Source organism: Inquilinus sp. CA228, from assembly GCF_052078665.1.
Taxonomy (GTDB): Bacteria; Pseudomonadota; Alphaproteobacteria; order DSM-16000; family Inquilinaceae; genus Inquilinus.
Map to the genome: position 1 here is coordinate 1 of NZ_JBQJIK010000072.1, position 44188 is coordinate 44188.

Consider the following 44188-nt stretch of genomic DNA (forward strand, 5'->3'; position numbering starts at 1 on the left):
CGGGCTCCGCGCCGGGGCCGGCGCCGACCATCACGCTGCCCGGGGCCGTCGCAACGACGCCGGGCGCGGCCGCGCCGATGGGCGGCACGCCGCTCAACACCGTGCCGTCGGCCGCAAGCGGGCTGGCGGTGCAGCCCCTGCCGCCGCCGGGCGGCGCCGCCGCGCCGGTGGTGCCGGGCACCGTCCCGCCCGCCGGCGCCGTGACCGGCCCGACCGCGGTGTCGCCGACGACCGGCGCCCCGACCTCGATCGTGCCGAGGCCTCCGCCCACGACGGTGCCGCCGGTCGCCAGCGCCACCGTGCCGCCGGCCGCCGCCTCGACCCAGCCCTCGCGGGGCTCCGGCCACTTCGCCTGGCCGGTGGCCGGCTCGGTGATCGCCGGATACAACGCCCCGATCGCCGGCAAGCCGAACCAGGGCATCAACATCTCCGCCCCGGCCGGCACGCCGATCAAGGCGGCCGGCCCCGGCACCGTCGCCTATGCCGGCAACGAGCTGCGCGGCTACGGCAATCTGGTGCTGATCCAGCATGGCGACGGGCTGGTCACCGCCTATGCCCATGCCGCGTCGCTGTCGGTGAAGAAGGGCGACACGGTCACCGCCGGCCAGACCATCGGCACGGTCGGCCAGACCGGCGCGGTCGACGCGCCGCAGCTGCATTTCGAGGTGCGCAAGAACAGCGCGCCGGTCGACCCGAAGCAGTACCTGCAGTAGGAGGCGGCGCTACGTCGCCGCCTCCAGCCGCTTGCCGAGGCGGCCGGCCAGGTCCTGGATGTACTGCCAGGCGACGCGGCCGGAGCGGGAGCCGCGGGTGATGGTCCATTCCAGCGCCTCGGCCCGCAGCGTCTCGGGCGCGATCTCCAGGCCGAAGGCGGCGGCATAGCCCTCCACCATCTCCAGATAGGTGTCCTGGTTGCAGCCGTGGAAGCCGAGCCACAGGCCGAAGCGGTCGGACAGCGACACCTTCTCCTCCACCGCCTCGCCGGCGATGATCGCGGTCGACCGCTCGTTCTCGATCATCTCGCGCGCCAGGATGTGGCGGCGGTTCGAGGTGGCATAGAACACCACGTTCTCCGGCCGGCCCTCGATGCCGCCCTCCAGGATCGCCTTCAGCGACTTGTAGCTGGCGTCCTGGCCGTCGAAGGACAGGTCGTCGCAGAACAGGATGAAGCGGCGGGTCGAGGCGCGCAGCAGGTGCAGCAGCCGGGGCAGGGAGCCGATGTCCTCGCGATGGATCTCGACCAGCGCCAGGATGCCGCCGGCCTCGCCGTTCACCGCCGCATGCACCGACTTGACCAGCGAGCTCTTGCCCATGCCGCGCGAGCCCCACAGCAGGGCGTTGTTGGCCGGCAGGCCCCGGGCGAAGCGGCGGGTGTTCTCCAGCAGCAGGTCGCGCTGCAGCTGGATGCCCTGCAACAGCACGAGATCGACCCGGCTGACCGCGGCGACCGGCAGCAGCCGGCCGTGCTCGGCGTCCCAGGTGAAGGCGTCGGCGCTGGCCAGGTCGGTCGGCGCCGGTTGCGGCGGCGCCAGCCGCTCCAGCGCATCGGCGATGCGGGTCAGCAGCTGCAGTCGTGTCGGATCCAGGTCGGCCACCGGACAGTCTCCTTCGCTCAGAGGGGCCGACGCTAGCGATCGGTCCGGGCGAGATCAATCCCGCAGGGCACACCGTTGCCACGGCCTCTGGTGGACCGGATTCCATTGCAACCGCGGCCCCGGCCGCTATAGTCGCGCCCGACTGTAAAGGTGGAGCGTGGAATGTTGATTTCCGAGGCCTATGCCCAGACGGCCGATGCCGGCTCGGCCGGGGGTGCCGGCCTGCTGATGCAGTTCGCGCCGCTGATCCTGATCTTCGTGGTATTCTACTTCCTGCTGATCCGGCCGCAGCAGAAGCGGGCGAAGGATCACCGCAGCATGCTGGGCAATCTGCGCCGCGGCGATCGCGTCATCACCGGCGGCGGCATCGTCGGCACCGTGCAGAAGGTGGCTGATGACGAGCTGACGATCGAGATCGCCGAGAACGTCCGGGTCAAGGTGATCCGCAGCACCGTGACCACCGTCCTGGCCCGCACCGAGCCGGCCAAGAACGGCGGGTCGAGCAACGGCGACAAGGACGAGGACGCCACGACGCCGGCCGCGGCCAATGCGCCGGCCGAGGCGGAGAAGCCGAAGGGGCTGGCCCGCTTCCTGTCGCGGAAGTGAGCTGAACGGGGCGGGATCGTCATGGAGATCTCCTCCGTCATCCCGCCCGGGCGGCGGATCATCGACGGCTATCCGCCGGGCGGTTTTCGCGTCGCGGGCACGCTGTACCAGGGGCCGATGCTGATCTGGCCGGAGGGCGAGGTGCCCTGGTCGCTGGAGCGGATCGAGGAGCTGACCCTGGCTCACCTCGACCCGGTGCGGCGGATCGACCCGCCGGTCGAGGTGCTGCTGATCGGCTGCGGCCCGCGCATGACGCTCCTGCCCTCGGCGCTGCGGCGGCAGATCCGCGAGGCCGGCATCGGCATGGACGCGATGGACACCGGCGCCGCCTGCCGCACCTACAACGTGCTGATCTCGGAAGGCCGGCGCGCCGCCGCGGCGCTGATCCCGGTCTGACGGCACCTGTCTTTTCGCTGCGGACGCCTTACTCTTGTGCCGTGCCGCAGACAGCAGCAGGGAGGTGCGACATGAAGGCGATGACGGCCGGCATCACCGGGGCCGCGGAGGGCATCGACGGCATCTCCTGGTCGATCCTGGGCCAGACCTATGTGCCGAAGCAGATCTCGGCGGACAGCTTCGCCTGGCACGCCACCTTCGGCATCGGCACCTTCGTGCCGCCGCACATCCACCCGCTGCAGGACGAGTTCCTCTACATCCTCGAAGGCCGGCTCGACTTCATGCTCGACGGCGCCAACGCATCGGCCACGGTGGGCGACCTGGTGCGCCTGCCCAAGGGCTTCCCGCACGGCATCTTCAACAACAGCGGCGCGATCGCGAAGTCGCTGTTCTGGGTGGCGCCGACCGGCCGGCTGGTCGAGCTTTTCCAGGCCATCCACGACCTGCCGCAGCAGACGCCGGAGGCGGTGGTGGCGCTGGCGGCCAAGCATGACGTCGACTTCCTGCCGCCGCCCGCCTAGCCCGGGCGGCGCAGCTGGGCCGGGGTGAAGCCGGCGACCGAGGCATAGCCGCGGACGATCGCCTGGCGCTCGGCATGCGGCAGGACGGCGTCGATGTCCTCGAAGCCGTCCGGCGCCAGCTGCTCGATCACGTCGATCACGCCCTCCGGCCCGCCACTGCGGTTCAGCCGGACGATCTCCGCGGTCTTAGGCCGCCGGTCGGCCTCGTATCGCTCCAGCGCGGCGACGGCATCCGACGTGTCCGCCAGCGCATCGGCCAGGGCGCGGGCGTCGAGGATCGCCTGGGACGCGCCGTTCGACCCGACCGGGTACATCGGATGCGCCGCGTCGCCCAGCAGCGTCACCCGGCCGTGGCGCCAGCGCGGCAGCGGGTCGCGGTCGCACATCGGGTACTCCCAGAATTCCGGCGTCGCCGTGACGATCTCGGTGATGTCGGCCTCCGGCAGGGCGAAGCGGCGGGCGTGCGGCAGCACCTCGTCCAGCCGGCCGGGCCGCGACCAGTCCTCGCGCCGCGGCGGGGGCGTGCTGCCGTCGCCGATGCGCGCACAGACCGCCCAGTTGGTCAGCCGCCGGTCCGGCGCAGTGCCCGGTCCGATCGGGTACAGCACCACCTTCGCCTGCATGCCGCCGGCGACGATCATCGTCCGCCCGTCCATATACGCCGGCCAGTCGATCGCGCCGCGCCAGATCATGACGCCGTTCCAGGAGGGCGGCCCCTGGTCGGGATACAGCGTGTCCCGCACGATCGAATGGATGCCGTCGGCGGCGATCAGAACGTCGCCCCGCGCGGTGCCGGCCGGCGCGCCGTGGCGGTCGACGAAATGGGCGGTCACCTCGGTCTCGCTCTGCTCGAAGCCGGCCAGGCGGCGGCCATGGTGGATCTCGCCGCCCAGCCGCTCCCGCGCCGCCTTGTGCAGCACGCCATGCAGCCGGCCGCGGTGGATCGAGAACTGCGGCACCGGAAAGCCGGCGTCCAGGCCGCGCGGCTCGCGCCACACGATCTGGCCGAAGCGGTTGGTGTACAGCAGCTCGCGGGTGCGGATGGCGACGGCGTCGAGCCGGTCGAGCAGGCCGAGCCCGGCGAGCTCCTGGATCGCATGCGGCAGGGTGTTGATGCCGACGCCGACCTCCCGCGGCTCGGTCGCCTGCTCGAACACGGCGCAGCCGACCCCGCGCGCCTGCAGCATCAGCGCCGCAGTCAGCCCGCCGATGCCGCCACCGACGATGATCGCCTTCATCGGTCGCCTCCCTTGATGCGTCAGAGGTCAAGTCTTGAGCCTTGAGCCGGCGCTGGCAAGCTCCGGTGGCGATCAGGGCCGCGAGCGGGCATATAGGGGCCGCCATGCCGACCACCGATCCCCTGGGCCAGAACGGCGAACAGGTTCGCCGCCTCGACCACGACCGCTATTTGACCTGCCTGTTCGCCCCGGCGGCGCGGCGGGCGGCGCTGTTTGCACTCTACGCCTTCAACATCGAGGTGGCGAAGACGCGCGAGGTGGTCAGCCAGCCGCTGCTCGGCCAGATCCGGCTGCAATGGTGGCGCGACGCGATCGGCGAGATCTATGACGGCCGGCCGCGGCGGCACGAGGTGCTGGACGCGCTGGCCCCGGCGGTCTGGGCCCACGACCTCAGCCGGGCCCATTTCGACACCGTCGTCGACGCCCGCGAGCGCGACCTGGAGGACGAGCCGCCGGCGACGCTCGCCGATCTGGAACGCTACGCGGCGGACACCGCCGGGCTGCTGCTGCGCCTGCATCTCGAGGTGCTGGGCGTGCGCGACGACGCGGCGCATCGGGCGGCGACGGCGATCGGCACCGCCTGGGCGCTGGTCGGGCTGATGCGCGCCCTGCCGTTCCATGCCCGACAGAAGCGCCTGTACCTGCCCCAGGAGATCATCGCCGCCGAGGGCGCCGACCGCGGCCTGCTGTTCGAGATGAAGCCGCATGACGGGCTGAACCGAGCGGTGGCGCGCGTCGCAGCAACGGCCGCCGAGCGCCTTGCCGAAGCGCGGGCCTTGCGCCGCGAGGTGCCGCGGGCGGCAGTGCCGGCCCTGCTGTCCGCGCGCCTGGCCGACGGCTATCTGCGCCGGCTGAGCCGGGCGGGGCATGACGTCTTCTCCGCCCTGGTCCAGGAGCCGCCGCCGCTGCGCCAGGCGGATCTGGTGCTGGGGGCCATGCTGGGGCGGTACTAGGACGCCTTTCCGTAAACCAGGCCGGTACCGGCTGGGCAGAGGCATGGTCGTTCGCTTAGACTGCGCCCGCCCTCCCACTGCCCGGACCGTTCCGACGCGTGTATCGACGGCTCGCCCAACACCTGCCGAACTGGATCAGCGAACATCCCCGCCTGTGGAGCGGGATCGGGCTGCTGCTGGTCGTCGGCGCCGTCGCGACCTGGCGTCTCGGCGGCTTCGAGGCGGCGCCGCCGCGGCCGCTGCCGCGCTTCGGGGCCGAGTCCGTCATCACCACCAACGAATGGCGGATGCGCCCTCTGAAAGCCTGGATCGCCGACGGCGATTCGGGCGGCACCTTCCTGATGGTCGAGATGTGGCTCGAAAATCGCACCCAACGGAGCGAGTCGCTGTTCGTCGAGGCCCTACGCCTGGCCGAGCCCGGCAAGCCCTGGCGCGAGACCAAGGATCCCAGGACGCTGGTCCTGCCGAGCGATCCCAGCCGCGGCATCGCCATCCATCCCGAGCTGCCGGCCCGGGTGGTCGCGGTCTGGCCTCTGCCGTCGGCGTCGATGGACCACGCTGAGTTCCATGTGTTGAATCGCACGTTCGTCGAGCGCACGGCCCTGATCGGCAACGCCGCCTGGGCGCGGGCGAGGCCGATCGGCGTGCTGGACCTGGCGGTCGAGGATCAGCGCGGATCCGCTCCGGCCAAGGAGAGCAAGCCGTGATGCGGGCGGGCTGGCATCGGTGGGGGATGGAGGCGGTGATGGTCGCGCTGGCGCTGGCCGCGATGCTCTGGATGGCCCGCCACACCGCCAGCTATGACGACAACCGTGCCCCGTTCACTGTCCACGGCACTCTGGGCGAGACCGTCCGCGGCCGGGATTTCGCCGTCACCGTCGAGAAGGTTGAGCTGGCCCGCGCGCTGCGCCTGGATGCGGGCGATGGCGATCCGCCGCGGCGCCGCGACACCTACGGCGTCTGGCTGGTGGCGCATCTGCGGGTGGAGGCACTGCAGCAGCCGCTGCGGTTCCAGCGCGCCGAACTGCACACGCCGGACGGCTATTATTACGAAGCCGATGATCGGCGTGTCGACATGGACTATCGGCTGGGCGGAGTCGAGATTGTGCCGGGGCTGCCGCAGCGCGGCGTTGTCGCCTTCGAGATCCCGCGCGACAAGCTGGCCGGCACCGTGCTGGAGGCATCGCCCGACCGGTACCGCATCGCACCCGACAGCGTGGCCGTGATCGATCTCGGGCTCACGCGGGATCGGGTGGACGGGCTGCTGCGCGACATGCCGGAGTCGCTGCTGCTGGTCTCGCGGTACGCATCCCGATGACAGCGTCGCGCCGCCGCCTGCTGTGCCTGCTCGCCCTGCCGGTGCTGGCCGTCCTCGCCCTGGGCTGGCCGACTTGGCAGGCCTGGAGCCACTATGCCGGGCTGCGTCCGGTCTTCGCCACCATCGTGCCGCCGGGGGCGGAGGGCGAGTATGACGGGGCGCGGTGGCGGCTGCTGGAAACCGTGGTGGAGCGGGCGCCGTCCGACCATCTCGGCCGACGGATCGAGCTGCCGGAGGGCGCCGTCTCGCTGCTCGCCCGGTTCAAGGTGGTTCCCGGTCCGACGACCGATCTGGAGGCGCTGCGGCTCTGCGAGGGCCGGCTGCGCGATCCGTCGGGGCTGATCTGGACCGCCAATCGGCTCAGTGCCTTCCAGCCGGCCAGCAAGCTGCCGGACAATTGCGGCTGGAGCCTGGGCGATCCCCAGAACTGGATGGACATGACCGAGCGCAAGGCCACGCCCGGCGAACCCTGGACCTTCGAGCTGAACTTCGTGGTCCCGGCGGATGCGGCCGGCCGGGTCGAGCCCGAGCTGCTGCTGCGGGAGCAGTATCCGGACTATCTCCGGTTCAGGCGCTGACCGGGGCGGCCTCGTCGATCGGCTGAGCCTCGGCGGGCGGCGCCTGCCGCAGCCCGCGCAGCGTCAGCTCGACCGCGGCGGCCAGCAGGCAGATCCGCAGCGGCTCCTTGATCAGGGTCGGCGCCAGCGGGATCGGGCCGCCGACCAGGACGTCCAGCGCCGGGGTCAGCAGGTGCCAGGTCTGCAGCTCCTGCGGCCCGATCAGCCAGACCACGAAGCGGAACACGTGGCTGCAGGCGAAGGTCAGGCCGACATAGCACAGGCACAGCATCAGGGCAGGGCGCAGCCCGGCGCGCAGGATCAGGCGCAGGCTGTTGAGGATCGGCACCGTCTTCTTCCGCCAGCCGGCGCTCCACCGGTCGGCGGCGGCGCGGGCCAGGGTCGGCAGCCCGGCATAGCGGCGCTGCCAGGGCTCCAGCCGCTGATGCGCCAGCAGGGACGGGTCACGCAGGTCGTGGCCGTAGATCATCGCCGCGATCGCCAGCCACAGCAGCGGCAGGGATGCGACCAGCAGGGCGTCGCGCAGCAGGCCCAGCGGCGGCCCCAGCCAGTCCTTCAGCAGCGGCAGCAGCCCGAACCAGGAGCGCGGCCCCTCCCACCAGTCCCACCAGGCGACGACCACGACGCGGTCGTTCCACCAGTCCCAGCCCTGGCCGGTCCATCGTGAGATCGCGAACAGGCCGAGGAAGACCCAATAGGCCTCGCACACCGTCGCCATCACCGACCACAGCGCCGAGCGGGTCTTGTCGTGCCGCCACAGGCTGAAGCGCCGCAGCGCCCAGGTCAGCAGGATGGAGGTCACGATCCCCGCCGCGCTCAGCAGGTCCGTGGGGCTCTGGCCGACGCTGCCGCGGAGGAAGTCGAGGCTGTAGGCCCGCAGGATATTCCTCAGCATCCCCCAGGCCGCGTAATAGGCGAAGAACGGCAGCAGCGCGATGGCGATGACCTCGGTCAGGTGCCGGCCCGGCGTCCAGCGCCGCGGCAGCAGACCGCCATCCTCGCTCTCGGCGGTGGTGCGGGCCAAAGCGGGCATGCCCGGGCGCAGCGACTGGAACATCGCGATGGTGCACAGCAGCTGCGCCACCACCAGCAGCGACAGCCCGAAGAAGCCGAGCGGCGGGTTGATATGGCCCAGCCACACCGACAGGTCGAGCAGCAGCTGATAGGCCAGGAGTTGCAGGAAGAACCAGCACAGCAACTCCGGCCAATGCGCCCGGAGCAGGCGCAGGGCGGTCAGCGGGAGGTCGAACCAACTCAGCATGAAGCAGAACCCTAAACGTGGAGGGGTCGTGTCGTCCACGGCCAAACAGGCTTGATCGGCCTCTCCATCGGTTGCTAGAGTTTCAATATTCGAAAATCAAGTTCCATAAAATGGAACTTTGGGATGGCTTCATGACCACGCTCGAAAGCGCCGCCGCTGTCCTGCGCTGCTTCTCCGCCAGCCGCACCGAGCTCACGGTGACCGAGGCGTCGGCTCTGCTGTCGCTGCCGAAGAGCAACATCTCCCGCCTGCTGCGGGCGATGCGCGATGCCGGGCTGCTGGAGACGATCGGCGACAGCAAGCGCTACCGGCCGGGTGCGCTGATCCTCGGCGTCGGGCATCTGTTCAGCGCCACCTCGTCGCTGGTCGGCCGGGCGGATGCGGTGGTGGCCCGGATCGTCGCGGCGGTCGGCCACACCGGCTATGTCTCGATCCGCGACGGCGGCGAGGTCATGGGCCTGACCTACCATCCCGGCACCAATGCGCTGCGCGTCGCCACGCCGGTCGGCCGGCCGCTGGCGGCCCATTCCAGCGCCACCGGCCGGTCGCTGCTGGCGCGGCTGTCGGACGATCAGGTGCGGGAGCTGTTCCGGGAGCCCTGGCCGCCGGTGTCGCCGACCGCGCCGCAGACCCTCGACGAGCTGCTGCAGCGGCTGGACAAGGTCCGCCGCCGGGGCTTCGCGGAATCCCATGACGAGGCCAATCGCGGCGTCGGCGCCCTGGCCGCCGCCGTCGGGTCGCCCGAGACCGGCGAGGCGGTCAGCCTCTGTATCGCCTATCCGCTCTCCACCGTCTCGGCGGAGGAGCGGGAGGACATCATCGCCCGGCTGCTGGCCGGGGCACGGGAGGTCGCGGCCCTGGCCGGCGACCCGAACTGGCAGGCCGGGATCTCGGCCTCCGCAGCGTAACCAAGGAACGGATCGATCATGCGTTGGCGCATCGGCTTCGACATCGGCGGCACCTTCACCGACTTCATCCTCTATGACGGCGAGGGGCGGAATGTGAAGCTGCACAAGCGGCTGACCACGCCGCACGATCCGTCCGAGGCGGCGCTGGTCGGGATCGAGGAGCTGGTGGCGATGGCCGGCATCCGGCTGGCGGATGTCGGCGAGATGGTGCACGGCACGACCCTGGTCTCCAATGCGGTGATCGAGCGCAAGGGCGCGAAGCTGGGCCTGATCACCACCCGCGGCTTCCGCGACGTGCTGGAGATGGGCACCGAGCAGCGCTACGACATCTACGACCTGTTCCTGCAGTTCCCGGAGCCGCTGGTGGCCCGCCGGCTGCGGCTGGAGGTGCCGGAGCGGGTGGACCGCGACGGCAATGTGGTCGAGCCGCTGGATCCGGAGGCCGTGCGGACCGCCCTGCGGCGGCTGGTGGCGGAGGGCGTCGAGGCGGTCGCGGTCTGCTTCCTGCACGCCTACCGCAACCCGGAGCATGAGCGGATCGTCGGCCAGATCGCGCGCGCCGAGTTCCCGCAGCTGGCCGTGTCGCTGTCCTCCGAGGTCGTGGCCGAGCTGTGGGAGTACCAGCGCTGCGTCACCACCTGCGCCAACGCCTATGTCCGGCCGCTGATGGACCGCTACCTGCAACGGCTGGAGCGGGAGCTGGCGGCGCGCGGCTTCACCGGCACGCTGCGGCTGATGCATTCGGCCGGCGGGCTGGTGGCGCCGGAGACGGCGCGCGCCTTCCCGATCCGCTTGCTCGAATCCGGCCCGGCCGGCGGCGGCCTGGCCACGGCGCTGTTCGGCGCCCTGGCGGGCAAGGCCGACGTCATTTCCTTCGACATGGGCGGCACCACCGCCAAGGCCTGCATGATCGAGGACGGCCGCGCCGAGATCGCGCCGATGATGGAGGCGGGGCGGGTGCACCGCTTCAAGAAGGGCTCGGGCCTGCCGATCAAGGCGCCGGTGATCGACATGATCGAGATCGGCGCCGGCGGCGGGTCGATCGCCTCGATCGACGAGGTCGGGCTGCTGCGCGTCGGGCCGCATTCCGCCGGCTCCGACCCCGGCCCGGCCTGCTACGGCAAGGGCGGCGTCGAACCGACGGTGACCGACGCCAACCTGGTGCTGGGCTATTACGACCCCGGCTTCTTCCTCGGCGGCCGCATGGCGCTGGACAAGGCGGCGGCCGGGGCTGCGGTGGCGCGCGTCGCGGAACCGCTCGGCCTGTCGGTCGATGACGCGGCCTGGGGCATCCACAAGGTGGTGACCGAGAGCATGGCCGCCGCTGCCCGAGTCCATCTGGTGGAGAAGGGCAAGGACCCGCGCCGCTACGCCATGGTCGGCTTCGGCGGCGCCGGGCCGGCCCATGCCGCGGGCGTAGCTCGCGTGCTGGGTGTGGCCGAGGTGATCATCCCGCCGGCGTCCGGTGCCGCCTCGGCGCTGGGCTTCCTGGCGGCGCCGCTGTCCTTCGAGCTGGTGCGGTCGCATCCGGTGCGCTTCTCCGGCGAATTCGACGCCGGCGCGGTCAACGGGGTGCTGGCGGAGCTGGAGGCCGAGGGCCGGCGGCGCTTGGACGAGGCGGGCGTCGAGGCGGCGTCGGTCACGGTCGAGCGCAGCGCCGACATGCGGCTGACCGGCCAGATGCACGAGATCGCCGTGCCGCTGCCCTCCGGCCCGATCGGCGCCGGCAGCCTGGAGGCGATCCGCATCGCCTTCGCCGAGGTCTACACCGCCCGCTACACCTCGCTCTACGGCGGGGCGCAGATCGAGGCGATCAACTTCCGCGTGCGCTGCCTGGGCCCGACCCCGACGCTGTCGCTGGCCGGCGCCACCGGCGGCGGCGATGCCGCTGGCAAGCGCAAGGGCGTGCGCCAGGCGCGCTTCGCCGAGGGCGTCGTCGAGGCCGTGGTCTATGACCGCTACGCCCTGGTGCCGGGCGACCGGATCGAGGGGCCGGCGATCATCGAGGAGCGGGAATCCACCACCATCGTGCCGCCGGGCGACATCGTGCGGGTCGACGACACGCTCAACCTGCGCATCGCCATCGGCGTCGCCGCGCCGGTCCAGGCGCTGGTGACGGCCGAGATGACGCTGCCCGAGGCGATCGCCCGGATCGAGGCCGACCCGATCGCGCTGGAGATCATGTGGAGCCGCCTGATCACCGTGGTCGAGGAGATGTGGCTGACGGTCTGCCGCACCGCCTTCTCGCTGGTGATCTCCGAGGCCCAGGACTTTGCCTGCGAGCTGCTGGATCCCGAAGGCGAGACGCTGGCCCACTCGCCGCGGGCGATGCCGGTGTTCAACCTGACCCTGCCGCGGGCGGTGAAGGCGCTGCTGGCAGAATACCCGGCCGAGACGCTGCAGCCCGGCGACGTGCTGATCACCAACGACCCGTGGCTGTGCGCCGGCCACCTGTTCGACATCGCCGTGGTCACGCCGGTGTTCCATGACGGGCGGCTGGTCGGGCTGATGGGCACGGTCGGCCATGTCTCCGACATCGGCGGCACCAAGGACAGCCTGCGGGCCCGCGAGATCTTCGAGGAGGGGTTCCAGATCCCGCCGATGAAGCTGGTCGAAGCCGGGAAGCCGAACCAGACGCTGTTCCGGCTGCTGGCCGAGAATGTGCGCAACCCGAGCCAGGTGACAGGCGACGTCCACTCCTTCGTCGCCGCGAACGCGATCGGCGCCGATCGCCTCGTCGCCTTCATGCGGGAATACGGCATGCAGGACCTGCGGGCGCTGGCCGCGGTGGTGCAGGGCCGGTCGGAAAAGGCGATGCGCGAGGCGATCGCGGCGCTGCCCGACGGCGTCTACCGGTCGGAGATCGAGAACAACCCGCTGGGCGAAAGGCTGCGCTATCCCCTGGCGCTGACCATCGCGGGCGATAGCATCACCCTCGACTTCGCGGGCGCGCCGGCGCAGCTGCCGCAGGGCGGGCTGAACTGCACCCTGAACTACACCGAGGCGCATGCGACCTATCCGCTGAAATGCATGCTGACGCCGAATGTCCGCGGCAATGCCGGCTGCTACCGGCCGTTCCAGGTCAAGGCGCCGGAAGGGTCGATCCTCAATGCCAGCCGGCCGATGGCGGTGAACCTGCGCACCCGCACCGGCTGGTACATCGCGCCGAACATCTTCCGGGCGCTGGCCGAGGCGGCGCCGGACAAGGTGCAGGCCTTCACCGGCCTGCCGGTGGCCGCGACCATCTACGGCCGCGACAGGGAGGGGGCGACCTATTCCGACATGCTGTTCATGGGCGGCGGGCAGGGCGCCTCGTCGCATGGCGACGGCAAGTCGGGCCTGCTGTGGCCGACCTCGGCCGCCAACACCTCGGTCGAGCTGTTCGAGACCCGCGTCCCGGTGCTGGTGCTGGAAAAGACCTATGTCGAGGACTCCGGCGGGCCGGGGCGCCATCGCGGCGGGCTGGGTCAGCGCGTCTCGCTGCGCAAGCTGGCCGATGACGGGCTGGCCACCTTCGTGGCGGTCTATCCGGAGGGGGTGAAGTCGAGCAACCCCGGCCTGTTCGGCGGCACGGCGGGCGGCGCCGCGCACGGCGTGGTGCGCGACGCCCAGGGCCAGGTCCTGCACGATTGCGGCACCGGCGAGCTGGTGCAGCTGGCCAGCCCAGGCGAGATCGTCGAGATCGTCCTGGCCGGCGGCGCCGGCTACGGCGACCCGGCGGAACGGCCGAGGGCCGTGCTCGACCGTGACGTCGGCGACGGCCGGGTCTCGGCGCCGGCCGACGCTGACGCCAAGGCCGCATGAGCTTCGGGGCCGCGCATCCCAGGGTGCGCGGCCCTTTCTCGAACAGGGCACGCCCAAGACCCGCATCACGAGATCAAGGCCGCGGCCAAGCGGTCCCACCAGGAGGTTTCATGCAGCACGACCTGACCGCGGATCCCGCCGCGGCACCCCCGGCCAGTGGCGCCACCCGCCGCCGGCACCCCAGCGTGTTCGAGCCGGCGACCCTCGCCCTGGTCATCCTGCTCTGCGTCTTCGGCGCCATCATCGGCATGCAGATCCTGGTCAGCCTCGGCGTCTCGGCGAACACCTCGCTGATCGGTGCCCTGGCGGCGATGGTGCTGGCGCGCATCCCGCTGGGCCTGTTCGCCCGCTACCGCTCGATCCATGTCCAGAACCTGGCGCAGAGTGCCATCTCCGGCGCCACCTTCGGCGCCGCCAACAGCCTGCTGCTGCCGATCGGCATCCCCTATGCGCTGGGCCGGCCGGACCTGGTGCTGCCGATGTTCGCCGGTGTCGCCCTGGCGATGCTGCTCGACGCCTATATGCTGTACCGGATGTTCGACACCAAGGTGTTCCCGGCCACCGGCGCCTGGCCGCCCGGCGTGGCCGCGGCGGAAGCGATCAAGGCGGGCGACGAGGGCGGCCGCAAGGCGGCACTGCTCGGCGTCGGCGTGGCCATCGGCGCGGTCGGCGCCCACTACGCGATCCCGATGTCGGCCTTCGGCATCGCCTTCATCGGCAACATCTGGGCGCTGGCCATGTTCGGCGTCGGCCTGCTGTTACGCGGCTATTCCCCGCAGCTGTTCGGCGGCGAAGCCTTCACCGGGATCATCCCGGGCGGCGACCTGATGAAGGCCTATATCCCGCATGGCGTGATGATCGGCGCCGGGCTGGTGGCGCTGCTGCAGGTCGGGTCGACCCTGCTGCGCCGCGACACCGACGGCGCCTCACGCACCCAGTCGGACGCGGCGCTGCGGCGGGCGCTCGGGCTCGGCACCATCGGCTACATCGCGCTGGCCATGCTGATCGCGGCGGCCGGCGGGCTGTGGGCCGAGCTGTCCTGGGGCATGCTGGTCGCCTTCGTGGTCTACGCCGCCTTCGCCGCCTTCGTGCATGAGCTGATCGTCGGCCTGGCGGCGATGCATTCCGGCTGGTTCCCGGCCTTCGCCGTGGCGCTGATCACCCTGATCATCGGCATGCTGGTCGGCTTCCCGCCGACGGCGCTGGCGGCGCTGGTCGCCTTCTCCGCCGCCACCGGCCCGGCCTTCGCCGACATGGGCTATGACCTGAAGGCCGGGTACATCCTGCGCGGCCACGGCGCCGACCCGGAGTTCGAGCGCGACGGCCGGCGGCAGCAGCTGTACGCCGCCATGGTCGCCTTCCTGGTGGCGATCGTCGTGGTCTACTTCTCGTGGGAGTCCTATTTCGCCCAGGACCTGCTGCCGCCGGTCGACCGGGTCTACGCGGCCACGATCGGGGCCGGGGTGGCGCCGGACGTGGCGCGGTCGCTCGCCCTCTGGGCAATCCCCGGGGCGCTGGTGCAGTGGCTCGGCGGGTCGAAGCGGCAGATGGGCATCCTGTTCGCCACCGGCCTCCTGCTGATGGCCCCGCTGGCGGGCTGGGCGGTGCTGGCCGGCATCCTGATCCGCTTCCTGTGGACCCGCTGGCGCGGCGAGGAGGGGCGCAGCGAGATGGAGGTGGTTGCGGCCGGGGTGATCGCCGGCGACGCCCTGTTCAGCTTCTTCAACTCCGTCATCAGCCCGTTGTTCGGCCGCCGCTAGGCATGGCCTGCCGCCGCTGCACGAAATCGAGGAAGGCGCGCAGCGGCGGCGGCATCTGCCGGCGGCTGGGATAGAAGAGAGTGAAGCCGGGGAAGGGCGGGGTCCAATCCGCCAGCAGCCGCACCATCCGGCCGGATTCGACCAGCGGCCGGATCTGCAGGTCGAACAGGTAGCCGATGCCGACGCCGTCCAGCACCGCCCGGATCGCGACCTCCGGCTCGGTCACGGTGAGCGGGCCTTCCACCGCCACCTCCAGCTTCTCCGTGCCGCGTTCGAACTCCCAGCGATAGAGGCTGCCGTCGGTCGGCCAGCGGAAGTTGATGCAGCGATGGTGCCGCAGGTCGCGTGGCGTCTCCGGCGCGCCGAAGCGCTCGAGATAGGCGGGGGCGGCCACCACTATCAGCTCGAGCTCGCCGCCCAGCTTCACCGCGACCATGTCGCGCTCGACCATCTCGCCGAGCCGGAGGCCGGCATCGAAGCGCTCGGCGACGATGTCGACCAGCCGGTCCTCGGCGACGATGTCGAGGGCGATGTCCGGATAGGCCGCCTGGAACGGGCCGATCAGCGGCGCCAGGCGATGGATCGCGGCGATGCGCGAGGCGTTGATCCGCAGCAGCCCCGCCGGCGTGTCACGCAGCGCCCGGACATTGGCGACCGCGGCATCGAGATCGGCCAGGGCGGGCAGCAGGCCGGTGAGGAGCCTCGCACCGGCCTCGGTCGGGGCCAGGCTGCGGGGGGGCCGGTTCAGCAGCCGCAGGCCCAGCCGCTCCTCCAGCCCGCGGATGGTCTGGCTCAGCGCCGAGCGCGACAGGCCCAGCTGCGCGGCGGCGCGGGCGAAGCTGCCATGCTCGACGATCGCGGCGAAGGCCCGCAGCTCGGCGTAGTCGCTGCCGCGCATTGTGCATCGTTCCCTTAACGGCCCATGCGGATAATGCCGTCTTCATGGATGAATGTCAGCGCGCCATCTTCCCGGTCACCACCGCAGGAGATGACCATGAGCGACACGCTGTCCCATTACCGGCTGCTCGGCCGGTCCGGCCTGCGGGTCTCGCCGCTGACGCTCGGCGCCATGACCTTCGGCACCGACTGGGGCTGGGGCGCCGATGAGCGCGAGGTCGGCCGGATCTTCGACACCTATGTCGACCGCGGCGGCAACTTCATCGACACCGCCAACCAGTACACGGACGGCAGCTCCGAGCGGCTGGTCGGCAAGTTCGCGGCCGACCGGCGCGACCGGCTGGTGCTCGCCACCAAATACACCCTGCCGCTGCGGCCCGGCGACCCGAACTCCGGCGGCAACCACCGCAAGAGCCTGGTCCGGTCGGTCGAGAGCAGCCTGCAGCGGATGCAGACCGACTATATCGACCTGCTGTACCTGCACGCCTGGGACTTCACCACCCCGGTCGAGGAGATCCTGCGCGCCATGGACGACGTCGTCCGGGCGGGCAAGGTGCTGTATGTCGCGATCTCCGACGCGCCGGCCTGGCAGGTGGCGCGGATGCAGACCATCGCCGACCTGCGCGGCTGGTCGCCGCTGATCGCGCTGCAGATCGAATACAGCCTGATCGAGCGGACGGTGGAGCGCGACCTGATCCCGATGGCGCGGGAGCTCGGCCTCGGGGTCATCCCCTGGTCGCCGCTGGCCAGCGGCGTGCTGACGGGCAAGTACAGCCGGGCCGATCTCGACATCGGCGGCGGCACGGCGGCGGCCGCCGGCACGCGCAAGAACGTCGCCGCCGCCAATGGCGCGCTGACCGAGCGCACCCTGGCGATCGCCGAGGAGGTCAAGGCGGTGGCGGCCGAGATCGGAAAGTCTCCGGCGCGGTGGCCCTGGCCTGGACCCTGCTGAACCCGGCCGTGACCGCGCCGATCATCGGCGCGCGGACCGTGGCGCAGCTCGAGGACAATCTCGGCGCGCTCGAGGTCGTGCTCTCGGACGACCAGCGGGTGCGGCTGGAGGCGGCGAGCGCCGTCGACCTCGGCTTCCCGGACGAGTTCCTGGCCCGGCCGCTGACCCGCGCCGTGATGTTCGGCGACGTCCGGATCGCCCCGCGGGGGTAGGCTCACACCATGGTCTCGCCTGGCCGCTCCCGCCGGACGCGAGGGCGCGTAGGTTGGGTTCGCGAGTAGCGAACCCAACGCCGTATCGACCAGTGCGGCGCTTGGATGTTGGGTTCGCTTGCCGCGAACCCAACCTACACGATGGCTGTGACAAGGTCCGGCGTCGCCTCCGGGCTGGTCAATTTGCCCAACAAATAGTATAGCTGAGGGTGAAAATATTACCGGCATCCGAGACTGGATAAGCCGGAAACAACATTGGGGGAGGACCATTACGATGCGGACGCTTCTGGCTGGAGCGAGCGCGCTTGCGCTTTTGACCGCCTTCGGCGGAACTGCGGCGGCCCAGACCGGCATGCTGGACAAGGCCGTCGGCGGCTACACCTTCGACCAGGCGTCGAAGGAAGGCCCGGACACCAAGAACTTCAACAACAAGGATGGCAAGCTGACCTTTGCCATCGTGACCCACACCGCCGGCAACGGCTTCTTCGACCCGACCTATGTCGGCGCCAAGGTCGCGGCCGACATGATCGGCGCCAACCTGCTGATGCTCGGCTCCGAGGCGCCGGTGGACGACATCCCGCGCGAGCTCGAGATCCTCAACCAGATCGTGCAGGACCCGACCATCGACGGCGTCATCATGACCACGCCGCAGGCCGGCGCCTATGACGACCTGGTGAAAAAGCTCGAATCCAAGGGCATCCCGGTCGCCACCACCAACAGCTTCGACGCCACGATCTACAATCGCAGCGGCATCAGCCACACCGGCCAGGATTCGTCGGCGGCCGGCATCGGCGGCGAGGCGATGGCGAAATGCGTCATCGACTCCGGCGCCAAGAGCGGCAGCATCCTGTTCCCGAGCACAACCACGCTCGGCAATGTCGAGGTCAACAACCGCGTCACCGCGGCCTTCGAGGCGACGGTGAAGACGCTGGAGGCCGCCGGGCGCCTGAAGGACTTCCAGGTCGATGCGGGGCCGACCAACATCGGCATCGACGTCGACCAGAACAACGCCACCGGTTCGGTCGTCAGCCTGATCGAGAGCCGCGGCGACGTCGTCGGCATCATGGGCAACAACGCCTTCGTCACCCCGGCGATCGGCGATGCCGTGGGCCAGCTCAAGATCGGCGACAAGATCTGCAGCTACGGCTTCGACCTGGGGCCGAAGCAGCTGGAGCAGATCAAGAACGGCAATCTCGACGGCGCGCTCGGCCAGCAGCCGTTCCTGCAGGGCTTCTGGCCGGTGATGCAGCTGTACCTGCAGATCGACCGGGGCGTCGCCGCCGCCGATCTCGACACCAAGGCGCAGCTGGTGACCAACAGCAACGTCGGCAACGTCGGCAAGCGCTTCGAAAACTGAGGCGCGATCGGAAGCGCGGCCCTCGCCTCGACGGTGGAGGCGAGGGCCACCCCGGGACGGCAGCCACTGAGGGATCATGGCAACAACGACCGCGCCCGAGCCGGCACGGCCGACACGCTTCGGTGGTTTCGCCTATGGCTGGGAGGTCGGGCTGCTCCTGGTCATGGCCGCGCTCTATTTCGCCGGCACCCAGGTCAATCCGCGCTTCTTCGGCGACCTGACGGCGCTGCACAGCGTGCTCCGCGACGCCTCGCGCTTCGGCGTGATGGCCGTCGGCATGACCTTCGTCATCGTCAACAAGGACCTCGACCTCTCGGTCGGGTCGACCACGGCGATCGTCGCCGTCCTGTTCTCGATCCTGTTCGCGCCGACCCATTACGATCTCGGCGTCGGCGTCGCAATCACCGCCAGCGTCGTCCTCGGGCTGCTGATCGGGCTGTTGAACGGCGCGCTGGTCACGGTGCTGCGGGTACCCGCCTTCATCGCCACGCTGACCATGCTGTTCATCGGCCGCGGCTTCGTGCTCGGGCTGACCGGCGGCAAGAACATCGCCTATGAGATCAAGTCGCGCGACTTCGGGATCTTCGCCCTGGGCGAGTCCAACGGGTTCGGCTTCAACAACCAGATCCTGATCTTCCTGGTCGTGGCCGTGCTCGGCGGCGTCCTGCTGGCCTTCACCCGCTGGGGCTACGAGACCTATGCCGTCGGCGGCAATGCGATGGCCGCGGATTATGCCGGCATCAGCAGCCGGCGGGTGCGGATCCGCGGCTTCGTGCTGTCGAGCCTGTGCGCGACGCTGGCCGGGCTGATGACCGTGTTCCAGGACAAGGGCGTCAACAGCGGCTACGGCGTCGGCCACGAGCTGATCGTGATTTCGGCCGTGGTCGTCGGCGGCGCCAGCATCATCGGCGGCCGCGGCCGGATCCTCGGTTCCTGCATGGGCGCCCTGCTGATCGTGCTGATCGACAAGGTGCTGCGCGAGGGCATTCCGATCGAGCGCATCGTCAAGGTCGGCAAGAGCGAGATGGTGGTCCAGGCGATGGCCGCGCTGCCGCCGGGCGCCGTGCCGGTCTTTCTCGGCCTGATCCTGCTCGCCGCCGTGCTGATCGAGCCGTGGATCTTCCGCCGCAAGCTCGTACCGCGGCTGTGGGCCCGGCTGCGTCATCGGCCCCTGCCGGTGCCGGAGGTGGAGATGGTCGCGGTCGAGACCGTGCAGACGCATGGCTCGGCCATGGCGGCGCAGGAGATCCATGCCCGCGGGCTGATGTGGTTCCTGACCCAGCGCGAGGCGGCGGCGGTGATCTTCATGGTCCTGCTCTGGGCGCTCGGCATGTATCTGCGGCCGGACTTCTGGGGCAGCCTCGACAACAGCTTCAACCTGCTGCTGGCCTTTACCGAGATCGGGATCATGGCGGTCGGCATGACCTATGTCATCGCCAATGGCGACATCGACCTGTCGGTCGGTGCGGTGCTGGCGCTGTCGGGTGCGACCGCGGCCTTCCTGATGAAGTTCCTGGGGGTGGACCCGGCGCTGGCCGCCCTGACCGCCTTCTGCGCCGGGACCCTCGCGGGCGTGATCAACGGCCTGTTGACCACCAAGGCGCGGCTGCCGGCCTTCGTCGCCACGCTCGGCATGTTCTACATCGCCCGCGGCCTGGCCGCCTGGTTCGTCGCCGGGCGCCAGCTCAGCCAGTTCCCGGAGAGCTACAACCTGATCGGCCGCAAGCTGATCGAGATCCTGCGCTATGCCGGGCTCGAGCCGGCGCCCGGCAGCCTGTGGTCGGCCGTGGCCAGCGCCGTCAGCACCCAGTCGATCGTCCTGATCATCCTCGCCGTGGTCGCCGGCATCGTGCTGTCGAAGACCGTCATCGGCTACAAGGTGCTGGCCACCGGCGGCAACCGCCGCGCCGCCGACTATGCCGGCATCAACACCGACCGGGTGCGCTTCGGCAGCCTGGTGTTCAGCGCCATGTGCGCGTCGCTGGCCGGCATCGTCTACATCGCCTATTACCGCAGCTTCAACCCGTCGGCCGGGCAGCTGCGCGAGCTCGACGTCATCGCCGCCGTGATCATCGGCGGCGGCAGCATCTTCGGCGGCTTCGGCACCATCCTGGGCGCGCTGGCGGGGGCCGCCGTCATCACCCTGATCCGGGCGCTCCTGTCCCTGCAGATCTTCCTGCCCAACGGGGACTCGATGGTGATGCCGCAGCACTGGATCAACGTCTTCATCGGGCTGATCCTGATCGTCGCCGTGCTCGGCGACATCTGGCTGCGTCAGGAGGGCCTGCTGCAGCGGCTGTTCAGGCGGCTGCGTCCGCGAAGGGAGCGAACGGCATGACCGAGGCGGGTTCCGCGATCGTCGAGATGCGGCGGATCAACAAGAGCTTCGGCGCCATCCGCGCGTTGACGGATGTGCATCTGCGGCTGATGCCGGGGGAGATCCTGGGCCTGGTCGGCGACAACTCGGCCGGCAAGTCGACGCTGATGAAGATCCTGACCGGCGCCTACCAGCGCGATTCCGGCGACATCCTGGTGGCGGGCGAGGAGGTTCATTTCCGCGGTCCGCATGATTCGCGCGACCGCGGCATCGAGATGATCTACCAGGACTTCGCGCTGTGCGGGAACATGGACGTCGCCGCCAATGTCTTCCTCGGCCGCTGGCCGACCAGGGGCTGGTTCGTCGACCGCCGGCGGATGGAGGCCGAGGCCGGCGATGTGATGCGCCGCCTGAAGGTCGACATCAACCATGTCCGCCAGCGGGTCGAGAGCCTGTCGGGCGGCCGCCAGCAATCGGTCGCGATCGCCCGCGCGATCAGCTTCGACCCGAAGGTGCTGATCCTCGACGAGCCGACCGCCAACCTGTCGGTCCCGGCCACCGAGCGGCTGCTCGAGACCATGGACGAGCTGCGGCGGCACGGCGTGGCGCAGATCATCATCAGCCACCGCCTGACCGACATCTTCGAGATCGGCGACCGCATCATGGTGCTGAAGCGCGGCCGCAATGTCGGCGAGCGGCTGATCAAGTCGACGAACGAAAAAGAGGTGCTGGAGCTGATCGTCCAGGGCGAGCCGGAGACGGCGCAGGCCTGAGGACGGCTCAGGCCGCCGCGCGCCGTCCCAGCCAGAGGTCGAGGTCGGCCAGGGCGCGCTCGCTGTACAGGCTCTTGCGGTCGCGGCCCTTGACCTTCTTCTGGCCGGGCTGCCGCTCCGGGATCTCGGGCGGCGGGAACAGGCCGAAATTGACGTTCATCGGCTGGAAGGTCTCGGCCGCGCCGCCGCCGGTGATGTGGCTCAGCAGGGCGCCCAGCGCGGTGGTGACGGGCGGCGGCACGATGGCTTGGCCCAACCGCTCCGCCGCCGCCATCCGGCCGGCCAGGAGGCCGATCGCGGCGCTCTCGACATAGCCTTCCACGCCGGTGACCTGGCCGGCGAAGCGTAGCCGCGGCATCGCCTTCAGCCGCAGCGCCGGGTCCAGCACCCGCGGGCTGTTGATGAAGGTGTTGCGGTGCAGCCCGCCCAGCCGCGCGAATTCGGCATCCTGCAGGCCCGGGATCATGCGGAACACCCGCACCTGCTCGGCGTATTTCATCTTGGTCTGGAAGCCGACCATGTTGAACAGCGTGCCCAGCGCATTGTCCTGGCGCAGCTGGACCACGGCCCAGGGCCGGCGGTCGCTGTGCGGGTTGGTCAGGCCGACCGGCTTCATCGGGCCGAAGCGCAGCGTCTCCGGGCCGCGCTCGGCCATCACCTCGATCGGCAGGCAGCCGTCGAAATACGGCGTGTCCTTCTCCCAGTCCTTGAACTCGGTCTTCGGCGCGGCCAGCAGCTCGGCGATGAAGGCCTCGTACTCCTCCTTCGACATCGGGCAGTTGATGTAGTCCTTGCCGGTGCCGCCCGGGCCGGGCTTGTCGTAGCGCGACTGGAACCAGGCGGTCTCGAAATCGATCGACTCGCGATGGATGATCGGCGCGATGGCGTCGAAGAAGGCCAGCTCGGCCTCGCCGGTCAGGCCGCGCACCGCCTCGGCCAGGGACGGGGAGGTCAGGGGGCCGGTGGCAACGATGACGCTGTCCCAGGCCTCGGGCGGCAGGCCGGCGACCTCGCCGCGCTCGACCGTCACCAGCGGGTGGTTCGCCAGCTCGGCGGTAACGCCGGCGGAGAAGCCGTCGCGGTCGACCGCGAGCGCGCCGCCGGCCGGCACCTTGTGGGCATCGGCATGGCGCAGGATCAGCGACCCGCAGCGCCGCATCTCCTCATGCAGCAGGCCGACCGCGTTGTGCATGGCGTCGTCGGAGCGGAAGGAGTTGGAGCAGACCAGCTCGGCGAAGCCGTCGGTGTGGTGCGCCTCGGTGCCGCGCACCGGACGCATCTCGTGCAGCACCACCGGCACCCCGGCCGAAACCAGCTGCCAGGCCGCTTCGCTGCCGGCGAGGCCGGCGCCGATGACATGGACGGGTGTGCTCATCGAACCAATCTCCTGCGAAGGGCGTGACTGATACGCCGATCGTTCCGTCCAGGCAACGGGGCAGGGATCGGGGCGCCTTTGTCATGCCATGCTCCAGCATGTATCTAGAAGCCGTGCGCATGGGCTGGGAGGGGACATCGCATGGCGTCGGGATGGGCCTGGGTGCTGGCGGCGGCGGCGCTGGCGTTTCCGCTCGCGGCCGCGGCGCAGGACGTGCCGGCGGGCGGCACCAACAACTCCTGCATCTTCGCCCATGACGGCGAATGCGACGAGGCCAACGGCACCTGCGCCGCCGGCACCGACAGCGCCGACTGCCGGCCGGACGCCGCGGCCGACCCGGCGAATTCCTGCCGCTTCGCCTTCGACCAGCGCTGCGACGAGCCGGGCAAGGGCTCCGGCCTGTGCGCGGCCGGCAGCGACACGGCGGACTGCACCGCGGCCGCGGCGCCGCAAACGCCGGCCCAGACTGCGCCGCCGCAGGGGCCGGGCGACGACAGCTGCCCCTTCTCGCGCGACAATGAGTGCGACGAGCCGATCGTCGGCTCAGGGGCCTGCGCCGCCGGCACCGACACCAGCGACTGCAAGGCCAAGGGCAACTCGCCGGCCCCGGCTCCGGCGACGCCTGCCGCGCCCGCGGCGCCGACAGGGCCGGACAGCTGCCCCTTCGCCCGCGACGGCGAATGCGACGAGCCGGGGGTCGGCTCCGGCGCCTGCGCCGCCGGGACGGACACCACCGACTGCAAGGCCGGGCAGGCCCCCGCGGCGCCGGCCGCGCCGTCCTCCGGGGGCGACGACAGCTGCCAGTTCGCCCATGACGGCGAATGCGACGATCCGGGCCGGGGCACCGGCCTCTGCACCGCCGGGACCGACGCCACCGACTGCTCGGCCACAGGCGAAGGTTCGCCCAGCACGGCTGCCCCGGCGGCCTGTCCCTTCACCGGCGACGGCGAGTGCGACGAGCCGGACAAGGGCTCCGGCCTGTGCGCCGCCGGCACCGATGCCGAGGATTGCCGGGGGAAGTGACCGGGCCGGCTAGGCCGGCGTCCAGTCGATCTTGCGCTCCTCGCGGAAGGCGAAGCGGACGAGGTGTGAGGCGACGACCTCCTCCAACCGGGCCAGGCCGGCAGCCTCGGGCGCCTCGTTGCGCAGCACCAGCACATCCGGCTCGGCGGCCAGGGCGGTGGTGCCCATCTCGAAGGTCAGGTGGCCGTTCCCGGCGTCGAAGGTCGCCGGGATCTTGTGGCCGAAATGCTTGCACAGCTGCTGCAGGTACTTGCTGGCGTGCTCGGTGGGAATACGGGCTTCGGAGCTCGGCATGATGTCCTCTTCGATGGGATAATGCCCAGATGGGGACGTTGCGAGCCGTTCGCAACGGTGCCTATCTTGTCCCACCCGCCAGCGCGCGGAAGCCGGCGGTCAGGAACCGGATCAGATCCGGCATCCGCGCCGGATCGGCGGTGACCTCGTGCCCGTCCGACAGCCGCTCGACCCGCAGGTCGGAGATGTGCTTCAGCAGGGCGCCGAGCGCGTAGACATAGCCCCAGACGAGCAGGTTGCGGTCGCACCCCGGCAGGGCCTGTTGCATCGCCGCGATGAAGGTGCGGGCCAACGGATCGTAATGCGGCTCGATCACTCTGTCCGTTTCCGGACCCTGGTCCGAGAGGCGGGCGACCAGGCGGGAGAAGGCGGCGCCGCCCTCGGTCGCGCGCAGCAGCACCGCCGGTTCGACCCAGGCTTGGACCAGGTCCTCGACCGCGTTCGGATTGGCAGGCGAACAGTCGACGGCGGCGATGCGCTGCAGCCGTTCGTCGATATAGCCGCGGCGGTGCTCGAAGATGGTGCCGAGCAGCTCCTCCTTCTTGCCGAAGTAGTAGCCGACCAGGGCCAGCGGCACGCCGGCCCGGGCGGCGATGTCGCGCACCGAGACGGCGTGGTAGCCGCGCTCGGCGAACAACTCCTCGGCGCTGGTCAGGATGTCCTGGCGGCGGTTCGGCGGGGCGGTGTCGCCCGGCGCGATGACCGACCGGCGCCGGGACCCGCGCGGGGCCTTCATCGTCGGTGCCGTCGGAGAGGCCATTCTCGAATCTCTTGAACGTTTGATCGAATGTTTGTACGATCGTACAAGATCGTCTCCGTAAAGTCACCTCCGGTGCTGCCGGCCGCCGTCGCGATTTGCGGCGCCGACCCGGTGCGCCGGTCCAACGACAACATTGAGGGAGGACGCGGTCATGCAACAAGAAACGCGTACGGGCCAGGAAATGCGTACGGGCAGCCGGCTCGCGGAGTTCGCGGCCGGGTGGCCGGTGCTGGTGGCCGCCACGCTGGGCTGCGCCATGGGGGCGTCGTCGCTGCCCTTCTACAGCCTCGGCAGCTTCATCGGCCCGCTGCAGCAGGAATTCGGCTGGGCGCGGGGCGACATCACCTCGGCCTTCCTCTACCTGACCCTGACCGTGGCGGTGACCGCGCCCGCGCTGGGCTGGCTGATCGACAGGCTGGGGCCGCGCCCGATCGCGCTGGCCGCCATTCCCGGCTTCGCCGCGACGCTGTTCGCCCTCGGCCGCTACGGCGACACGCTCACCGCCTTCTACATCTGCTTCGGGCTGGCGGCGCTGCTCGGCGGCGGCACCACGCCGATCCTGTACACACGGGCGGTGAACGGGCGGTTCGATGCGGCGCGGGGCTTGGCGCTGGGCCTGACCCTGGCGGGCATGGGCGTCATGGCCATGGTCCTGCCGCCGCTGCTCGCGGTCGTCATCGCCGGCCATGGCTGGCGCGCCGGCTACCTGATGCTGGCCGGCTTCGCCTTGCTGCCCTGGCCGTTCGTGCTGTGGTCGCTGGGCGGCAAGGCCGCGCGCGGCGCCGCGGCCGAGGAACCCTGGGGCGTCGACCGGGGCGTCGCCCTCCGCTCCCGCATCTTCTGGACCATCGCGCTCGGCTTCTGCGCCATCGCCATCGCCGTGTCGGCCCTGACGGTGCACATGGTGCCGCTGCTGCGCGATGCCGGGATGGAGCCGATGCAGGCGGCCGGCGTGGCCTCGCTGACCGGGGTCGGCGTGCTGCTCGGCCGGCTGGTCATCGGCTGGCTGATGGACCGGTTCTTCGCGCCGCGCCTCGCCGCCGGGATCTTCGGCCTGACCGCGCTGGGCTGCCTGCTGCTGGCCTATGGCGGCCTGGGGCTGGCGCCAGTGGCCGCCTTCCTGATCGGCTTCTCGCTCGGCGCCGAGGTCGACCTGATCTCCTATCTCACCGCGCGCTATTTCGGCATCCGGCGCTACGGCTTCCTCTACGCCACGATCTACGCCTGGTTCGTCATCGGCGCCGCGATCGGGCCGTACGTGGCCGGCCGGATCTACGACGCGACCGGCAGTTACGATGTGGCGATCTGGGGCGTCGTCGCCTGCCTGATCGCCGGGTCGCTGGCCGCCCTGTCGCTGCCCCGCTTCGACGCGCTGCGGCCGCGGGCGGCGGACACGATGCCGCATGAATCCGATCCCCGAGGCACCGCCGCGCAGGCCGTGCTCAGATGATGCAGAAGGATGCCGCTATGACCGCTTTCGACCAGACGCACGACCCGAAGCGCCGCAGCTGGGTTGCCTCCGCCAACCGGGACGGGGCCGACTTCCCGATCCAGAACCTGCCCTTCGGCGTCTTCAGCCCGGCCGGCGGCGTGCCGCGATTCGGCATCGCCATCGGCGACGGCATCCTGGATGTCGGCGCCGCCCGCGACGCGGGGCTGCTGTCCGGCGCCGCGGCCGACGCGGCCGACGCGGCCCAAGGTGGAGGGCAGGGCGGGGCGCTGAACCCACTGTTCGCCCTGCCTGCTTCTGTCCGCACCGAACTCCGCCGGCAGGTGTCGGCGCTGCTCGACGCCGGCGGCCCGGCGCGGCCCGAGCTGCTGCACGACGCGGCCGCCTGCCGGCTGCTGCTGCCGACCGAGGTGCGGAACTACACCGACTTCTACGCAGGCATCTATCACGCCCGCGCCGCCGGCGCCCTGATGGCGCCGGACAATCCGCTGCCGCCGAACTACAAATGGGTGCCGATCGCCTATCACGGCCGGGCTTCCTCGGTCCGCGCCAGCGGCGGGGATGTGCGGCGGCCGCAGGGCCAGCGCCCGCCGAGCAGCGGCGGCGACGGCCGGCCGGGCTTCGGCCCGTCGCAGCGGCTGGACATCGAGCTGGAGATGGGCTTCTACATCGGCCCCGGCAACGCGCTGGGCGAGCCGATCCCGATCGCCGAGGCGGGCGAGCGGATCGTCGGCTTCTGCCTGCTGAACGACTGGTCGGCGCGCGACATCCAGCGCTGGGAGATGTTCCCGCTCGGCCCGTTCCTCGGCAAGAGCTTCAGCACCACCGTCTCGCCCTGGGTGATCACCGCCGACGCGCTGCTTCCGTTCCGGGCATCGGCCATGGTGCGGCCGGAGGGCGACCCGGCGCCGCTCGACCACCTGCTGGACGGGGCCGACCAGGAGTCGGGTGGCCTGGACGTCGAGCTGACGGTCTGGCTGTCGACCGCCCGGATGCGGGCCGAAGGGCAGGAGCCGGCCACCATCATCACCTCCAACGCCCGGCACCTCTACTGGACGCCGGCGCAGATGGTGGCGCATCACAGCTCCAACGGCTGCAACCTGCTGCCGGGGGACCTGCTCGGCACCGGCACCATCTCCGGTCCGACCCGGGCGCAGCTGAGCAGCCTGCTGGAGCTGACCATGGGCGGAAGCGAGCCGGTGACGCTGCCGAATGGCGAGCAGCGCGGCTTCCTGTCCGATGGCGACGAGATCACCTTCACCGCCCGGTGCCGGCGCGACGGCTTCGTGCCGATCGGCTTCGGCGCCTGCACCGGCACCATCATCCCCTGACCCCCGGACACCGACCCATGGCCAAGCTCATCGACATCTCGATCCCGCTGGAGAACGACGTTCCGGCCGATCCGCCCCAGCAGAAGGTGTCGATCACCTATCGCGCCCATGCCGAGACCGCGCGGGACATCGCCGCGATCTTCCCGGGGATGCGGCCGGAGCAGCTGCCCGAGGGCATGGGTTGGGCGGTCGAGACCGTCACCATCTCGACCCACAACGGCACCCATCTCGATGCGCCCTGGCACTACCACCCGACGATGGACGGCGGCAAACGCGCCATCACCATCGACGAGGTGCCGCTGGAATGGTGCTTCCAGCCCGGCATCAAGCTGGACTTCCGCCACCTGCCGGACGGCTACATCGTCACCCCGGCCGAAATCGACGCCGAGCTGGATCGGATCGGCCACACGCTCAAGCCGCTCGAGATCGTGCTGGTCAACACCCGGGCGGGGTCGCGCTACGGCGAGGCCGACTACATCCACACCGGCTGCGGCATGGGCCGCGACGCCACGCTGCACCTGCTGAACCAGGGCGTTCGCCTGGTCGGCACCGATGGCTGGAGCTGGGATGCGCCGTTCAGCCACACGGCGAAGCGCTTCGTCGAGACCGGCGACGCCAGCCTGATCTGGGAAGGCCACAAGGCCGGCCGCGACATCGGCTACTGCCACCTGGAGAAGCTGCACAATCTGGAGGCGCTGCCGCCCACGGGCTTCACCGTCAGCTGCTTCCCGGTGAAGATCCGCGCCGCCTCCGCCGGCTGGACCCGGGCGGTGGCGATCCTGCCGGACTGAATCAGCCCGGCAGCAGGCTGCGCATCGCCGTGGCGGTCGTGATGGCCGCGGCGACATCCTCGTCGTCGTCCCCGTCCTCGGCATGCCAGAGGGCGGAGAGGACGGCCTGGGCGAAGGACCAGCGCAGGATGCGCTCCTCGGGCAGGCCGAGCGTTTCGGCGAAGATCCGCAGCCGGCGGGTGATCTGCCGGGGATCGTTATAGAGGTCCTCGGCACCGCCGGGGTTGCGCAGGCTGGCACCGGTCTCATAGGCCAGCTCGCCGATCACGCCCTTCGGGTCGATCACCAGCCAGCCGCGATCGCCGCCGTCCAGCACGTTCTCGTGATGCAGGTCGCCATGCAGCAGGAAGCGCCGGCCCTGGCTGGCGCAGAGATCCCTGTACTCGGCCTCGGCGCGGTCGAGCAGCATCGGCGGGATCTCGTCATGCGGCGCGGCGGCGCGATAGCGGGCGAAGGCGCGGCCCCAATCCCCGACCGTTGGCCAAGGGCCGGGCGGCGGGTCGTCCTGGTGCAGATCCGCCATCACGCGGCACAGGATGCGGACGGCCTCGTCGTCCCGGCCGGCCAGCACGATCTCGGTCAGCTCCGTCCCCGGCAGGGCCCGTTCCAGCAGCACGGCGTTCTGCTCGTGCCCCAGCACCCGGACGGCGCTGCGGCCCTGGTAGTGGGCCAGCATCATCGGGCCGAGGGCCTCGTCGCTGTTCGGCTTCAGCACCTTCAGCACCGCCCGCCGGTCGCCGCGGCGGACGAAGGCGAGATGGGCGCCGTTGCGCTCGATCGCCGCGCCGTCGGGCTCCAGCTCCCAGCGGTCGAGCCACAGCTCGATCGGCGACAGGGCGTTGCTCACGGCTTCCAGTCCAGCATCGCTTCCAGCACCCGGCGCAGCACCGCCTGCAGCGGCCGGGCCCGCCCCGCCTGATAGGTAAAGGGCGGGTCCTCGTCCATGTAGTGGCGTTGCGCCAGCTCCATCTGCAGCGCGTGCACGTCCCGCTGCGGCTGGCCGTAATGGCGGGTGATGATGCCGCCCTTGAACCGGCCGTCGACGACATGGGTGAAGCCCTCAGCCGTGCGGCAGATCTCCGCGATCCGGTCCTTCAGGGCCGGCGCCGCCGTGGCGCCGCCATTGCTGCCGAGGTTGAGGTCGGGCAGCAGGCCGTCGAACAGCCGCGGCACAACCGAGCGGATCGAATGCGCGTCGTAGAGCAGGGCGTAGCCGTGCTGCGCCTTGATCCGCTCCAGCTCCGCCGCCAGCGCGGCGTGATAAGGCTTCCACACCGTCTCCACCCGACCGACGATCTCGGCCTCGTCCGGTTGCTCGCCCGGCCGGTACAGCGGCCTGCCGTCGAAGTCGATGGTCGAGCACAGGCCGGTGGTGGCCTGGCCGGGATACAGGCTCTGGTCGTCCGCCGGGCGGTTAAGGTCGATGACGTAGCGCGACTGCGCCGCCTGGATGATGCTGACGCCAAGCCCTTCGGCGAAGTCGTAGAGCCGGTCGAGATGCCAGTCCGTGTCGCGCAGCAGCTGCCCTTCCGGCGTGAGCCTGGCCCGGATCGCATCCGGCACGCCGGTGCCGACATGCGGGATGCTCAGCAGCAGGGGCGCGGTGCCCCGGTGCAGGCGGAAAGCGTCCATCACGCGGCCTCCTTCGCGGCGCTCGGCAGCAGCCCGGCGGCATAGGCCAGGAAGGTGCCGGCCTGGACCAGTCCCTTCGCCGCCTCGATGTCGGGGGCGAAGAAGCGGTCCTCATCCCATTTCCGCACCTTGGCCCGGAGGACGGCGACCGCCGCCTCGATCCGCTCGGCGCTGCGCAGCGGGCGGTGGAAGTCGATGCCCTGCGCTGCGGCCAGCAGCTCGACGCCGACGATCACCGCGGTGTTCTCGGCCATGTCGCCCAGGCGCCGGGCGGCATGGGTCGCCATCGACACATGGTCCTCCTGGTTGGCCGAGGTCGGCAGGCTGTCGACCGAACTCGGATGCGCCAGGCTCTTGTTCTCGCTGGCCAGGGCGGCCGCGGTGACATGGGCGATCATGAAGCCGGAGTTCACCCCCGGATCGGCCACCAGGAAGGGCGGCAGGCCGGACAGGTTGGAGTCGGTCAGCAGCGCGATCCGCCGCTCCGACATCGCACCGATCTCGGCGATCGCCAGGGCCAGGTTGTCGGCGGCGAAGGCCACCGGCTCGGCGTGGAAGTTGCCGCCGGAGATGACGTCGCCGGTCTCCGGGAACACCAGCGGGTTGTCGGAGACGGCATTGGCCTCGATCTCCAGCACCCGCGCCGCGTGGCGGATCTGGTCGAGGCAGGCGCCCATCACCTGCGGCTGGCAGCGCAGGGAGTAGGGGTCCTGCACCCGGTCGTCATTCTCGACATGCGAGGCGCGGATGGCGCTGTGCTCGAGCAGGCTGCGCAGCACCGCCGCCACCTCGATCTGGCCCGGCTGGCCGCGCCATTCGTGGATGCGGGCGTCGAAGGGCGCGTCGGAGGCGCGGGCGGCGTCGACCGACATGGCGCCGGCGACGAGTCCGGCGGCGAACACCTCCTCCGCCGCGAACAGGCCGAACAGGGCCAGGGCGGTGGAGACCTGGGTGCCGTTCAGCAGGGCCAGGCCTTCCTTCGGCGCCAGGGTCAGCGGCTCGAGGCCGATCTGGCGCAGCGCGTCGGCGGCCGGCCAGCGCTTGCCCTTGAGCCGGATCTCGCCTTCGCCGAGCAGCGCCGCCGACATGTGGGCGAGGGGGGCGAGGTCGCCCGACGCGCCGACTGAGCCCTTGGCCGGGATGCAAGGATAGGCGCGGGCGTCGAGCAGCGCCTGCAGCGCCTCGATCACCACCCAGCGCACGCCGGACCGGCCGCGGGCCAGGCCGTTGAGCTTGAGCGCCAGGATCAGCCGGACGATGGCGTCGTCGAGCAGCGGCCCGGTGCCGGTGGCGTGCGACAGCACCAGGTTGGTCTGCAGCTGTTCCAGCCGGTCGGTCGGGATCCGGGTCTGGGCCAGCTTGCCGAAGCCGGTGTTGATGCCGTAGGCGGTGCGGTTCTCGTCGACGATCGCGGCGACGGTGGCGGCCCCGGCTTCGATCTCCGGCCGGCAGGCGGGGTCGAGGCGCACGGCGGCGTCGGTGCGGGCGATGGCGCGGAGCTGCGGCAGCGCCAGGCGGCCGGCGGTGAAGGTGATGTCGGCCATGTCAGTAGAGATGATTCCGGTAGGAGTTTTCGAGCCGGGTGTCGGTCTCGGCGGTGTCGAGGCCCTTGATCTGGTCGGCCAGGATCTTGCCCAGGGTCGGGAAGCTGCCGCGTTCGATCTGCACCGCCGGGTCCCACAGGCGGGACCGGATCAGCGCCTTGCCGCAGTGGAAGTACAACTGGTCGACCGTGACCCGGAGGGCCGCGGTCGGGACCTTGCCGTCGACCGCCATCGGCTGCAGCACCGCCGGGTCGGTGGTGATCGCGGCGCCGCCATTGACCCGCAGCGTCTCGTTGATGCCGGGAACGAAGAACACCAGCCCGACCTTCGGGTTCTCGACCACGTTCGACAGGCTGTCGCACAGGTTGTTGCCGCGCCGGTCCGGGATCAGCAGGGTGGTCTCGTCGGCCACCGTGACGAAGCCGGGCGCGTCGCCGCGGGGAGAGGCGTCGGCGCTGCCGTCCACCCCCGCCGTGGCGATCACCAGGAAGGGCGACAGGCCGATGAAGGCGCGGGCGTGCCGGTCGATCCGGTGCAGGATCTTGTTCTGCACCAGCCCGCTCGGCTCCGGATAGCGGCTGCGCAGCTCGGCTTGGTCCCGGACGATCTCCTCGGCGTGAACGATCCCGTCATCCATGCGTGTCCTCCAGCATCGGCAGCTTCATGCCCTGTTCGCGGGCACAGTCGCGGGCGATGTCGTAGCCCGCATCGGCATGCCGCATGACGCCGGTTCCCGGATCGTTGGTCAACACCCGCTCCAGCCGCCGCGCCGCCTCGGCCGTGCCGTCGGCGACGATCACCATGCCGGCATGCTGGCTGTAGCCCATGCCGACGCCGCCGCCATGGTGCAGGCTGACCCAGGTGGCGCCCGAGGCGGTGTTCAGCAGGGCGTTCAGCAGCGGCCAGTCGGAGACGGCGTCGGAGCCGTCCTGCATCGCCTCGGTCTCGCGGTTCGGGCTGGCGACCGAGCCGGAGTCGAGGTGGTCGCGGCCGATCACGATCGGCGCCTTCAGCTCGCCCTTGGCCACCATCTCGTTGAAGGCGAGGCCCAGGCGGTGCCGCTGGCCGAGGCCGACCCAGCAGATCCGCGCCGGCAGGCCCTGGAAGGCGATGCGCTCGCGCGCCATGTCCAGCCAGTTGTGCAGATGCGGGTCGTCCGGGATCAGCTCCTTCACCTTCTGGTCGGTCTTGTAGATGTCCTCCGGGTCGCCGGACAGGGCGGCCCAGCGGAACGGGCCGATGCCGCGGCAGAACAGCGGGCGGATATAGGCCGGGACGAAGCCGGGGAAGTCGAAGGCGTTGTCGACCCCGACATCCTGGGCCATCTGGCGGATGTTGTTGCCGTAGTCGAGCGTCGGGATGCCCATGGCGTGGAAGTCCAGCATCGCCCGGACATGCGCCGCCATGCTCTCCTTCGCGGCGCGGACCACGCCGTCGGGGTCGGTCAGGCGGCGGGATTCGGCCTCGGCCCAGCTCCAGCCCGCCGGCAGGTAGCCGTTCAGCGGGTCATGCGCCGAGGTCTGGTCGGTCACCGCGTCCGGACGCCAGGCCGGGTCGTTTTTCGCCCGGCGCACGATCTCCGGGAAGATCTCGGCGGCATTGCCCAGCAGGCCGACCGAGACGGCGCGGCCCTGGGCCTTCGCCTCGTTCACGATCGCCATCGCCTCGTCCAGCGTGTCGGCCTTGCGGTCGACATAGCGGGTGGCCAGGCGGCGCTCGATCCGGCTGGCCTGGCATTCGACCGCGATCATCGAGGCGCCGGCCATGGTCGCGGCCAGCGGCTGCGCGCCGCCCATGCCGCCCAGCCCGCCGGTCAGCACCCAGCGGCCCTTCAGGTCGCCGCCATAGTGCTGACGGCCGACCTCGGCGAAGGTCTCGTAGGTGCCCTGCACGATGCCCTGGCTGCCGATATAGATCCAGGAGCCGGCCGTCATCTGGCCGTACATCATCAGGCCCTTGGCCTCGAGCTCGCGGAAATGCTCCCAGGTCGCCCAGTGCGGCACCAGGTTGGAGTTGGCGATCAGCACCCGCGGCGCGTCGGTGTGGGTGCGGAAGATGCCGACCGGCTTGCCCGACTGGACCAGCAGCGTCTCGTCCGGGGCCAGGTCCTTCAGGCTGCGGACGATGGTGTCGAAGGACTGCCAGTCGCGGGCTGCCTTGCCGATGCCGCCATAGACCACCAGCTCGTCCGGATTCTCGGCCACGTCGGGGTCGAGGTTGTTCATCAGCATGCGCAGGGCGGCTTCGGTCTGCCAGGTGCGGCAGCTCATCTCCGTCCCGTGCGGCGCCCGGATGACGCGGCGGTTGGTGGCGGTCGTCACGGCAAGGCCTCCCTCTGAATTGGCGCTGGCGTCGAATTGGTATAGGGTTGTATATACAACCTGTGACGGGCCGACAAGGGCCAGAGAGGATGCCATCGTGATGGAGCCCCAGCCCCTGGCGCTGCTGGACGAGCCGCAGCCGCTGTACCGCCGCGTCAAGGCGATGATCCTGCGCTCGATCGAGACCGGGGAGTGGCCGGAGAACGGGCGGGTGCCGTCGGAGAACGAGCTGGTGAAATCGCTCGGCATCAGCCGGATGACGATCCACCGGGCGCTGCGCGAGCTGACCGAAGCCGGGATGCTGGTGCGGGTGCAGGGCGTCGGCACCTTCGTCGCCGGGGTCAAGCCCGAGGCGCCGCTGATGGAGATCCGCAGCATCGCCGACGACGTGCGGGCCCGCGGCCATGCCCACAGCGCCACGGTGGTGCTGCTGCGGCCGGAGGCGGCGACGGCGGAGACGGCGGCGCGGCTGGAGGTGCCGGAGGGTACGGCCATCGCCCATTCGGTGCTGATCCACCACGAGGACCGCGTGCCGATCCTGCTGGAGGACCGGCTGGTGCGGCTCGATTCGGCGCCGCACTACCTGGCGCAGGACTTCACCCGGATCACGCCGCATGACTACCTGATGCAGGCGGCGCCGATGCCCGACGGCGAGCATGTGGTCGAGGCGGTGCTGGCCGAGCCGTGGGAGCGCGAGCACCTCAGGATCGGCCGGCACGAGCCCTGCCTGCTGGTGCATCGCCGCACCTGGGCGGCGGGCCGGCTGGTCAGCGTCGCCCGCCTGCTGTTCCCCGGCTCGCGCTACCGCATCGGCGGGCGCTTCACGAGCCGGCCCTCGGCCGGCTGACGATCTCGCGGTCGAGCCGGGCGGCGAGGGCGTCGCCGACCCCGGTCATCGGCAGGCGCAGCTCCGGGCTGTCGATCAGGCCGGTGCGCCACAGCCAGTGCTTGATCGGCGCCGGGCTCGGCTCGGCGAACAGCAGCCGCGGCAGCTCGGACAGGGCCCGCCAGGCGGCGAGGGCGCCCGGCTGGGCGCCGATCGCGGCGAAGGCTGCGGTCTCGACCTGGGCCGAGGCCAGGATGCCGCCGTCGGCGCCCTGGGTCAGGGCGGTGTAGAACAGCGCGTCCTCGCCGGTCAGCACCGAGAAGCCGGCGGGGCGATCGCGCAGCAGGTCGAAGGACTGCCGGGCGTCGGCGCAGCAATCCTTGACCCCGACGATGTTGGGGCGCTCGGCGAGGCGCAGCATGGCCTCGTTGCCCAGGTTGACGCCGGTCCGGTAGGGGATGTTGTAGATCAGGATCGGCCGGTCCGTCGCCTCGGCCAGGGCGGAGAAGTGGCGGACCAGGCCCTCCTGCGACGGGCGGACGTAATAGGGGCAGGCGATCAGGTATCCCTCGACCGGCCAGGCGGCGGTGCAAGCGAGGTCCTTGACCAGCTTGCGGGTGTCGCTGCCGGAGAGACCGAGATACAGCGGCAGCGGGCGCTCTTCGGCCGCGATCGCGACCACGCGCTCGGTCTCCCCGGCGTCGAGCGTCATGCCCTCGCCGGTGGTGGCGGCGAGGATCAGGCCGTCGACCGGGCCGGCGGCGTAATGCCGGACCAGCCGGCGCAGCGAGGCCTCGTCGAGCGCGCCGTCGCGGAACGGGGTGATCAGCGGCAGCCAGAGGCCGGTCGGGGCGGGAAGGGGCATGGTTCGTCTCCTGCGTGCGGGGCCGGAGACGGGGCTGGCGCAGAGACGACAAGACCCCGTCCGAACCGGCGGGGTCTGGTGGATCCTGATGCGCGCGGCGGCTTACCGCGGGCAGTGATCTCCGGTCCCCGCGAGCGGGGCTTTTTTGGCTTTGGCGAAGAGGGCGCGGCCGGAGGTCATGGCCGGACAGTGGCCTGCGGCCCGCAGAGCTGTCAAGCCGGTGAGAAGCGCTGAGCCAGCCGGGGCTTCCCAATTGAGGCATATGTTATGCACCGCCTTGGTGCTAGCTTCATCGCAGTTGCCAAAGAGATTTGAGACAAAGGCAATCTTTCTATTCACGGGCCATGCCGCTATCGGCGGCGCTGCAGCCAAGCCGCGACGACCTTCCGGTCACCAGAGCCGGCGCTGTAGTCGACACTCTTGGAAGTAAGGGGCTTTCCATGGCGAATTTGGTCGTCAACGCGACGAACGGCATCAACGGCGCAGGGTTTTCGATTGCAGCGATGCAGGCGCTCGCTTTCGACAATCCGCAGCTCGGGGAGTTCACTCCGACCTTCGTCAAGGTGAACTTCGACGACGGGCTGTCGGTCGAAGTGACCGGCTCCGGCTTCGGCCTCGGCCTCGGCGGCGTGACCGGAACCGCGACCAAGCTGGTGCTGCTGCAGGGCGGCAGCCCGGTGGTCACCCTGTCCGGCTTCTCGATCGCGGCACAGACCGTCTATGACGCGGTGGAGGCGGGCGACTATCAGGGGCTGGCCGCGATCATGTTCGCCGGCGCCGACACCATGACCGGATCGCAGCAGACCGACACGCTGCTGGGTCTCGGCGGCGACGACACCCTCTCCGGCCTCGGCGGCAGCGACAGCCTGCTGGGTGGCGACGGCAACGACGTTCTCCGCGGCGGCGCGGGGGCGGATGCGCTCAATGGCGGCAACGGGACCGACACCGCGAGCTATTACGAAACCAGCACCGTCATCACGGTCAACCTGACGACCGGCACCGGCACCGGCGGCGTCGCCCAGGGCGACGTGCTGATCTCGATCGAGAACCTCAGCGGCGGCCAGGGCACCGACACGCTGACGGGCGACGCCGGCGCCAATGTGCTGCAGGGCTGGAACGGCAACGACGTGCTGACCGGGGTCGGCGGCAAGGACACCCTCACCGGCGGCGCCGGCGCGGACCGCTTCGTCTATGCCGCCACGGCGCACAGCGCGGTCGGGGCCAACGCCGACCGGATCGCCGACTTCAGCCGGGCCCAGGGCGACAAGATCGACCTGTCGGCGATCGACGCCAACACCGTGCTGGCCGGCAACCAGGCCTTCAGCTTCATCGGCAACGGCCTCTACACCGGCGTCGCCGGGCAGCTGCGCTTCGCCGTGGTGAGCCCCGGCATCACCACCATCGCCGGCGACGTCAACGGCGACGGGGCCTCGGACTTCCACATCAGCCTGTCCGGCCTCATCGGCATGCTGGGCACCGACTTCGTGCTCTAACGGAAGGCGGGCGGCTCCCACGTCCGCAGCCGGGTTTCGAGGGGGGCGAGGTCGAACGGGACCGCGCCCCTCGCGGCCCTCCCATTTGAGGGATGTATCGTGCGTTGCCTTAGGGATACAGTCGGAACAGCCGCTCAACCGATTTTTAGACAAAGACATTTGACCGATTTGTGGGCCGGATCGTGATCGGCGGGGCGCTGTCATCGACACTCTCGGCAACAGGGGCTTTTCATGGCGAATTTGGTGGTCAACGCGCCGAACGGCATCAGCGGCGCAGGGTTTTCGATCGCGGCGATGCAGGCGCTCGATTTCGACAATCCGGTGCCCGTGACCTTCACCCCGACCTTCGTCAAGGTGAACTTCGACGGCGGGCTGTCGGTCGAAGTGACCGGCTCCGGAATGGGCATCGGCCTCGGCGGCGTCACCGGAACGGCGACCAAGCTGGTGCTGCTGCAGGGCGGCAGCCCGGCGGTCACCCTGTCCGGCTTCTCGATCGCGGCGTCGACCGTCTACAACGCGGTGCAGGCGGGCGACTATCAGGGGCTGGCGGCGGTGATGTTCGCCGGCGCCGACACCATGACCGGATCGCAGCAGACCGACACGCTGTTCGGTCTCAGCGGCGACGACACCCTCTCCGGCCTCGGCGGCAACGACACGCTCTTCGGCGGCGACGGCAACGATGTCCTCCGCGGCGGTGCGGGGGCGGATGTCCTGGACGGCGGCAACGGGACCGACACCGTCAGCTACTACACCAGCGGCATCGGCATCGTGGTCGATCTCTCCACCGGCAGAGGCAGCCTCGGCGAGGCCCAGGGCGACACCATGACCGGGATCGAGAACGTCTCCGGCAGCCAGAGCTGGGACAGCCTGGTCGGGAACACCGGCGCCAATGTGCTGCAGGGCTGGAACGGCAACGACAGAATCCTCGGCGGCCGCGGCGCGGACACGCTGAGCGGCGGCGCCGGGGCCGACACCTTCTTCTATGCCGGCACGATCCACAGCCTGGTCGGGGCCGGGGCCGACCGGATCACCGACTTCAGCCATGCCCAGGGCGACAAGATCGACCTGGCGCAGATCGACGCCAACACCATCGCCGCCGGCAACCAGGCCTTCAGCTTCATCGGCAACGGCCTGTACACCGGCGTCGCCGGGCAGCTGCGCTTCGCCTTCGCCCAGCCCGGCCTCACCACCATCGCCGGCGACGTCAACGGCGACAAGGTCTCGGACTTCCACATCAACCTGACCGGCGGCTTCGCCGTGGTGGCCGGCGACTTCGTGCTCTAGCGCCGGGCGGGCGGCTCCCACGCCCTGAGCCAGGCCTCAATGGGGGCGAGGTCGAACGGGACCTCGCCCTCGCGGCCGATCGGCAGCAGCGGGCGGATCGCCCGCCAGGGGTCGCGCAGGCCCAGGCCGAGCCCGTCGATGGGCAGGTCGCGGCGGGCGATCGCCCACACCGCGACCGCGGCCTCCACCGCCACCGCGGTCCAGGCGGCGTCGAGCTGGCGCTCGGTCTCCTCGACCGCGAAGGGGGCCATGCCGCCGACATCCTCGACCCCGTCGCAGACCTGGCCGCGATACTGCAGCGCCACCGGCTGGGCGGCGATGCGGGCGGCGGCGACCTTGGCCGCGGCGATGTGGCCGAGATTGAGGAACTGCACCCCGCCGGCCGCCCCGGCCTCGGCCGCCAGCCCGGCGGGCAGGCCGCTGAAGGACGGCCATTGCAGCTTGTGCACCCGCTCGCCCGAGGCCTCGACGGCCTTGCCGATTGCGAGGCGCAGCGCGTCGAGCGCGACCGCCAGCAGCGTCGTCTCCATGCTGCCGTGAGAGATCGCGGCGCCGGTGGCGCGGTCGACCAGCGGGTTGTCGGCGACGGCGTTCAGCGCGCCCTCCCACGCCTCCCAGGCCCAGGCCAGCGCGGTGCGGGCGGCGCCGTGGATCTGCGGCGCGCAGCGCAGGCTGAGCGGATCCTGCAGCAGGCGCGGGGCGCCGGGCTGCCACAGCGCGCTGTCCTCCAGCAGCCGGCGCAGGGCCCGGCCTGAGGCGGCGTGGCCGGCCTGCGGATGGGCGCGCTCCACCGTCTCCGACCAGGCGCCAGGGTTGCCGCGGAAACCCTCCAGCGCCAGCGCGGCGGCGAGGTCGAGCGCGTCGAGCAGCCGCTTCACCTCGGCCAGGGCCAGGGCGCCGGCGGCGAGGGTGAGGGCGTTGCTGTTGAGCAGCGACATCGCCTCCTTCGCCGCCAGCCCGTCGAGCGGCGGCACGGAGGTGAGCCCGTCCAGCGCCGGGCCGTCGGAGGCGCGGCCGACCAGCGGCAAGGCGAGCTGCGACAGGGCGACGATGTCGGAGGCGCCGACCGAGCTGCCGGTGCGGACGTCGGGCGCGACGCCGGCATTGGCGCGGGCGAGCTGCGCCGCGCACAGCGCCGGGCGGACGCCGGACCAGCCGCGGGCCCAGCCGTTCAGCTGCACCGCCAGCGCCGCGCGGAGCACGGCGGCGGGCGCCCGGCGGCCGGGGGCGCGGGTGGCGTGGCCGGTCAGCACGGCGAGGTTGAAGGCGGCGTCGCGGCGCGGGTCGACGGAAAAATCCTTCTGCGAGCCGAAGCCGGTGGTGATGCCATAGGCCGGCACGCCGGCCTCGACGATGCGGTCGACGATGCCGCGCGCCTCGGCGATGCGGTCCCAGGCGGCGTCGGACAGGGCCAGCCGGGTGGCGCCGGCGGCGAAGCGGGCCAGCGCGGCGATGCCGAGGCTGTCGCCGTCGAGGGTCAGGACGGCCGTGTCGGCCGCGGGCATGTGGCTCATGATTCGGGGGGCTCGCTTCGTCTCGATGCGAGAGGTAGGGCAGGGCGGCGCGGCATGCCGCCAGCCGAACGCCGCCCGCTGTTCCGCCAGCGACAGTGGGCCCTCTCCGGTTCACGATCACAGCCCGGCCCTGCGCAACAATCGCTTGGCGCCGCCGCCGGAGATGGCGAGGATGCGCGCCATGGACGCACCGATCCTCACATACCCCCACCCCACGGCGCCCGAGCCCGGCGTGCCGGTGGAGGTGGCGCCCGGCCTGCTGTGGCTGCGCTTCCCGCTGCCGATGGCGCTGAACCACGTCAACCTCTGGCTGCTCGAAGACGGGGATGGCTGGACCCTGATCGACGCCGGCATCGGCAACGGCGCCTCGCGCGAGATCTGGGACGCCCTCCTGGCCGGGCCGCTCAGGCACAAGCCGATCCGCCGGGTGCTGATCACCCACATGCACCCCGACCATATCGGCTTGGCCGGCTGGCTGTGCGAGCGCTTCCGGGCGCCGCTGACCATGACGCTGTCGGAATACGCCACGGCCCGCGCCACCTGGTCGGACGACCGGCCCGAGGTGGCGGCCGCGCATGCCGCCTTCTACCGCGCCGCCGGCCTGCCGGCCGAGGCGGCGGAGATGGTGGAGGCGCGCGGCAATGTCTATCGCCGCGGCGTCTCGCCGATCCCGGTCGCCGCCCGCCGCATCCGCGACGGCGACACGCTGGCGATCGGCGGCCGGAAGTGGCGGGTGATCGTGGGCGAGGGCCATTCCAGCGAGATGGCCTGCCTGTACGACGCCGAACGCGGGATCCTGATCTCGGCCGACCAGGTGCTGCCGAAGATCAGCCCGAACGTGTCGGTCTGGCCGTCGGAGCCCGAAGCCGACCCGCTGGCGGATTTCCTGCGCAGCCTGGCCGTGCTGCGGCAATTGCCGGCGGAGACGCTGGTGCTGCCCTCGCATGGCCTGCCCTTCTTCGGCCTGACCGAGCGGATCGACTGGCTGGCCGCCCATCACGCGGAGCGGCTGGCCCTGACCCGCGAGGTCTGCCGCCAGCCGGCGACGGTGGCCGAGCTGATGGCGGCGATGTTCCACCGCGCGCTGGACCGGCAGCAGATGATGTTCGCGGTGGGTGAGGCGACGGCCCATCTGAACCGCCTGGTCGCCGCCGGCGACCTGGCCCGGGAGACCGGGGCGGACGGGGTGTGGAGGTTTCGGCAGGTCTGATCGGAACCGGTGCTGGCTCATTGTTGCCTCTCCCGCGGGTCCCCGGATCAAGCCCGGGGAGGAGAGGTCGGGCTCGCGCAGCGAGACCGGGTGAGGGCGGGCCCTGGCCTCGACAAAACCCCCTCACCCGGAGGCGCAAGCGCCTCCGACCTCTCCCGCAAACGGGAGAGGCAAAAACATCGGGCTTGATGGTGAGGATGGTGCGTGGCAGCGCTCAGCCGCCGCCCGGTTTCAGCTCCCAGGGTGGGCGGTCGAGCCGCTCCTCGGTGAAGAGGTCGATCCAGCCGGGCGGGGTTTTCCGGCTGCCCTTGAAGTAGAAATACCGGGCCGCCTCCGGGCCGGTCTCGGGCCACCACTTCGATTCGGGCTCGTCGTCCTCCGCGCCGGGGCCATCGGACCAGTTGGTGCCGGAATAGTCGGGGTTCAGCCAGGCCGGATCCGGGTGGATGCCCATGTCGCGGCAGAGATGGATGACGATCTCCTCGAGCGGGTGCTCGGCGAGCGCGAGGGCGGCGTCGATGTCCTCATCCTCGATCAGCCGCTCCCACAGATCGGCCAGCAGCGCCTCGCCCTTCTCGGCGTCGACCGAATCGTCGCCGTCGATGGAGCAGGAGACGGCGCGGGCCACCTGGCGGCGCCGCTTCTCCTTCTCCTCGGCCCGGTCCCGGGCATGGGCGGCGGCCTTCTGCGCCATCTCCTGGCGCTTCTGGGCGAGGTGCAGCTTCAGCGCCAGGGTACGGCGGATGCCGCGGGCGATGCGATCGAGGGAAATCTCCAAATCCTTGGCCGCGGCGGCGTCGCCGGCCTTGATCGCGGCCAAGGAGGCGGCATGCATGGCCTCGGCGCGCTCCATCGCCATCTCGGCCAGCCGGTCGAGCATGCGCGCGGCCTGCTCGGCATCGGCGGAGGCCGGTGCGGCTGGCAGCGGGGTGGAGTCGGAGTGCGGCTTGTTCATAGAACATAGCATGAACGATAACGATCCACCCGCGCAATGAACATTGTGTTAACTGCCGGAACGCTAGGAAATCCGCGGTGTTCGGATGGCGGATAGGTCTTCGTATCGCTAGGGCTTACGCCACCCCAAGGATACCCTCATTTCGATAGGCTTCACTTCGGGGCAGTTCGATTGCCCCTCACTTGGCCGGAGCCAACTTGATGAATCGTATAGCGACATTGAATCGCATCGCCTCCATATGGCGAACCTCATCTCGTAGAGTAAGCTTGCTAAAGAAAGGAATATCGAAGCCTCCGTCGCGTCGCGGCGCATCAGCTATCTGAAATTCGACAGTCCAGCGCTCATCGAGGCTATTTTTGAGCCTCTCCGCAGCTTCAGTACCATGGAGATCTGACACCCGTTGCACCAGTGCCGACCGAAACGGCTCATATGTCCGAAGCATTTGTGCCGCGTTACTGCCTTGTTTAAAAAAATGGCTTAGAATGCTTGATTGTCGTGAACTTTTCTTGATATGGATAAACCGCCGACCCTCTATATCGAGAAGATCGCATGCTTCGATTCCTCTGCCTGGTTCCTCGGCAATCTCAACTAGTTTTTGATCCATAAGTAAATACCCGGAGCTCGATGCGATTTCTATATTATAAGATTCTTCTGATTGGTAGTAAGGTTTTATCCTTTTTCTCTTCTCCGGCGGTGTATAAATCTTTCTAAGCGGCGTAAATTTTGGGTCTGGGGCTCTGAGCAGCGCTATAAACTTCTCGTCAGCGGCAGCCTTATAGGTATCATCCAGTCTGTACCAAACTCCCTCGTTTAACGCGTACCGTGCCGTACCAACTACCACCGAACCTACCAACGCGCGTCTAATCGACCATTGCTCAAGCTTGTCGCCGGCCTCTGAATGCACAGCGATCTTGTGCTTCTTGAGTAGATCTATGTCCAATTTCTCAAGTTCGTTTCCCAATCCTTTCCGATATATGTCTATAGAAATATCCGGAAAGAATTCCCTGATACCAACGTTCACGAAAGAAAAATAGCCAATGCTTGTAGGAAGTATCTCTGGTATTGCGATTTCAAATTCGCCGCTATCGTTAATGAGGTGTTTTATCAACTCCGAATCTAGGGTGTTAATGAGATTGCTATCAAGAACCGGCGACAGAAAGTCGATGATTTTGAAAGCGGTATCTTTATATTTTTCTAAGCTAAAAAGTCTGAGCGCCTCCATCGCGACATTAGGAATCTCCGACATCAACACGCTCTTCGAAAATCTCAGTGCTCGCGATCCCGTAATTTTATCAGCAAAATCATCATCGTCCGCATAACCACTGACTTTCCTAATAAGATCGAGAGCCTCATCGAATCCAAACGACCTCAGGTCTCGCTGGCCAGCTGCTTGGGAAAAACCTCGAATAGCATCGCCAATATGTGAATGTTCAACACTTCTAAGTTTCTCGTCGCTGAGTTTATTGATCGCAACCTTAAGGCCGAAGTCGGCCTCCGTCTTTGATTCATCTAGATAGACATGACCATAGGAAAAAGTGATCGCAAAAATTTTCTGATCCTTCTTGAAAACGACGACGGCGCAGGGCGACTGAGAGACAAGATCCGTCGGGATCGCAAAAATCTCAGATAAGTGGCTGACCCATTTTGGAGGTGATCTTCGACCCGGAAACGTGAAAAGAACGCTTTCATCTCCTAAACCATTTGAAGTTAGGCGTTTCGCAAATCCATTTTCGACGAGATCATGTGCCGATGTCGTCATAATTTCATCAAGTGACCTCAGGAGTTCAGTGCCTAGATAAAGGGAAAAGGTCTTTGTTTTGGTCATTTCACATTCGTCCTACAATTAAAGCATGCGCATCTGTATATTCAGCTCGTGGAGATTGATTTTTGCGCCCTAAGGGCCCCTAAGGATAGGTGGGGAAATGATCAGAAGCGACGCTTGACACCTAAGAGACCGTTTGGAAATTGCGGATGGGGGCTTTCTCGGCGAGCGAGGATATGATTCAAGCTATGGATGTGGACGGAACAGAGCCGTGGCCGGATGGCCGAGATCGCAAAGAAGACCAAGCGCTAT

General features: G+C 69.8%; 38 protein-coding genes and 1 pseudogene. 23 read left to right on the plus strand and 16 right to left on the minus strand.

All coding sequences use genetic code 11. From position 1 onward, the window contains the following. Nucleotides 1–713: peptidoglycan DD-metalloendopeptidase family protein (locus ACTOWL_RS28840; RefSeq protein ID WP_441324731.1), on the plus strand; the 713-nt coding region annotated here is incomplete at its 5' end. Nucleotides 714–722: 9 nt separating this feature from the next. On the opposite strand, the gene ACTOWL_RS28845 is transcribed toward ACTOWL_RS28840, so the two are convergent. Further along, nucleotides 723–1595, minus strand: coding sequence for an ATP-binding protein (locus ACTOWL_RS28845; RefSeq protein ID WP_441324732.1), 873 nt, complete (start codon nucleotides 1593–1595; stop codon nucleotides 723–725). Between the two features lie 162 nt (nucleotides 1596–1757). Here ACTOWL_RS28845 and yajC point away from each other — a divergent pair, with 162 nt between their 5' ends. From yajC to ACTOWL_RS28860, 3 genes are all read left to right on the plus strand, one after another. After that, entirely contained in the window at nucleotides 1758–2201 is a 444-nt protein-coding gene (yajC, locus tag ACTOWL_RS28850; protein WP_441324733.1) for a preprotein translocase subunit YajC, read from the plus strand. Nucleotides 2202–2222: 21 nt separating this feature from the next. Then, complete coding sequence (locus tag ACTOWL_RS28855; protein ID WP_441324734.1) at nucleotides 2223–2597, plus strand: Mth938-like domain-containing protein; 375 nt, start codon at nucleotides 2223–2225, stop codon at nucleotides 2595–2597. 71 nt (nucleotides 2598–2668) lie between these two features. Then, nucleotides 2669–3118 (plus strand): cupin domain-containing protein, encoded by a 450-nt coding sequence (locus ACTOWL_RS28860; protein ID WP_441324735.1) that lies wholly within the window; start codon nucleotides 2669–2671, stop codon nucleotides 3116–3118. Here ACTOWL_RS28860 and ACTOWL_RS28865 read toward each other — a convergent pair. Beyond that, nucleotides 3115–4356 carry a flavin-dependent oxidoreductase gene (locus ACTOWL_RS28865; RefSeq protein ID WP_441324736.1) on the minus strand — a complete coding sequence of 414 codons (1242 nt, stop codon included), beginning with the start codon at nucleotides 4354–4356 and terminating at the stop codon, nucleotides 3115–3117. The two genes, ACTOWL_RS28860 and ACTOWL_RS28865, sit on opposite strands and share 4 nt — an antisense overlap. A 104-nt stretch (nucleotides 4357–4460) precedes the next feature. Between ACTOWL_RS28865 and ACTOWL_RS28870 the strand changes: the two genes are divergently transcribed. The 4 genes from ACTOWL_RS28870 to ACTOWL_RS28885 all read left to right on the plus strand — a co-directional run bounded on the left by ACTOWL_RS28870 (nucleotide 4461) and on the right by ACTOWL_RS28885 (nucleotide 7205). Then, a complete protein-coding gene (locus ACTOWL_RS28870; RefSeq protein ID WP_441324737.1) occupies nucleotides 4461–5309 on the plus strand; it encodes a phytoene/squalene synthase family protein in 849 nt (282 codons plus the stop codon). 98 nt (nucleotides 5310–5407) lie between these two features. Beyond that, a complete protein-coding gene (locus tag ACTOWL_RS28875; protein ID WP_441324738.1) occupies nucleotides 5408–6016 on the plus strand; it encodes a hypothetical protein in 609 nt (202 codons plus the stop codon). Nucleotides 6017–6054: 38 nt separating this feature from the next. Further along, the gene (locus ACTOWL_RS28880; RefSeq protein ID WP_441324739.1) at nucleotides 6055–6627 is read left to right on the plus strand and encodes a hypothetical protein; all 573 of its coding nucleotides are present in this window, start codon (nucleotides 6055–6057) and stop codon (nucleotides 6625–6627) included. Next, entirely contained in the window at nucleotides 6624–7205 is a 582-nt protein-coding gene (locus tag ACTOWL_RS28885; RefSeq protein WP_441324740.1) for a hypothetical protein, read from the plus strand. The genes ACTOWL_RS28880 and ACTOWL_RS28885 overlap by 4 nt, the downstream gene beginning before the upstream one ends. On the opposite strand, the gene ACTOWL_RS28890 is transcribed toward ACTOWL_RS28885, so the two are convergent. Continuing rightward, nucleotides 7195–8466, minus strand: a complete 1272-nt coding sequence (locus tag ACTOWL_RS28890) for a hypothetical protein (protein ID WP_441324741.1) — start codon at nucleotides 8464–8466, stop codon at nucleotides 7195–7197. The two genes, ACTOWL_RS28885 and ACTOWL_RS28890, sit on opposite strands and share 11 nt — an antisense overlap. A 131-nt stretch (nucleotides 8467–8597) precedes the next feature. Between ACTOWL_RS28890 and ACTOWL_RS28895 the strand changes: the two genes are divergently transcribed. The 3 genes from ACTOWL_RS28895 to ACTOWL_RS28905 all read left to right on the plus strand — a co-directional run bounded on the left by ACTOWL_RS28895 (nucleotide 8598) and on the right by ACTOWL_RS28905 (nucleotide 14938). Then, nucleotides 8598–9374 (plus strand): IclR family transcriptional regulator, encoded by a 777-nt coding sequence (locus ACTOWL_RS28895; protein WP_441324742.1) that lies wholly within the window; start codon nucleotides 8598–8600, stop codon nucleotides 9372–9374. A gap of 18 nt (nucleotides 9375–9392) precedes the next feature. Beyond that, nucleotides 9393–13178, plus strand: coding sequence for a hydantoinase B/oxoprolinase family protein (locus tag ACTOWL_RS28900; RefSeq protein WP_441324743.1), 3786 nt, complete (start codon nucleotides 9393–9395; stop codon nucleotides 13176–13178). Between the two features lie 110 nt (nucleotides 13179–13288). Continuing rightward, on the plus strand, nucleotides 13289–14938 hold the full coding sequence (locus ACTOWL_RS28905; protein ID WP_441324744.1) for an OPT/YSL family transporter: 1650 nt from the start codon (nucleotides 13289–13291) through the stop codon (nucleotides 14936–14938). On the opposite strand, the gene ACTOWL_RS28910 is transcribed toward ACTOWL_RS28905, so the two are convergent. Then, nucleotides 14913–15836: a LysR family transcriptional regulator gene (locus ACTOWL_RS28910; protein WP_441324745.1), complete on the minus strand. Its 924-nt coding sequence runs from the start codon at nucleotides 15834–15836 to the stop codon at nucleotides 14913–14915. The genes ACTOWL_RS28905 and ACTOWL_RS28910 overlap by 26 nt on opposite strands. 171 nt (nucleotides 15837–16007) lie before the next feature. Between ACTOWL_RS28910 and ACTOWL_RS28915 the strand changes: the two are divergent. From ACTOWL_RS28915 to ACTOWL_RS28930, 4 genes and pseudogenes are all read left to right on the plus strand, one after another. Further along, nucleotides 16008–16999 (plus strand): annotated as a pseudogene (locus ACTOWL_RS28915) (aldo/keto reductase). A 274-nt stretch (nucleotides 17000–17273) separates the two neighbouring features. Next, nucleotides 17274–18356, plus strand: a complete 1083-nt coding sequence (locus ACTOWL_RS28920) for a substrate-binding domain-containing protein (RefSeq protein WP_441324746.1) — start codon at nucleotides 17274–17276, stop codon at nucleotides 18354–18356. Nucleotides 18357–18432: 76 nt separating this feature from the next. After that, on the plus strand, nucleotides 18433–20694 hold the full coding sequence (locus ACTOWL_RS28925) for an ABC transporter permease (protein WP_441324747.1): 2262 nt from the start codon (nucleotides 18433–18435) through the stop codon (nucleotides 20692–20694). Next, nucleotides 20691–21446 (plus strand): ATP-binding cassette domain-containing protein, encoded by a 756-nt coding sequence (locus ACTOWL_RS28930; RefSeq protein WP_441324748.1) that lies wholly within the window; start codon nucleotides 20691–20693, stop codon nucleotides 21444–21446. Before ACTOWL_RS28925 ends, ACTOWL_RS28930 begins: the two co-directional genes overlap by 4 nt. A gap of 7 nt (nucleotides 21447–21453) precedes the next feature. On the opposite strand, the gene trmFO is transcribed toward ACTOWL_RS28930, so the two are convergent. After that, on the minus strand, nucleotides 21454–22821 hold the full coding sequence (trmFO, locus tag ACTOWL_RS28935; protein WP_441324749.1) for a methylenetetrahydrofolate--tRNA-(uracil(54)-C(5))-methyltransferase (FADH(2)-oxidizing) TrmFO: 1368 nt from the start codon (nucleotides 22819–22821) through the stop codon (nucleotides 21454–21456). Between the two features lie 141 nt (nucleotides 22822–22962). Between trmFO and ACTOWL_RS28940 the strand changes: the two genes are divergently transcribed. Further along, entirely contained in the window at nucleotides 22963–23844 is an 882-nt protein-coding gene (locus ACTOWL_RS28940; protein WP_441324750.1) for a hypothetical protein, read from the plus strand. 9 nt (nucleotides 23845–23853) lie between these two features. Here the strand turns inward: ACTOWL_RS28940 and ACTOWL_RS28945 are convergent, their stop codons facing one another. Then, nucleotides 23854–24138, minus strand: coding sequence for a DUF2218 domain-containing protein (locus ACTOWL_RS28945; protein ID WP_441324751.1), 285 nt, complete (start codon nucleotides 24136–24138; stop codon nucleotides 23854–23856). Nucleotides 24139–24199: 61 nt separating this feature from the next. Further along, on the minus strand, nucleotides 24200–24898 hold the full coding sequence (locus tag ACTOWL_RS28950; protein ID WP_441324752.1) for a TetR/AcrR family transcriptional regulator: 699 nt from the start codon (nucleotides 24896–24898) through the stop codon (nucleotides 24200–24202). A 181-nt stretch (nucleotides 24899–25079) separates the two neighbouring features. Between ACTOWL_RS28950 and ACTOWL_RS28955 the strand changes: the two genes are divergently transcribed. From ACTOWL_RS28955 to ACTOWL_RS28965, 3 genes are read left to right on the plus strand one after another with little or no spacing between them, the layout of a single operon-like run. Continuing rightward, nucleotides 25080–26348 carry an MFS transporter gene (locus tag ACTOWL_RS28955; protein WP_441324753.1) on the plus strand — a complete coding sequence of 423 codons (1269 nt, stop codon included), beginning with the start codon at nucleotides 25080–25082 and terminating at the stop codon, nucleotides 26346–26348. A 17-nt stretch (nucleotides 26349–26365) separates the two neighbouring features. After that, nucleotides 26366–27679, plus strand: a complete 1314-nt coding sequence (gene fahA, locus ACTOWL_RS28960; RefSeq protein ID WP_441324754.1) for a fumarylacetoacetase — start codon at nucleotides 26366–26368, stop codon at nucleotides 27677–27679. A 17-nt stretch (nucleotides 27680–27696) separates the two neighbouring features. Then, nucleotides 27697–28470 (plus strand): cyclase family protein, encoded by a 774-nt coding sequence (locus tag ACTOWL_RS28965; protein WP_441324755.1) that lies wholly within the window; start codon nucleotides 27697–27699, stop codon nucleotides 28468–28470. 1 nt (nucleotide 28471) lies between these two features. On the opposite strand, the gene ACTOWL_RS28970 is transcribed toward ACTOWL_RS28965, so the two are convergent. From ACTOWL_RS28970 to hutU, 5 genes are read right to left on the minus strand one after another with little or no spacing between them, the layout of a single operon-like run. Then, nucleotides 28472–29317, minus strand: a complete 846-nt coding sequence (locus ACTOWL_RS28970; RefSeq protein ID WP_441324756.1) for an aminoglycoside phosphotransferase family protein — start codon at nucleotides 29315–29317, stop codon at nucleotides 28472–28474. Beyond that, on the minus strand, nucleotides 29314–30102 hold the full coding sequence (gene hutG / locus ACTOWL_RS28975; RefSeq protein ID WP_441324757.1) for an N-formylglutamate deformylase: 789 nt from the start codon (nucleotides 30100–30102) through the stop codon (nucleotides 29314–29316). The genes ACTOWL_RS28970 and hutG overlap by 4 nt, the downstream gene beginning before the upstream one ends. Next, nucleotides 30102–31646, minus strand: a complete 1545-nt coding sequence (gene hutH / locus ACTOWL_RS28980; protein WP_441324758.1) for a histidine ammonia-lyase — start codon at nucleotides 31644–31646, stop codon at nucleotides 30102–30104. The genes hutG and hutH overlap by 1 nt, the downstream gene beginning before the upstream one ends. A gap of 1 nt (nucleotide 31647) precedes the next feature. Then, entirely contained in the window at nucleotides 31648–32283 is a 636-nt protein-coding gene (locus ACTOWL_RS28985) for a pyridoxamine 5'-phosphate oxidase family protein (RefSeq protein WP_441324759.1), read from the minus strand. Beyond that, nucleotides 32276–33916: a urocanate hydratase gene (gene hutU, locus ACTOWL_RS28990; RefSeq protein WP_441324768.1), complete on the minus strand. Its 1641-nt coding sequence runs from the start codon at nucleotides 33914–33916 to the stop codon at nucleotides 32276–32278. Before hutU ends, ACTOWL_RS28985 begins: the two co-directional genes overlap by 8 nt. A gap of 151 nt (nucleotides 33917–34067) precedes the next feature. Here hutU and hutC point away from each other — a divergent pair, with 151 nt between their 5' ends. Beyond that, the gene (gene hutC / locus ACTOWL_RS28995; protein WP_441324760.1) at nucleotides 34068–34814 is read left to right on the plus strand and encodes a histidine utilization repressor; all 747 of its coding nucleotides are present in this window, start codon (nucleotides 34068–34070) and stop codon (nucleotides 34812–34814) included. Here hutC and ACTOWL_RS29000 read toward each other — a convergent pair. After that, nucleotides 34789–35658, minus strand: coding sequence for a 4-hydroxy-tetrahydrodipicolinate synthase family protein (locus ACTOWL_RS29000; RefSeq protein ID WP_441324761.1), 870 nt, complete (start codon nucleotides 35656–35658; stop codon nucleotides 34789–34791). The genes hutC and ACTOWL_RS29000 overlap by 26 nt on opposite strands. Before the next feature lie 440 nt (nucleotides 35659–36098). Between ACTOWL_RS29000 and ACTOWL_RS29005 the strand changes: the two genes are divergently transcribed. After that, entirely contained in the window at nucleotides 36099–37151 is a 1053-nt protein-coding gene (locus ACTOWL_RS29005; RefSeq protein ID WP_441324762.1) for a calcium-binding protein, read from the plus strand. Nucleotides 37152–37382: 231 nt separating this feature from the next. Beyond that, complete coding sequence (locus tag ACTOWL_RS29010) at nucleotides 37383–38435, plus strand: calcium-binding protein (RefSeq protein WP_441324763.1); 1053 nt, start codon at nucleotides 37383–37385, stop codon at nucleotides 38433–38435. Here the strand turns inward: ACTOWL_RS29010 and ACTOWL_RS29015 are convergent. After that, on the minus strand, nucleotides 38432–39949 hold the full coding sequence (locus tag ACTOWL_RS29015) for an aromatic amino acid lyase (protein WP_441324764.1): 1518 nt from the start codon (nucleotides 39947–39949) through the stop codon (nucleotides 38432–38434). The genes ACTOWL_RS29010 and ACTOWL_RS29015 overlap by 4 nt on opposite strands. A gap of 181 nt (nucleotides 39950–40130) precedes the next feature. On the opposite strand from ACTOWL_RS29015, the gene ACTOWL_RS29020 reads away from it, so the two are divergent. Continuing rightward, nucleotides 40131–41159 carry an MBL fold metallo-hydrolase gene (locus tag ACTOWL_RS29020; RefSeq protein ID WP_441324765.1) on the plus strand — a complete coding sequence of 343 codons (1029 nt, stop codon included), beginning with the start codon at nucleotides 40131–40133 and terminating at the stop codon, nucleotides 41157–41159. Nucleotides 41160–41373: 214 nt separating this feature from the next. Here ACTOWL_RS29020 and ACTOWL_RS29025 read toward each other — a convergent pair whose 3' ends face one another. Together ACTOWL_RS29025 and ACTOWL_RS29030 are read right to left on the minus strand one after the other, a co-directional pair. Next, nucleotides 41374–42126 carry a hypothetical protein gene (locus tag ACTOWL_RS29025; RefSeq protein ID WP_441324766.1) on the minus strand — a complete coding sequence of 251 codons (753 nt, stop codon included), beginning with the start codon at nucleotides 42124–42126 and terminating at the stop codon, nucleotides 41374–41376. Between the two features lie 166 nt (nucleotides 42127–42292). Next, nucleotides 42293–43939: a TIGR04141 family sporadically distributed protein gene (locus ACTOWL_RS29030; protein WP_441324767.1), complete on the minus strand. Its 1647-nt coding sequence runs from the start codon at nucleotides 43937–43939 to the stop codon at nucleotides 42293–42295. Nucleotides 43940–44188: the final 249 nt, after the last annotated feature.

Bases quoted from the DNA above. Each gene is read 5' to 3' on its own strand.
- yajC (WP_441324733.1), top strand. From the start codon at position 1,758: ATGTTGATTTCCGAGGCCTATGCCCAGACGGCCGATGCCGGCTCGGCC.
- ACTOWL_RS28855 (WP_441324734.1), top strand. From the start codon at position 2,223: ATGGAGATCTCCTCCGTCATCCCGCCCGGGCGGCGGATCATCGACGGC.
- ACTOWL_RS28860 (WP_441324735.1), top strand. From the start codon at position 2,669: ATGAAGGCGATGACGGCCGGCATCACCGGGGCCGCGGAGGGCATCGAC.
- ACTOWL_RS28865 (WP_441324736.1), bottom strand. From the start codon at position 4,356: ATGAAGGCGATCATCGTCGGTGGCGGCATCGGCGGGCTGACTGCGGCG.
- ACTOWL_RS28870 (WP_441324737.1), top strand. From the start codon at position 4,461: ATGCCGACCACCGATCCCCTGGGCCAGAACGGCGAACAGGTTCGCCGC.
- ACTOWL_RS28880 (WP_441324739.1), top strand. From the start codon at position 6,055: ATGGTCGCGCTGGCGCTGGCCGCGATGCTCTGGATGGCCCGCCACACC.
- ACTOWL_RS28885 (WP_441324740.1), top strand. From the start codon at position 6,624: ATGACAGCGTCGCGCCGCCGCCTGCTGTGCCTGCTCGCCCTGCCGGTG.
- ACTOWL_RS28890 (WP_441324741.1), bottom strand. From the start codon at position 8,466: ATGCTGAGTTGGTTCGACCTCCCGCTGACCGCCCTGCGCCTGCTCCGG.
- ACTOWL_RS28895 (WP_441324742.1), top strand. From the start codon at position 8,598: ATGACCACGCTCGAAAGCGCCGCCGCTGTCCTGCGCTGCTTCTCCGCC.
- ACTOWL_RS28900 (WP_441324743.1), top strand. From the start codon at position 9,393: ATGCGTTGGCGCATCGGCTTCGACATCGGCGGCACCTTCACCGACTTC.
- ACTOWL_RS28905 (WP_441324744.1), top strand. From the start codon at position 13,289: ATGCAGCACGACCTGACCGCGGATCCCGCCGCGGCACCCCCGGCCAGT.
- ACTOWL_RS28910 (WP_441324745.1), bottom strand. From the start codon at position 15,836: ATGCGCGGCAGCGACTACGCCGAGCTGCGGGCCTTCGCCGCGATCGTC.
- ACTOWL_RS28920 (WP_441324746.1), top strand. From the start codon at position 17,274: ATGCGGACGCTTCTGGCTGGAGCGAGCGCGCTTGCGCTTTTGACCGCC.
- ACTOWL_RS28925 (WP_441324747.1), top strand. From the start codon at position 18,433: ATGGCAACAACGACCGCGCCCGAGCCGGCACGGCCGACACGCTTCGGT.
- ACTOWL_RS28930 (WP_441324748.1), top strand. From the start codon at position 20,691: ATGACCGAGGCGGGTTCCGCGATCGTCGAGATGCGGCGGATCAACAAG.
- trmFO (WP_441324749.1), bottom strand. From the start codon at position 22,821: ATGAGCACACCCGTCCATGTCATCGGCGCCGGCCTCGCCGGCAGCGAA.
- ACTOWL_RS28940 (WP_441324750.1), top strand. From the start codon at position 22,963: ATGGCGTCGGGATGGGCCTGGGTGCTGGCGGCGGCGGCGCTGGCGTTT.
- ACTOWL_RS28945 (WP_441324751.1), bottom strand. From the start codon at position 24,138: ATGCCGAGCTCCGAAGCCCGTATTCCCACCGAGCACGCCAGCAAGTAC.
- ACTOWL_RS28950 (WP_441324752.1), bottom strand. From the start codon at position 24,898: ATGGCCTCTCCGACGGCACCGACGATGAAGGCCCCGCGCGGGTCCCGG.
- ACTOWL_RS28955 (WP_441324753.1), top strand. From the start codon at position 25,080: ATGCGTACGGGCAGCCGGCTCGCGGAGTTCGCGGCCGGGTGGCCGGTG.
- fahA (WP_441324754.1), top strand. From the start codon at position 26,366: ATGACCGCTTTCGACCAGACGCACGACCCGAAGCGCCGCAGCTGGGTT.
- ACTOWL_RS28965 (WP_441324755.1), top strand. From the start codon at position 27,697: ATGGCCAAGCTCATCGACATCTCGATCCCGCTGGAGAACGACGTTCCG.
- hutG (WP_441324757.1), bottom strand. From the start codon at position 30,102: ATGGACGCTTTCCGCCTGCACCGGGGCACCGCGCCCCTGCTGCTGAGC.
- hutH (WP_441324758.1), bottom strand. From the start codon at position 31,646: ATGGCCGACATCACCTTCACCGCCGGCCGCCTGGCGCTGCCGCAGCTC.
- ACTOWL_RS28985 (WP_441324759.1), bottom strand. From the start codon at position 32,283: ATGGATGACGGGATCGTTCACGCCGAGGAGATCGTCCGGGACCAAGCC.
- hutU (WP_441324768.1), bottom strand. From the start codon at position 33,916: ATGAGCTGCCGCACCTGGCAGACCGAAGCCGCCCTGCGCATGCTGATG.
- hutC (WP_441324760.1), top strand. From the start codon at position 34,068: ATGGAGCCCCAGCCCCTGGCGCTGCTGGACGAGCCGCAGCCGCTGTAC.
- ACTOWL_RS29000 (WP_441324761.1), bottom strand. From the start codon at position 35,658: ATGCCCCTTCCCGCCCCGACCGGCCTCTGGCTGCCGCTGATCACCCCG.
- ACTOWL_RS29005 (WP_441324762.1), top strand. From the start codon at position 36,099: ATGGCGAATTTGGTCGTCAACGCGACGAACGGCATCAACGGCGCAGGG.
- ACTOWL_RS29010 (WP_441324763.1), top strand. From the start codon at position 37,383: ATGGCGAATTTGGTGGTCAACGCGCCGAACGGCATCAGCGGCGCAGGG.
- ACTOWL_RS29015 (WP_441324764.1), bottom strand. From the start codon at position 39,949: ATGAGCCACATGCCCGCGGCCGACACGGCCGTCCTGACCCTCGACGGC.
- ACTOWL_RS29020 (WP_441324765.1), top strand. From the start codon at position 40,131: ATGGACGCACCGATCCTCACATACCCCCACCCCACGGCGCCCGAGCCC.
- ACTOWL_RS29025 (WP_441324766.1), bottom strand. From the start codon at position 42,126: ATGCTATGTTCTATGAACAAGCCGCACTCCGACTCCACCCCGCTGCCA.
- ACTOWL_RS29030 (WP_441324767.1), bottom strand. From the start codon at position 43,939: ATGACCAAAACAAAGACCTTTTCCCTTTATCTAGGCACTGAACTCCTG.